Origin of the sequence: Pseudonocardia alaniniphila (assembly GCF_022524485.1) — a bacterium.
GTDB classification, from domain to species: Bacteria; Actinomycetota; Actinomycetes; order Mycobacteriales; family Pseudonocardiaceae; genus Pseudonocardia; species Pseudonocardia alaniniphila.
In genome coordinates this window covers 170427-224894 of record NZ_JAKXMK010000019.1, presented here as the reverse complement: position 1 = coordinate 224894, position 54468 = coordinate 170427, and the positions used below count along the sequence as shown (strand labels likewise).

57 protein-coding genes and 1 riboswitch (2 of these 58 running past the window's edge) are annotated in these 54468 nt (G+C 71.9%); of the genes, 15 read left to right on the top strand and 42 right to left on the bottom strand.

The window, feature by feature from the left end; translation table 11 throughout:
• Positions 1 to 1515: the 3' portion of an HAD-IB family hydrolase gene (locus MMF94_RS22520; protein WP_241039115.1), read on the top strand. Its footprint begins 1455 nt before the window's first position; only the last 1515 of its 2970 coding nucleotides appear in the window; the start codon falls outside the window, past its left edge; its stop codon occupies positions 1513 to 1515.
• Between the two features lie 18 nt (positions 1516 to 1533).
• Here the strand turns inward: MMF94_RS22520 and MMF94_RS22515 are convergent, their stop codons facing one another.
• Positions 1534 to 2412 carry an endonuclease/exonuclease/phosphatase family protein gene (locus tag MMF94_RS22515; RefSeq protein ID WP_241039114.1) on the bottom strand — a complete coding sequence of 293 codons (879 nt, stop codon included), beginning with the start codon at positions 2410 to 2412 and terminating at the stop codon, positions 1534 to 1536.
• A gap of 194 nt (positions 2413 to 2606) precedes the next feature.
• On the opposite strand from MMF94_RS22515, the gene MMF94_RS22510 reads away from it, so the two are divergent.
• On the top strand, positions 2607 to 3755 hold the full coding sequence (locus MMF94_RS22510; RefSeq protein ID WP_241039113.1) for a CaiB/BaiF CoA transferase family protein: 1149 nt from the start codon (positions 2607 to 2609) through the stop codon (positions 3753 to 3755).
• A 21-nt stretch (positions 3756 to 3776) separates the two neighbouring features.
• Here the strand turns inward: MMF94_RS22510 and MMF94_RS22505 are convergent, their stop codons facing one another.
• The 5 genes from MMF94_RS22505 to MMF94_RS22485 form a co-directional block, all read right to left on the bottom strand.
• Complete coding sequence (locus tag MMF94_RS22505; protein ID WP_241039112.1) at positions 3777 to 4631, bottom strand: metallophosphoesterase; 855 nt, start codon at positions 4629 to 4631, stop codon at positions 3777 to 3779.
• A 133-nt stretch (positions 4632 to 4764) separates the two neighbouring features.
• Positions 4765 to 5004, bottom strand: coding sequence for a hypothetical protein (locus tag MMF94_RS22500; RefSeq protein ID WP_241039111.1), 240 nt, complete (start codon positions 5002 to 5004; stop codon positions 4765 to 4767).
• A gap of 24 nt (positions 5005 to 5028) precedes the next feature.
• Complete coding sequence (locus MMF94_RS22495; protein ID WP_241039110.1) at positions 5029 to 6162, bottom strand: inorganic phosphate transporter; 1134 nt, start codon at positions 6160 to 6162, stop codon at positions 5029 to 5031.
• A gap of 148 nt (positions 6163 to 6310) precedes the next feature.
• Positions 6311 to 7732: an SDR family oxidoreductase gene (locus tag MMF94_RS22490; protein ID WP_241039109.1), complete on the bottom strand. Its 1422-nt coding sequence runs from the start codon at positions 7730 to 7732 to the stop codon at positions 6311 to 6313.
• 18 nt (positions 7733 to 7750) lie between these two features.
• Positions 7751 to 8266, bottom strand: coding sequence for a DUF6319 family protein (locus MMF94_RS22485; RefSeq protein ID WP_241039108.1), 516 nt, complete (start codon positions 8264 to 8266; stop codon positions 7751 to 7753).
• 170 nt (positions 8267 to 8436) lie between these two features.
• Here MMF94_RS22485 and MMF94_RS22480 point away from each other — a divergent pair, with 170 nt between their 5' ends.
• Positions 8437 to 8889: a universal stress protein gene (locus MMF94_RS22480; protein ID WP_241039107.1), complete on the top strand. Its 453-nt coding sequence runs from the start codon at positions 8437 to 8439 to the stop codon at positions 8887 to 8889.
• A 15-nt stretch (positions 8890 to 8904) separates the two neighbouring features.
• Here MMF94_RS22480 and MMF94_RS22475 read toward each other — a convergent pair whose 3' ends face one another.
• From MMF94_RS22475 to MMF94_RS22440, 8 genes are all read right to left on the bottom strand, one after another.
• A complete protein-coding gene (locus tag MMF94_RS22475) occupies positions 8905 to 10377 on the bottom strand; it encodes an APC family permease (RefSeq protein WP_241039106.1) in 1473 nt (490 codons plus the stop codon).
• On the bottom strand, positions 10377 to 11882 hold the full coding sequence (locus tag MMF94_RS22470; protein ID WP_241039105.1) for a glutamine synthetase family protein: 1506 nt from the start codon (positions 11880 to 11882) through the stop codon (positions 10377 to 10379). Before MMF94_RS22470 ends, MMF94_RS22475 begins: the two co-directional genes overlap by 1 nt.
• A gap of 140 nt (positions 11883 to 12022) precedes the next feature.
• A complete protein-coding gene (hrpB, locus tag MMF94_RS22465; protein WP_241039104.1) occupies positions 12023 to 14506 on the bottom strand; it encodes an ATP-dependent helicase HrpB in 2484 nt (827 codons plus the stop codon).
• Between the two features lie 47 nt (positions 14507 to 14553).
• The gene (locus tag MMF94_RS22460; RefSeq protein WP_379660504.1) at positions 14554 to 15594 is read right to left on the bottom strand and encodes an iron-containing redox enzyme family protein; all 1041 of its coding nucleotides are present in this window, start codon (positions 15592 to 15594) and stop codon (positions 14554 to 14556) included.
• Positions 15563 to 15799, bottom strand: coding sequence for a CDGSH iron-sulfur domain-containing protein (locus MMF94_RS22455; protein WP_241039102.1), 237 nt, complete (start codon positions 15797 to 15799; stop codon positions 15563 to 15565). The genes MMF94_RS22460 and MMF94_RS22455 overlap by 32 nt, the downstream gene beginning before the upstream one ends.
• Positions 15792 to 16442 carry a HemK2/MTQ2 family protein methyltransferase gene (locus tag MMF94_RS22450; protein WP_338104312.1) on the bottom strand — a complete coding sequence of 217 codons (651 nt, stop codon included), beginning with the start codon at positions 16440 to 16442 and terminating at the stop codon, positions 15792 to 15794. The genes MMF94_RS22455 and MMF94_RS22450 overlap by 8 nt, the downstream gene beginning before the upstream one ends.
• A 42-nt stretch (positions 16443 to 16484) precedes the next feature.
• Positions 16485 to 17498 (bottom strand): ferritin-like domain-containing protein, encoded by a 1014-nt coding sequence (locus MMF94_RS22445; protein ID WP_241039100.1) that lies wholly within the window; start codon positions 17496 to 17498, stop codon positions 16485 to 16487.
• A gap of 125 nt (positions 17499 to 17623) precedes the next feature.
• Entirely contained in the window at positions 17624 to 18559 is a 936-nt protein-coding gene (locus tag MMF94_RS22440) for a serine/threonine-protein kinase (RefSeq protein ID WP_241039099.1), read from the bottom strand.
• Between the two features lie 198 nt (positions 18560 to 18757).
• Here MMF94_RS22440 and ligD point away from each other — a divergent pair, with 198 nt between their 5' ends.
• On the top strand, positions 18758 to 19738 hold the full coding sequence (gene ligD, locus MMF94_RS22435) for a non-homologous end-joining DNA ligase (protein ID WP_241039098.1): 981 nt from the start codon (positions 18758 to 18760) through the stop codon (positions 19736 to 19738).
• A 12-nt stretch (positions 19739 to 19750) separates the two neighbouring features.
• Here ligD and MMF94_RS22430 read toward each other — a convergent pair whose 3' ends face one another.
• The 4 genes from MMF94_RS22430 to MMF94_RS22415 form a co-directional block, all read right to left on the bottom strand.
• A complete protein-coding gene (locus MMF94_RS22430) occupies positions 19751 to 20176 on the bottom strand; it encodes a DUF4345 domain-containing protein (protein WP_241039097.1) in 426 nt (141 codons plus the stop codon).
• 113 nt (positions 20177 to 20289) lie between these two features.
• A complete protein-coding gene (locus tag MMF94_RS22425) occupies positions 20290 to 20556 on the bottom strand; it encodes a hypothetical protein (RefSeq protein ID WP_241039149.1) in 267 nt (88 codons plus the stop codon).
• Complete coding sequence (locus MMF94_RS22420; RefSeq protein WP_241039096.1) at positions 20543 to 20947, bottom strand: DUF3618 domain-containing protein; 405 nt, start codon at positions 20945 to 20947, stop codon at positions 20543 to 20545. The genes MMF94_RS22425 and MMF94_RS22420 overlap by 14 nt, the downstream gene beginning before the upstream one ends.
• Positions 20944 to 21417, bottom strand: a complete 474-nt coding sequence (locus MMF94_RS22415; protein ID WP_241039095.1) for a phage holin family protein — start codon at positions 21415 to 21417, stop codon at positions 20944 to 20946. The genes MMF94_RS22420 and MMF94_RS22415 overlap by 4 nt, the downstream gene beginning before the upstream one ends.
• A 298-nt stretch (positions 21418 to 21715) precedes the next feature.
• On the opposite strand from MMF94_RS22415, the gene MMF94_RS22410 reads away from it, so the two are divergent.
• Entirely contained in the window at positions 21716 to 22216 is a 501-nt protein-coding gene (locus MMF94_RS22410; RefSeq protein ID WP_241039094.1) for an ATP-binding protein, read from the top strand.
• A 30-nt stretch (positions 22217 to 22246) separates the two neighbouring features.
• Positions 22247 to 22534 carry a DUF6343 family protein gene (locus MMF94_RS22405; RefSeq protein ID WP_241039093.1) on the top strand — a complete coding sequence of 96 codons (288 nt, stop codon included), beginning with the start codon at positions 22247 to 22249 and terminating at the stop codon, positions 22532 to 22534.
• 4 nt (positions 22535 to 22538) lie between these two features.
• On the opposite strand, the gene MMF94_RS22400 is transcribed toward MMF94_RS22405, so the two are convergent.
• The 5 genes from MMF94_RS22400 to MMF94_RS22380 form a co-directional block, all read right to left on the bottom strand.
• Positions 22539 to 23219, bottom strand: coding sequence for an HAD family hydrolase (locus MMF94_RS22400; RefSeq protein WP_241039092.1), 681 nt, complete (start codon positions 23217 to 23219; stop codon positions 22539 to 22541).
• Positions 23220 to 23302: 83 nt separating this feature from the next.
• On the bottom strand, positions 23303 to 24274 hold the full coding sequence (locus tag MMF94_RS22395; protein WP_241039091.1) for a methionyl-tRNA formyltransferase: 972 nt from the start codon (positions 24272 to 24274) through the stop codon (positions 23303 to 23305).
• 83 nt (positions 24275 to 24357) lie between these two features.
• Positions 24358 to 25731, bottom strand: a complete 1374-nt coding sequence (locus tag MMF94_RS22390; RefSeq protein WP_379660505.1) for an aminotransferase class V-fold PLP-dependent enzyme — start codon at positions 25729 to 25731, stop codon at positions 24358 to 24360.
• A 34-nt stretch (positions 25732 to 25765) separates the two neighbouring features.
• Positions 25766 to 25881: riboswitch (SAM riboswitch) on the bottom strand.
• An 89-nt stretch (positions 25882 to 25970) separates the two neighbouring features.
• Positions 25971 to 27479, bottom strand: a complete 1509-nt coding sequence (locus MMF94_RS22385) for a pyridoxal-dependent decarboxylase (protein ID WP_241039089.1) — start codon at positions 27477 to 27479, stop codon at positions 25971 to 25973.
• Positions 27479 to 28855 (bottom strand): alpha/beta hydrolase family protein, encoded by a 1377-nt coding sequence (locus tag MMF94_RS22380; protein WP_241039088.1) that lies wholly within the window; start codon positions 28853 to 28855, stop codon positions 27479 to 27481. Before MMF94_RS22380 ends, MMF94_RS22385 begins: the two co-directional genes overlap by 1 nt.
• 151 nt (positions 28856 to 29006) lie before the next feature.
• On the opposite strand from MMF94_RS22380, the gene MMF94_RS22375 reads away from it, so the two are divergent.
• The 3 genes from MMF94_RS22375 to MMF94_RS22365 all read left to right on the top strand — a co-directional run bounded on the left by MMF94_RS22375 (position 29007) and on the right by MMF94_RS22365 (position 31480).
• Entirely contained in the window at positions 29007 to 30227 is a 1221-nt protein-coding gene (locus tag MMF94_RS22375; protein WP_241039087.1) for an MFS transporter, read from the top strand.
• A 73-nt stretch (positions 30228 to 30300) separates the two neighbouring features.
• Positions 30301 to 30681, top strand: coding sequence for a GNAT family N-acetyltransferase (locus MMF94_RS22370; protein WP_241039086.1), 381 nt, complete (start codon positions 30301 to 30303; stop codon positions 30679 to 30681).
• A gap of 37 nt (positions 30682 to 30718) precedes the next feature.
• On the top strand, positions 30719 to 31480 hold the full coding sequence (locus MMF94_RS22365) for a 3-hydroxyacyl-CoA dehydrogenase (protein WP_241039085.1): 762 nt from the start codon (positions 30719 to 30721) through the stop codon (positions 31478 to 31480).
• A 91-nt stretch (positions 31481 to 31571) separates the two neighbouring features.
• On the opposite strand, the gene MMF94_RS22360 is transcribed toward MMF94_RS22365, so the two are convergent.
• From MMF94_RS22360 to MMF94_RS22350, 3 genes are all read right to left on the bottom strand, one after another.
• Positions 31572 to 31946 carry a nuclear transport factor 2 family protein gene (locus MMF94_RS22360; RefSeq protein WP_241039084.1) on the bottom strand — a complete coding sequence of 125 codons (375 nt, stop codon included), beginning with the start codon at positions 31944 to 31946 and terminating at the stop codon, positions 31572 to 31574.
• Positions 31947 to 32039: 93 nt separating this feature from the next.
• Positions 32040 to 33092: a DUF3047 domain-containing protein gene (locus tag MMF94_RS22355; RefSeq protein ID WP_241039083.1), complete on the bottom strand. Its 1053-nt coding sequence runs from the start codon at positions 33090 to 33092 to the stop codon at positions 32040 to 32042.
• A 59-nt stretch (positions 33093 to 33151) separates the two neighbouring features.
• Positions 33152 to 33487, bottom strand: a complete 336-nt coding sequence (locus MMF94_RS22350) for a histone-like nucleoid-structuring protein Lsr2 (protein ID WP_241039082.1) — start codon at positions 33485 to 33487, stop codon at positions 33152 to 33154.
• A gap of 278 nt (positions 33488 to 33765) precedes the next feature.
• Here MMF94_RS22350 and MMF94_RS22345 point away from each other — a divergent pair, with 278 nt between their 5' ends.
• Positions 33766 to 34515, top strand: coding sequence for an enoyl-CoA hydratase-related protein (locus MMF94_RS22345; protein WP_241039081.1), 750 nt, complete (start codon positions 33766 to 33768; stop codon positions 34513 to 34515).
• Positions 34516 to 35044: 529 nt separating this feature from the next.
• Here MMF94_RS22345 and MMF94_RS22340 read toward each other — a convergent pair.
• The 3 genes from MMF94_RS22340 to MMF94_RS22330 all read right to left on the bottom strand — a co-directional run bounded on the left by MMF94_RS22340 (position 35045) and on the right by MMF94_RS22330 (position 36793).
• Positions 35045 to 35602, bottom strand: a complete 558-nt coding sequence (locus MMF94_RS22340; RefSeq protein WP_241039080.1) for a TetR/AcrR family transcriptional regulator — start codon at positions 35600 to 35602, stop codon at positions 35045 to 35047.
• On the bottom strand, positions 35599 to 35952 hold the full coding sequence (locus MMF94_RS22335; protein WP_241039079.1) for a DMT family transporter: 354 nt from the start codon (positions 35950 to 35952) through the stop codon (positions 35599 to 35601). The genes MMF94_RS22340 and MMF94_RS22335 overlap by 4 nt, the downstream gene beginning before the upstream one ends.
• Before the next feature lie 127 nt (positions 35953 to 36079).
• Complete coding sequence (locus tag MMF94_RS22330; RefSeq protein WP_241039078.1) at positions 36080 to 36793, bottom strand: hypothetical protein; 714 nt, start codon at positions 36791 to 36793, stop codon at positions 36080 to 36082.
• A gap of 18 nt (positions 36794 to 36811) precedes the next feature.
• Between MMF94_RS22330 and MMF94_RS22325 the strand changes: the two genes are divergently transcribed.
• Both MMF94_RS22325 and MMF94_RS22320 read left to right on the top strand, forming a co-directional pair.
• Positions 36812 to 37009 (top strand): hypothetical protein, encoded by a 198-nt coding sequence (locus MMF94_RS22325; RefSeq protein WP_241039077.1) that lies wholly within the window; start codon positions 36812 to 36814, stop codon positions 37007 to 37009.
• On the top strand, positions 36975 to 37958 hold the full coding sequence (locus MMF94_RS22320) for an aldo/keto reductase (RefSeq protein ID WP_241039076.1): 984 nt from the start codon (positions 36975 to 36977) through the stop codon (positions 37956 to 37958). Before MMF94_RS22325 ends, MMF94_RS22320 begins: the two co-directional genes overlap by 35 nt.
• 77 nt (positions 37959 to 38035) lie before the next feature.
• Here the strand turns inward: MMF94_RS22320 and MMF94_RS22315 are convergent, their stop codons facing one another.
• The 6 genes from MMF94_RS22315 to tatA all read right to left on the bottom strand — a co-directional run bounded on the left by MMF94_RS22315 (position 38036) and on the right by tatA (position 41868).
• The gene (locus MMF94_RS22315; protein WP_241039075.1) at positions 38036 to 39322 is read right to left on the bottom strand and encodes an acyl-CoA dehydrogenase family protein; all 1287 of its coding nucleotides are present in this window, start codon (positions 39320 to 39322) and stop codon (positions 38036 to 38038) included.
• Between the two features lie 202 nt (positions 39323 to 39524).
• Positions 39525 to 40175, bottom strand: coding sequence for a DUF4383 domain-containing protein (locus MMF94_RS22310; protein ID WP_241039074.1), 651 nt, complete (start codon positions 40173 to 40175; stop codon positions 39525 to 39527).
• A 114-nt stretch (positions 40176 to 40289) separates the two neighbouring features.
• Positions 40290 to 40493 (bottom strand): hypothetical protein, encoded by a 204-nt coding sequence (locus MMF94_RS22305; RefSeq protein WP_241039073.1) that lies wholly within the window; start codon positions 40491 to 40493, stop codon positions 40290 to 40292.
• Complete coding sequence (locus MMF94_RS22300) at positions 40490 to 41323, bottom strand: DUF899 family protein (protein ID WP_241039072.1); 834 nt, start codon at positions 41321 to 41323, stop codon at positions 40490 to 40492. Before MMF94_RS22300 ends, MMF94_RS22305 begins: the two co-directional genes overlap by 4 nt.
• Positions 41320 to 41619, bottom strand: a complete 300-nt coding sequence (locus MMF94_RS22295) for an ArsR/SmtB family transcription factor (protein WP_241039071.1) — start codon at positions 41617 to 41619, stop codon at positions 41320 to 41322. Before MMF94_RS22295 ends, MMF94_RS22300 begins: the two co-directional genes overlap by 4 nt.
• 48 nt (positions 41620 to 41667) lie before the next feature.
• The gene (tatA, locus tag MMF94_RS22290; protein WP_241039070.1) at positions 41668 to 41868 is read right to left on the bottom strand and encodes a Sec-independent protein translocase subunit TatA; all 201 of its coding nucleotides are present in this window, start codon (positions 41866 to 41868) and stop codon (positions 41668 to 41670) included.
• 210 nt (positions 41869 to 42078) lie between these two features.
• Between tatA and MMF94_RS22285 the strand changes: the two genes are divergently transcribed.
• Both MMF94_RS22285 and MMF94_RS22280 read left to right on the top strand, forming a co-directional pair.
• On the top strand, positions 42079 to 44148 hold the full coding sequence (locus MMF94_RS22285) for a transglycosylase domain-containing protein (protein WP_241039069.1): 2070 nt from the start codon (positions 42079 to 42081) through the stop codon (positions 44146 to 44148).
• 59 nt (positions 44149 to 44207) lie between these two features.
• The gene (locus tag MMF94_RS22280) at positions 44208 to 44552 is read left to right on the top strand and encodes a DUF3817 domain-containing protein (protein ID WP_241039068.1); all 345 of its coding nucleotides are present in this window, start codon (positions 44208 to 44210) and stop codon (positions 44550 to 44552) included.
• 9 nt (positions 44553 to 44561) lie between these two features.
• On the opposite strand, the gene MMF94_RS22275 is transcribed toward MMF94_RS22280, so the two are convergent.
• Both MMF94_RS22275 and MMF94_RS22270 read right to left on the bottom strand, forming a co-directional pair.
• Positions 44562 to 45476, bottom strand: a complete 915-nt coding sequence (locus tag MMF94_RS22275; protein ID WP_241039067.1) for a TIGR03854 family LLM class F420-dependent oxidoreductase — start codon at positions 45474 to 45476, stop codon at positions 44562 to 44564.
• Between the two features lie 50 nt (positions 45477 to 45526).
• Complete coding sequence (locus tag MMF94_RS22270) at positions 45527 to 46717, bottom strand: trans-sulfuration enzyme family protein (RefSeq protein WP_241039066.1); 1191 nt, start codon at positions 46715 to 46717, stop codon at positions 45527 to 45529.
• Between the two features lie 122 nt (positions 46718 to 46839).
• Between MMF94_RS22270 and MMF94_RS22265 the strand changes: the two genes are divergently transcribed.
• Positions 46840 to 48150, top strand: a complete 1311-nt coding sequence (locus MMF94_RS22265) for an amidase (RefSeq protein ID WP_241039065.1) — start codon at positions 46840 to 46842, stop codon at positions 48148 to 48150.
• Here MMF94_RS22265 and MMF94_RS22260 read toward each other — a convergent pair.
• The 5 genes from MMF94_RS22260 to MMF94_RS22240 form a co-directional block, all read right to left on the bottom strand.
• Positions 48137 to 48985, bottom strand: coding sequence for an SWIM zinc finger family protein (locus tag MMF94_RS22260; protein ID WP_241039064.1), 849 nt, complete (start codon positions 48983 to 48985; stop codon positions 48137 to 48139). The two genes, MMF94_RS22265 and MMF94_RS22260, sit on opposite strands and share 14 nt — an antisense overlap.
• The gene (locus MMF94_RS22255) at positions 48978 to 52121 is read right to left on the bottom strand and encodes a DEAD/DEAH box helicase (RefSeq protein ID WP_241039063.1); all 3144 of its coding nucleotides are present in this window, start codon (positions 52119 to 52121) and stop codon (positions 48978 to 48980) included. The genes MMF94_RS22260 and MMF94_RS22255 overlap by 8 nt, the downstream gene beginning before the upstream one ends.
• A gap of 111 nt (positions 52122 to 52232) precedes the next feature.
• Positions 52233 to 53243 carry an ABC transporter substrate-binding protein gene (locus MMF94_RS22250; RefSeq protein WP_241039062.1) on the bottom strand — a complete coding sequence of 337 codons (1011 nt, stop codon included), beginning with the start codon at positions 53241 to 53243 and terminating at the stop codon, positions 52233 to 52235.
• Positions 53243 to 53551: a GNAT family N-acetyltransferase gene (locus MMF94_RS22245; protein WP_241039061.1), complete on the bottom strand. Its 309-nt coding sequence runs from the start codon at positions 53549 to 53551 to the stop codon at positions 53243 to 53245. Before MMF94_RS22245 ends, MMF94_RS22250 begins: the two co-directional genes overlap by 1 nt.
• Positions 53548 to 54468, bottom strand: the 3' portion of a protein-coding gene (locus MMF94_RS22240) for a pirin family protein (protein WP_241039060.1). The gene runs 63 nt beyond the window's last position; 921 of the gene's 984 nt are visible here — the last part of the coding sequence; its start codon lies beyond the right edge, outside the window; the stop codon is at positions 53548 to 53550. Before MMF94_RS22240 ends, MMF94_RS22245 begins: the two co-directional genes overlap by 4 nt.

The window sequence follows — 54468 nt, the reverse complement described above, 5'->3', positions numbered from 1 at the left end:
CGTGACCGGTACATCGACACCCTCGCGCACTGGGACGGCCGGGGCGGTCCGTCCCGCGTGCCGAACGGGGAGGTCGCCGTGACGGCGGGCCCGGCCGGTCCCGTGGGCGCGCCGCTCGACTCGCGCCCGCTGCGATGGGGCACCGCTCGCGAGATGAACGCGCTGGAGACGGCCATGTGGCGCGGCGAGGCGGGGGACCCGCGGCTGCGCTCCAACGTGACGCTGCTGGAGCTGCTCGACCCGGCGCCCGACTGGGAACGGCTCGTCGCCGCGCACGAGTGGGCCTCGCGGATGGTGCCCCGGATGCGCCAGCGGGTGGTGGAGCCCGCGCTGGGAATCGGCACGCCGACGTGGGAGGCGGTCGACCACCTCGACCTCGTCCACCACCTGTCCCGGGTGCGGCTGCGGCGCCCGGGTTCGACGCGCCAGCTGCTCGACGTGGTGCAGGAGTTCGCTGCGGCCCAGTTCGACCGCGACCGGCCGCTGTGGCGGGCGTTGCTGGTGGAGGGCCTGCAGGGCGGTCGCGCCGCCTACGTCGTGACCACGCACCACAGCGCGACCGACGGCCTCGGCGCCGTGCAGCTCATGGGCATGTTGCACAGCCGCTCACCGGAGCACGATCCGCACCGGCCCGAGCCGCCGGAGCCGCACTCCGAGCCGCCCGTGTCGCCGGTCGAGCTGCTGACCGAGCAGATGGGGCGAGCGGCCCGCGGGATGCCGGGTGAGGTGGTGCGCCGCAGTGCCGAGGTGCTCGGCGCGCTGGCAAGGCCGGAGGCGGTCGCCACGCGGGCCGTCGAGACCGTCCGCTCGCTCGGCAAGACCGTCGCGCCCCCGACGACGGGCCACTCCCCGCTGCTCGCGGAGCGCAGCGGTCAGTGGCACTTCGAGGTGATCGACGTGGGGCTCGACGAGCTGAAGGCCGGGGCGAAGGCCGCAGGCGGGTCGCTGAACGACGGGTACCTGGCCGCGGTGCTCGGCGCCTTGCGCCACTACCACCAGCACTTCGGCGCCGAGCTGGGCACCATCCCGATCGGCATCCCGATCAGCCTCCGTACGCAGGACGACCCGCAGGGCGGCAATCGGTTCACCGGCGCCCGTCTTCCCGGGCCGCTCGACGAGCCCGACGCCGTCGCGCGGATCCGGGCGGTGCGGGAGTTCGTGCTCACCGCACGGTCGGGCTCCGGCGTCGACGTGGTGGGGCTGCTCGCCCCCGCGCTCCCGTGGCTGCCCGGAGCGGTGCTCGGCCCCGCATCGGCCCGGCTGACCTCGGCCAACGACGTGCAGGTCAGCAACCTTCCCGGGGTGAGCCACCCGGTGTACATCGCGGGCTCCCGGATCACGCACATGTACCCGTTCGGCCCGCTGCCGGGCGTGGCGGCGACGATCACCCTGCTCTCCCACGACGGGACGTGCTGCATCGGCGTCAACCTCGACCCGGCGGCGATCACGGAGCCCGCTGTGCTGATGGCGGGGCTGCGCGCCGGCCTGGACGAGGTGGTGGCCCTGGCCGGCTGACGGCGGTGCCGGACGGGCCTACTCGGCGAAGGTGGTGGCCACGGGCTGATGGTCCGATGCCTCGGTGTCGGTCAGGACCTCAGCGCTCTTGACGCGTTCCGCGAGGTCGGGCGTGGCGAGGATGTAGTCGATCCGAATGCCGCGCTTGGTGCTCATGTCGCGGTAGAGGGTCGGCCCGTCCTCCTCGCGGTTGCCCGCCGCGGTCCAGGTGTCCACGAATCCGTCGGGCCGGACGAGCCGCCCGTATCCCGAGCTCCGCGGACCGGCCAGGAGCGAGTACGGGGGGTCGTCGGGGGTGAAGTTGAGATCTCCCATCAGGATCGCGCTCGCGGGCACGGCGGGCAGCGGGGATTCGTTCCACGACGGGTCGATCCGGGCGTTGTCCGTGATCGCCGTACCGGAGCTCACGGTTCCGTCGGCCGCAGCGCGCCGATGAATGTCGAGCGAGAGCTGGGCGTGCTGTATGCGTTCTTCGGTGCACAAGTGCGAGAAATGACTGGTGTAGACGCGCACGACACCCAGTGGCGTCTCGATCGTCGCCTCGGTGAGCCCACGCTGAATGGAATGGGCGTTCCGCGGGCTGAGCTTCGGGAAAAGAAATGTCCGGGTCGTCAGGATCGGCCATCGCGACAGCACCGCATTCCCGAACTGGCGCCGCCGATGCACCCCGGCCACCGTCTTGTGGATGTCGATGGTGGCGCCGTAGACGAAGTGGTAGTCACCGAGCGCGGCGGCGATGTGCTCGACCTGGTGGATGTTGCCCGACCTGTCCCAGTACGCCTCGGCCTCCTGGAGACCGACGATGTCGGCACCTTCCAGCGCCTGCGCAGTGCGGTCGACGTCGTAGCGGCCGTCGCGGCCTCTGCCGAACTGGATGTTGTACGTGACGACACGCATTGCGGCTGCATCCCCCGTCTGTCGGCGCGGAGCTCCCACGACAAGAGGTATGCCGACGACCTTGCACCGGCGTGTCGTGCGTGTGGCCGGCTCGCGGCGCCCCGGCCAACGTCGACGGGCGCGCCGGGGTGTGGCGTGGGCCATGCGCCTGACCCGGCAGCAGGCCTCCGGCCGGGGTGGCGGGGGATGATGCGGTGGTGCTGCCCCTGGACGGAATCCTCGTCGTGTCCTGCGAGCAGGCCGTGGCCGCGCCGTTCGCCACCCGCCAGCTCGCCGAGCTCGGTGCCCGCGTGATCAAGGTCGAGCGGCCGGGCGACGGCGACTTCGCCAGGGCCTACGACACCACGGTGCGAGGCCTGTCGAGCCACTTCGTCTGGCTCAACCGGTCGAAGGAGAGCCTGGCGCTCGACCTGAAGGCCGACGCGGGGGCGGGCGCGGACGCCGTGCTGCCGCGGCTGCTCGCCCGCGCGGACGTCTTCGTGCAGAACTTCGCGCCCGGCGCGGCGGAGCGGCTCGGGCTGGGCCACGAGGAGCTGCGGGCGAGGTTCCCCCGGCTGATCACGTGCTCGATCTCCGGTTACGGCCCGTCGGGCCCCTACCGTGACGCCAAGGCCTACGACCTGCTGATCCAGTCCGAGGCGGGTCTCGTCTCCGTCACCGGCACGCCCGAGGAGCCCGCGAAGAGCGGGATTCCCGCCGCGGACATCGGCGCGGGTATGTACGCGTTCTCCGGGATCCTCGCGGCCCTCTACGACCGGGAGCGCACGGGCGTGGGCACGCATCTGGAGATCAGCCTGTTCGACGCACTCGTCGAGTGGATGGGGTTCCCGCTGCACTACACGGCGGGCAGCGGCACACCGCCGCAGCGCGCCGGGACCAGCCACTCCGCGATCGCGCCCTACGGCACGTTCGCGGTGGGCGACGGCACCGAGGTCGTGCTCGGGATCCAGAACGAGCGGGAGTGGGTCGCGTTCTGCGGGGTCGTGCTGCAGCGTCCGGAGCTGGCCGCCGACGAGCGGTTCCGCAGCGGCTCGCTACGGGTGGAGCACCGCCCGGCGCTGCACGCCGAGATCGATGCCGTGTTCGCCCGCCTCACCGGCGCCGAGGTGACGCAACGGCTCACCGAGGCCCGGATCGCCCATGCCCGTCGTCGCGAGATGGGAGAGGTGCTGGAACACCCCCAGCTCGCCGCACGGGAGCGATGGACCGAGGTCGGATCTCCGGTCGGTCCGCTTCGCACGCTCCTGCCACCGATCACGCTGCCGGGCCGCCCGCCCCGCATGGACCCGATCCCGGAGGTGGGCGAGCACACGGCGGCGATCCTGCGCTGGCTGGAGGACTGAGCCGGTGTCAGCGCCGGGCCGTCACCCCAGGCCGGCCGCGGCGCGCAGTCGCGCGAGCTTCGGTTCCATCTCCCCGTCCGGTACCTCCGCCATGACCTCGGCCCCTACCGGCACGGACGTGGTCAGCAGGCCGTCGGCGAACAGGTCGATCCGGCTCACCGACGGCGCCGCGACCGTTCGGAGCGCGGTCCCGGGCGTGGAGACGTCGATGGTGGTGGCGATCGGCCCGCCGGTCCAGACGGGGATTCCGCGGAGCGTTCCCGCGCTGGCGACGTGCGTGTGGCCGGCGAGCACCACGCGGACGTCGCTGCCGGCGATCGCGTCCCCGAGCTCCTCACGGTTCAGCAGGGGAATGGACGCGGCGAGCGGAGAGGCGCTGGGCAGGGGCGGGTGGTGCAGCGCGAGCACCGTGCCTGCGGGAACGGGCTCGGCCAGCTCGGCGCGTAACCAGGCCAGCTGGCCCGGGCGCAGGGAACCGTGGGCCTGGCCGGGCACGGTGCTGTCCAGCACGATGATCCGCAGCGTTCCCACGCGAACGACCTGGTCGAGCGGTTCCCGGGACGGCGCCTCGTCCAGGAGATGCGCGCGGAACGCCTCGCGGTTGTCGTGGTTGCCGGCGGCGTAGACCACCGGCATCCCGAGGCGATCGGCGACCGGTTCCACGATCGCGCGCACCCGCCGGTACTCCTCGGGGCGTCCGTGCTCGGCGAGGTCGCCGGTGACCACGAGCGCACCGGCCGCGGCTCCCACATCGAGGACGGTCCGCAGCGCACGCTCCAGGAGGGCGGCGGTGTCGACCCCACCGGGGAAGTCGTCACCTTCGGCCACGAGATGCAGGTCGGTGAGCTGGATCAACGTATGGGTAGCGGTCGTCACACCCCCATCGTGGTCCGATGCCAGGGTCGGCGCCATGTCGTTCGGCTGGGTGACGAACGACGGACCCGGCCGTCCCAAGGATCGGGACGGCCGGGTCACGGCCTGGCTCACGACACCTGCTATTTCCTGCGGGTCACCTTGCCACCAGATAGATGCCGTAGGCGACGATCGCCACCGACGCCAGCACGCACACGCAGGCCATCGTCATGCCGATGGCAGGACTGATCGCGCTCACACCGCCTTGTGGGCGCGTCACGTCGCTGCGCGCGGCGGATACGCCGACGAGCGCCAGCGCCACGAGCACCACCACGGCGACCGCCGCCGCCAGCGACACGAGAGCCACCAGCAGCAGGGATCCCCAGTCGATGTTCACGTCCGTTACTCCTTCGTAGGACCGTCAGGCACGAGCCGCAACGGGCTCGGGAACGCTCGGTACGTCGTTGACGTTGTGCGCGGTAACCGGGCGGCGGCGCGAGGCGACGTAGATACCGGCGGCGACGCCGACGCCCACTACCGCTACGACCACGGTGCCGACCGTGCCGCCGTCGTTGACGGCCCATGCGGCGACAGCTCCGACCACGGCGGCGGCCGGCAGCGTCACGATCCAGGCGATGGCCATCTGTCCGGCCACGCCCCACTGGACCGACGCGAGGCGACGACCCGCCCCGGCCCCGAAGATCGATCCGGTGGCGACGTGGGTGGTGGAGAGGGCGAAGCCCATGTGCGACGAGGTGAGGATGACAGCAGCGCTGCTGACCTCGGCGGCGAATCCCTGCGGGGTCTGGATGTCGCTCACCCGCTTGCCGAGGGTCTGGATGATCCGCCAGCCGCCGAAGTACGTTCCGAGCCCGATGGCGAGGCCGCAGGCCAGGATGACCCAGAGGGGCGGGCCGGCGGAGGAGGGCAGTGCGCCCGCGGTGATCAGCGTGAGGGTGATGACGCCCATGGTCTTCTGTGCGTCGCTCGTGCCGTGGGCGAGCGAGACCAGTGACGCCGACACGATCTGGCCGATCCGGAACCCGCCGCTGGTGGTGCTCTGGTCCACCCGTGCCGTGATCTTGTACGCGAGATAGGTCGCGATCAGCGCGATGATCCCGGCGACGAGGGGAGATGCCACAGCAGGCAGGATCACCTTGCTGAAGAGCGCGCCGAAGTTGATCGCGCCGGTTCCGGCGGCCGCCCACGTCGCTCCGATGAGCCCGCCGAACAGCGCGTGCGAAGAGCTCGACGGCAAGCTGAGCAGCCAGGTGATCAAGTTCCAGAGAATCGCGCCGACGAGGCCGGCGAAGATCACGACCGGCGTGATGCGGGCCTCATCCACCAGTCCGTTGGAGATCGTCTTCGCCACCTCGACGGAGAGAAAGGCGCCGACGACGTTGAGTACTCCTGAGATCAAGACCGCGATCTTCGGGGGAAGGGCGCGGGTGGCGATCGAGGTCGCCATGGCGTTGGCCGTGTCGTGGAAGCCGTTCGTGAAGTCGAACGCCAGGGCGGTTATTACCACCACCACGACGATGACCGAGTAGTTCATATGCGCAGGTCCCTTCGGGTTACGGCCACGCGCACCACGCTACGGACCCGTACGTGAACGGCACATGAACCATTAAGAAAACATACACGTGGTCCCGTCGGAGTTGATACCGGATAGCATCCATCCGGGTTGTCCGAAATGCCAAAAGCTACCAATGAGTCGGGAAATAATCCTTCAAGAAACAGCCGTGCAGATCTTCGCCGGCCTCGCCGCGAATGATCGGGTCGTACACCCGTGCCGCCCCGTCGACGAGGTCGAGCGGTGCGTGGAAGCCCTCGTCGGCCAGTCGCAGCTTCAGCGGGTGCGGTCGCTCATCGGTGATCCAGCCCGTGTCCACGGCCGTCATCAGGATGCCGTCTGTCGCGAGCATCTCGCCCGCACTCGTGCGGGTGAGCATGTTGAGGGCGGCTTTGGCCATGTTGGTGTGGGGATGGCCGGGGCCCTTGTACGCGCGGGTGAACTGGCCCTCCATCGCGCTGACGTTCACCACGTACTTGCGCCGCGCGGTGGAGGCGGCCAATGCCGGGCGCAACCTGCTCACCAGAAGAAACGGTGCGGTCTGGTTGCACAGCTGCACTTCGAGCAGTTCGAGCGGATCGATCTCCTGCACGTGCTGGGTCCAGCTGTTCACCGGTGCGGTGTCCGGTAGGAGTCCGCCGGCGTCGATCGCGGTGCCGGCCGCGATCCGCTCGGCCGAGGCACTGCCTGCGGTGAGGGCCAGCTCGGTGAGGGCCGCGGGCGTGCGCTGCAGCCCGCCCGTGATGGCGGCCGGACGCTCGCCGCGCACGTGGTCGAAGGTGAGGATCTCGACCAGCTCGGCGGTGGCGCCGGGACCGGACTGCTCGGCCTCGAGCAGCGCGGCGTAGGAGCCGGGGGAGCGCCGCACGGTCTGCGCGGCGTTGTTCACCAGGATGTCGAGCGATCCCTCGGCGGCCACCGTGTCGGCGAGGCCGATGACCTGGGCCGGGTCGCGCAGGTCGATGCCGACGACCCGCAGCCGGTGCAGCCAGTCGGCGCTGTCGGGCATGGCGGTGAACCGGCGCACGGCGTCGTTCGGGAACCGGGTGGTGATCGTCGTGTGCGCCCCGTCGCGCAGCAGCCGGAGTGCGATGTACATGCCGATCTTCGCTCGTCCGCCGGTGAGCAGGGCGCGGCGGCCCGTGAGGTCGGTGCGGGCGTCGCGCTTGCTCCGGTTCAGCGCCGCGCAGGGCGGGCAGAGCTGGTGGTAGAAGGCGTCGACCACGTGGTAGCGGTTCTTGCAGGTGTAGCAGGCCCGGGAACGGAGCAGCGTGCCCGCTGTGGCGTCGGGGGCGGCGGAGACGAGCGGAATGCCGCGCGTCTCGTCGTCGATCCGTCCGGGAGAGCCCGTGGCCGTGGCCGCGGTGACCGCGTTGTCGGCGGCGGCGACGGCCTCGCGCTTCGCGGCCCGGCGCCGAAGCCGTACCGACTTGTAGATGCCGGCGGTGGCCCGCCGGATGCGGACCGCATCCGGATGCTCGGGAGGCAGTTCGTCGATCTCGGCGAGCACCCGGAGGCAGGTCTGCAGGTCGGCGGGGTTGATACCGGACACGCCCGAAGGGTACGGGTGTCAGTCGGTGATCTCTGCCAGTGCCTTACGCGCCTGCTCGAGCTCCGCCTCGAGAGCCGCGACGCGGGCGGCGCGCTGCTCCCGGGCTGCGCCGATCACGGCCTCGATGGGCCCGGCCAGCTCCTCGTGCAGCTCCTGGGCCGCGCGGGTGACCGCCGCGGCGGTGACCGGGAGGCCGCGGCTGAGCCACGTGGTGCCCTGCTTGAGCTCCGCCTGCCAGTCGCCGTCGGCGGTGCCGCTGACGGTGAGGGTGAGCTCGATCGTGCGGGTGGTGCGCGCGCTGCTGGAGCCCTTCGGGCGGCCGCGGCGGGGCTTCTCGCCTCCGGCGTCGGCGTCGGCGGGCTCCGGAGCTGCCGGGGCGTCGGACGGCGCTGACGCGGGCGCCGCGGCGGGTGCTGCCGATTCCGTGGGTGTCGACTCGGATGCCGGGCCGGCAGCAGGCTCCTCGGATGCGGTTTCCGGGGCGCTGGAGTCGGCGGAACGCCGGGGGGCGGTTGTGGCCTGGGGCGTGCTCATCGGTGTGGCGTGCTCCCTCTCGTGATAGTGCGGCGAACCAGGTTGATCGTAGAACATCCGTTCGAAATGCCCGGGGGGTGGGGTTGCCCACGCCCTGTACAAATGATTAGCAAAGCTATATAAACTGGCCTGGTGAAGATCAGGTCGTATCGGCCGCGAGGAACAATCCGATGAAGAACCGCTTCGAGCTCGGATGCGACGGCCCGATGACGCTGGTGGTCGGAGTGGACGGCTCGGACACCGGATGGCGTGCCTTCCATTACGCCCTCGGTCAGGCCCGCCGCCAGGGCGCACGGGTTGTCGCCGTGTTCGCGGAGAGCTTTCCGGCGGCGTCGTTCGCCGGTGCCGGGGCGCTGGCGCTCCCGATCGCCGAGGACTCGGCCGACGAGCTGCGCGAGGAGTTGCGCACCGACATCGAGAAGCTGGGCCGCGAGCACGGGGTGGACGTCCGCTTCGTCGTCGCCACCGCGGACCCGGTGCTGGCGCTGACGCAGGTGGCCGAGGAGGTCCGCGCCGACGCGATCCTGGTCGGCGCGAGCACCCATGCGGCCCACAAGCTGTTCGGGTCGGTCGCCGTGCGTGCGGTGCGCAGCGGACGCTGGCCGGTCACCGTCGTGCCGTAGGGGCCCGGTCCCGGGTCACCCCGCCGCGCGGGAGACGGCGGACGTGGGTTCCTCCTCGCCGAGGATCGACCCGATCCGGCCCACCGCCTCTGGCCTGCTGACGCGCAGGAGGCCGAGGGCGAGGAAGCCGAGGACGATAGCGGCCAGGGTGATGTAGGGCGTCATGTCCAGCGGCTCGGGCGGCGTCGGGTAGATAGAGCCGTACAGCGCCGCGGTGAAGATGATCACGCCCACCGCGGGCACCACGAGGTGGCGGACGAGGCAGTAGCGCTCGACGGAGCGCCGGAAGAACACCGCGCCGCCGATGCACAGCCCGATGTAGACGAGGATCACGCACAGCGTGCCCAGCGTCGCGAAGAAGTAGTAGACCGTGGTGGGTTCGCCGCCGAGATCCTTCGTGCCCAGCCCGAATCCGACCAGCGCGGCCAGCACGGTGGCCACCGCCGCCACGGTGAGTGCGGCGTTCGCGGGCGTCTGGAAGCGGGAGTGCGTGCGCCCCAGCCACGGCGGAAGTGCACCCTCGCGTCCCATCGAGAAGAGCGTGCGGGTGGCAGCGGTGGCGCACCCGACGCAGACGAAGAAGGCCGACAGCAATGCGCCGATCTCCACGAGAGACGCCAGCGTGTCACCCACGAACTGGGCTGCGATCGTCTTGAGTGCGAACGAGTCCGCGCCGAACGCCGCTCCGTTGTCCACGCCGAATCCGATGCACATGCTGTACGTCGTCCAGAGATAGAAGACGGTGGCCAGGCCGACCGCCGCGATTATGGCGATCGGAATGGAACGGCGCGGGTTCTTGGTTTCCTCGCCGAAGTCGGCGGCGCTCTCGAAGCCGATGTAGGACGTGATGCCGAGAATGATTCCGTAGAAGACCCCGGATAAGCCGCCCTTCTCGGTGTGGGCGAATGTGAACGGCTCGGCGGTGTTCCCCTGGGCGCCGCCCTTGGCCGTGACCGTGATGTCGACGACGAGGATCACGATGATCGTGATGGCCGCAACCGCCAGTTGAAGTCGGCTGGTCACCGAGATCCGGATGATCGACAACCCCACCAGAAGGATCATTCCGAGCAGGAAGATCGGGAACCACCAGACCTGACCCAGGCCCAGCAGGTCCGACGTGAGGTAGGCGACCGCGGCCATCGTCATCGGCACGAAGCAGACCAGGCCGAACGTGTACAGCCACCCGGCCATGAAGCCCATCGTCGGGCCGAGGCTGCGGCTGACGTAGGTGTAGGCGTAGCCGGCGGCGGCCATCCGGCGGGTGAATCCGATCACCACGGCGGCGAGGGCGAGGCAGGCGATGCCACCGAGCACGAATGCCAGCGGCGTGGAGCCGCCGGCGATCACCGCGACGCCGGGGACGTTGAGCAGCATCGCCATTCCGGGCGCCAGGATCGTCACGGAGATCGCGATCACGTCCCTCGTCGAGAGCGAGGCGGTGGCGAGGCCTGGGGACGGGACGAACGGGTCGCGTTGCGTGCTGTTCATCAGTAGAACTCGAAGTACTCGCGCTGCTGCCAATGGGCGGCAGCTGTGTCGGGGTCGTCGGCGGTGTCGCGGGCCGACTCGAAGCGGGCGTACTCGGCGCGTTTCATCAGCAGGTAGGAGTCGACGACCTCGGGGCCGAACTGCTCGCGGTAGAGCGGGTCCTTGTCCAGCTCGCCGATCGCGTCGAGCAGGGTGGTGGGCAGCGGCGGGGCCGGGTTGGCATAGGGATCGCTGGTGATCGCCGGTGGGGGTTGCAGCCCTCGGGCGATGCCGTCGCGGCCTGCGGCGAGGTCGGCGGCGAGCAGGAAGTAGGGGTTCGCCGCCGGTTCGGCGAGGCGGTTCTCCAGGTGCGTGCCGGGATCGCCAGGGGCGCCTTGGACGCGCACGAGGACGCCGCGGTTCTCCACGCCCCAGGAGATCCGGTCAGGGGCGAACGAGTAGGGAGCCAGCCTGGAATAGCCGTTCACGGTGGGAATGGCGAACGCGGCCATGGCAGGGGCGTGGGCGAGCTGTCCGGCCAGATAGCCCAGCCCGGTCGGGGACAGTACGGCGTCGGAGGAGCGGAAGACGTTCTCGCCCGCGGCGTCGGTCAGCGAGGCGTGCAGGTGCCATCCGCTCGCGAAGAAGTTGGGCAGCAGTGGCCGGCACATGAAGGTGGCGTGCAGTCCCTGCCGGGCGCTGATCTGTTTCACCGCCGAGCGGAAGAGGATCATGGCGTCGGCGGAGTCCAGACCGGCCATCGGGCTGAAGCTGATCTCGAGCTGTCCTGGTCCCCACTCGTCCTCGATCGCCCGGGGTGGCAGACCGATTGCGGCCAGCCCGTCGCGTATGGCGGTGATCGGGTCGTGCAGGGAGTCCAGGCGAACCTCGGAGAGGTACTGGTAGCCGAGCTGGACCGGTTCCACGGCGAGCGCTGCGGGGGGCTGCGTGGTGTCGTGCATGCCGATCGCCGGGGAGTGCCTGCGGGTGAGGTAGAACTCGACCTCCAGCCCGGTGGTGTAGGTCAGGCCCTGCTCGGCCAGTCGCCTCAGTTGCGTGCGCAGCACGTGCCGCGGGTCGAGCGGGACGGGGCTCCCGGTGGAGAAATAGGCGTCGCACAGCATCCAGGCCGTGCTGTCCGCCCAGGGCAGCACGCGGAACGTCGTGGGGTCCGGGACGATGACCACGTCCGGAAACCCGGTGAGTTCGTCGATCCCCAGCCCGCCGCCGGCCGCGAACGCCGCGGGGTAGACGAAGTTCGCCGTGTCCATGCTGTAGATCGCGCCCGAAAAGTCCACTCCACTGCTCAGTGCACTGATCGCTGCGTGGGGGGACAGGAACTTCGCCCGCGGCGTCCCGTGCTGATCCACCACCACGGCCCGGATGGTTTTGATTCCCAACCGGTCGATCTGCTCAGCCACGGCTGCAGCCGCGGCCTGCTGGTCAGCGGTGTGCAGGCCATGCTCGGCCACGAATCCCTGCCGGCCGATACCGGAGGCAGCCGACACGAAATTCGCTGCAGTCATTCGAATTGTCCACCTTTCCCCTGGGGTTCCCCAGTGCCGTGTGGCGTGGCCATTCTTCCTAGGTCGTGTGAAATCCGTGTGAGTTGTCGGAACGGCCCCGAAAGTAAGGAAAGAGAAAAGAGCAGTAATAGTGGGGGGAATCAGCGCCGATGGGACCGGCGGGTCGGTGTGGCGGTCAGCGGGTCCTCCGGCCAGTCGTGTTTCGGGTACCGGCCCCGCAGCTCGGCCCTGACCTGGGAGTAGCCGGTGGCCCAGAACGAGGCCAGATCGGTGGTGACCGCGGCCGGGCGGCCGGCGGGGGAGAGCAGGTGCAGCACCACCGGCAGCCGCCCCGCGGCAACGGCCGGGCCGGCGGTCCAGCCGAACGCCTCTTGCACCCGCACCGCCAATACCGGTCGCTCGCCGGAGTAGTCAAGCGCGATCCTGGAGCCGGACGGCACTGTGATCCGTTCGGGGGCGAGCTCGTCGAGGACGGCGGCCTGCCGCCAGCCCAGCATCGAGCGCAGAATCGCGCCGGCGTCGATCCGGCTGAGGTCCGCGCGGTTGCGGGCAGTGGTGAACGGACCGGTCCACCACCGGTCGGGGTCGGAGAGAATCGCCCTGTCCGATACGTCAGGCCAGTCGTCGGGCAGCACGCGGTGCAGGGTGGCGAGACGATCGCGCAGCCGCCTCGCTGCGTCGGTCCAGCGAAGCAGTCCGGTGCCCTCGGCCCGCAGGCCCTCGAGCAGCGCCTCGCGGAGGGCCGCCCGATCGGGACGGGCTTCCCGCTGCTCGTCCAGGACGATCGCGCCGAGCCGGCGGGCGTGCCGGGCCACGACGTCCCCGCGCGTCCGGCCGGCCGCCTGCCAGACCACCTCGTCGGCCTCGGAGAGCAGCGCGGGTGCGGCGAGCTCGGCCAGCTCCCGGTCAGCGGGGGCGGCCAGCCGCACCCGGCCGTTCTGAGCGCCGGGCGTGCGGTCGGCGACCGCGACGGCGAGCCACTCGTGACCGTCGAGTCCGCTGCCGGGGGACAGCTCGACGGCGGTGCCGCCCGCCATCAGGTAGAGCGACGAGCCCGCCGCCCGTCGGCGGGCCAGCCGCTCAGGATGCGCGAGAGCCACGACGAGCGCGGCTCGCCGGGCACGCTCCTGCGGGTCGTCATGAGCGCCGCCGCTTCCGCTCCTCGCGGCGGGCAGCAGGCGGGCCAGGCGTGTCACCTCGGCCCGCCAGCGGCGCGAGCCCGGCGCCTCACCCGAGCGCAGGCGGCGCAGCTCGCCGTCGACCTCGGCCCCGGAGGCGAGAGTGTCGTCGTCGAGCAGGGCCACCACCTCGGCCGCGTTGCGTGCGCCGACGAGCGTCGCACCGTCGAGCAGGGCCCGGGCCAGGCGAGGGTGCAGGCCCAGATCCGCCATTCGGCGCCCACGCTCGGTGGCGCCCGTCCCGTCGAGGGCGCCGAGCGCTCGCAGCACGTTCTGGCCGGCGAGCAGCGGACCTTCCGGCGGCGCGTCCCACCACCGCAGGGCGGAGCCGTCCGGGGTGCCCCAGCAGGCCAGGTCGAGCGCGAGACGGCTGAGGTCGGCGGTGCGGATCTCGGGTTCGGGGTAGCGCGCCAGCAGCTCCCCCTCGGGCCAGCAGCGGTACACGCGTCCGGGCCCCTCCCGGCCCGCCCGGCCGGCCCGTTGTTCGGCCACGGCGGCTGACAGGCGCACGGTGACGAGCCCCGCCAGGCCGCGGCGGTGGTCCACGCGGGGCACCCTGGTCTGCCCGGCGTCCACGACGACCCGGACCCCGGGCACGGTCAGGCTGGACTCGGCCACCGCCGTCGCGAGCACCACGCGGCGCCGGGGGCCGGGGCGCAGCGCCGCGTCCTGGTCGGCGGCCGGCATCCTCCCGTGCAGCGGCAGCACATCGGCGTCCACATCGGAGAGCGCCGATGCCGTGCGCCGGATCTCGGCGACGCCGGGCAGGAACGCGAGCACATCGCCGTCGTCCCCGGTGAGCGCGTCGCGCACCGCCCGGGCCACGCACGCCTCGATCCGCTCCCCACGCACCGGCGGCGTGTACCGCACCACGACGGGGAAGGTCCGCGCCTGCACCTCCAGCACCGGGGCGGGCGCGCCGGAAGCGCCGAGCAACTCGGCAAGCCTGCCGGTGGCGACCGTGGCCGACGTGGCGAGCAGACGCAGGTCGGGCCGCAGTCCATCGCGGGCGTCGAGGAGCAGGGCGAGCAGCACGTCGGCGTCGAGGTGCCGTTCGTGGGCCTCGTCGAGCACGACCGCGTCGACCCCGGCGAGCTCCGGGTCGGCGATCAGCCGGCGCAGCAGCAGGCCCGACGTGACGACCTCGATGCGCGTGGCCGCCGACCTGCGCGCATCGCCGCGCACCGCGTAACCGACGGTCTCGCCGACCCCCTCGCCCAGCAGTGCCGCCATCCGGGCGGCGGCGGCCCGAGCAGCGAGCCTGCGCGGCTCGGCGACCAGGACCTTCCCCTCCGTCCCCGCCGCGAGCGCCAGCGGCACGAGCGTGGTCTTGCCCGTGCCGGGCGGCGCCACGAGCACCGCGCTGCCCTGCGTGCTCAGCGTGGCCGTGACCTCGTCGAGCACGCCGCGGACGGGTAGGTCGGGAAGGTCGGGCGGCAGGATCATCCCCGCCAGTCTGCCGGGGCCGCTGTCCCGGTGGGCGGGTGCTCGTTCTACGACGCTCTGCCCAGCGCGGGGGCGTCGGGGAGCGGGTGCAGCAGCGCGGAGCGGTCCTGCGCCCAGCGCTCCAGCAGCAGGTCGCCGAACCGGTCGGCGAGGAGGCTGCTCGCGCGGATTCCGAAGACGATGTCCGCGGCCAGTGCGGGTTCGGCCGCCAGGAGCGGGGCGATCACGCCGCGTCGCACGGTCTGTTCGTGCACGGCGTCCGCCTCGACGTGCTCGGCGTAGAACTCGACCGCCGCGTCCGGCAGGTCGAGCCTGCGCATGGCGCGGACGAGCCGGTCGGAACCGGGGGAGGAGGTGAGCTCCACGGTGGCGAACTGGCCGACGAGCGCGCCGCGCAGCGCCCGGTGCAGCCCGCACACCGACATGAGGTTCACCTCGGCCAGAGTCTGGGCAGGCGCCGCGTCCAGGTACGCGCCGTAGGAGGCGTCGAGTTCGAGCGCGCGCATCATCTCGGCGAACAGGTGCGCGTGCATCCGGTCCGGATCGCCCGCGCCGTACTCGTCGTGCTCGACGCTCACCAGCGCGGCCTTCGCCGGCCCGTCCAGCCGCGGGATCACCCAGGCCTGCGGGTCGGCCTCTTTCAGGTGGTAGAGCGACCGGTGGGCGACGTACTCGCGCACCTGCCACCGCTCGCCGTCGCGGCGCAGGTGGTGGGAGACGCCGTGCGCGTCCACCGGTTCGACGAGCAGTGACTCCAGTTCGGCATCGACCGCGTCGATCGAGCCGTCGGATGGAGCGACGTCCGCGCGCAATGCGCCGAGGAAGATCCGTTCCATCTCCGCCCGGACCGTGAGCAGCGCAGGGTCCCACTCGAGGTCGTCCTCCACCCCCGCGAACCCGCGGTAGTGCAGCTCGTATAGGCAGTACAGCGCGAGCTGCAGATCCTCGCCGTAGGGATCGTCCGGGTCGACGGGCAGCAGGATCTCCGGCCCGCGGCGCAGCGATCCGATCACCGCCGCCGACAGTGGGCCGCGCGGCTCCGGCAGTGCAGGCGGCTCAACGAGCGCCGGTCGGCTTCTGCTGAGCACGGTCCTCCCCTTCGTCGTGACGCACCTTGCGCCGGTGGCTGGTGTCGCAGAACGGCTGGCGGCGGCTGCGCCGGCACGTGCACAGCGCGGTGACCGGACGATCGGAACGCACCCGCCGCCCGTCCGGCAGCACCACCTCGACGGGCCCGGACACGAGGAGCGGGCCCTCGTCGGTGAGCACGATCTCCCGTGCGGCGTCACGCATGACGCGCCCCGATGACGACGAGCTCTTCGAACCGCTGCCCCGGGTGGATCAGGTGGCGGGACTCCAGGAGCGCTGCGCGGGAGCGCATGACCGGGCCGAACGGGATGGTGGCCCGGGCGAGCGTCTCGGACGAGAGCCCCGCCCGCTGCAGCGCCTCGACCGTCGCGTCGGCGTCGCACACCGCCGACTGCACGATCAGCAGGTGACCGTCGGGTGCGAGGACATCGGGCACGCCCGCGCAGATCCGGTCGAGCAGCGCCCGCCCGTCCGGCCCGGCGTCCCAGCAGCGGGCCTTGCGGTGGCGCGGCAGGACGGCGGTCGGTGCGGGGACGTAGGGCGGGTTGGCCACGACCAGCCCGAAACGCCGCCCGGCCACTGGGGTGAAGAGATCTCCCCGGTGGACCGAGACGGGCGCTCCGTGCAGCCTGCTGTTGAGCCAGGTCGCGATCACCGAGCGCATCGACAGATCGACCGCTGTGACGGAGGCGGCGCCCGCGCGGGCCGCCGCCACCGCCAGCGCCCCGCTTCCGGTCCCGATGTCCAGAACGTGACGACCGTCGACGAAACCGCCCTGGCACATGACGTCGATCAGCAGTCGGGAGTCACCCTCGGCCCGGTACACCCCGGGTGGCCGCAGCAGCATCACGTCCGATCTGTGCCCGCTGACGGGAAAGCCAAACGCGGCTCATTCCACGCCGGTCGCGTCCTTCGCGAGCGCGGCGTAGCGCGTCTGCGCTGCCGAGATGACACCCGAGCGGTTCTTGTGTCCCTTCTCGAACACGATCATGACGCTGACGTCGGACGGGGTGGTCAGCTCGCGCAGCGCTGCGATCGCGGCCTGCGCCGTCATCTCCTCGTAGTGCGGGATGGGCAGCTCGGAGGCCTTGAGGCCGCCCAGCTCCGCTCGCGTCTCGTGTATCACGCCGGCCACGGCGTCCGCGCCGTCGCGTGCTGCCACACGCTCGGCCCGCTGGAGGGCCGCGTCCCGGCCTGCGGCGGCGACCTCGCGGGTGCCGTTGCCGAGCCGGACGACCTTCCCGGCCACGTCGCCGACGACGTCGAGCGCGTGCTCGCCCGTGCGGTAGGCGATGTCGACGGCGCGGTTGACCCGGTCCATCGCGAACCGCGTCGGCATGCCGGCCACGTGGACCATTCCTCCGGCCACCCGCTGGAGCGGTGTGGGGGCGAGCGCGGCGGGCCCGCCGCGTGCCTCCTCGGCGAGCACGGTGGTGAGCCATTCGACGGTGGTGGTGTGGGCGGCGACCAGGTCGTCGGCGAGCTTCTCGACGGCAGGCAGATCGGCTCGGTCGGCGAGGACGCGCAGGTAACGGGCGCGGGCGAGCAGTTGGTGTTCGAGGGCGAGGTCGTGCAGCAGCGCCTCGTCGATCGGCTGGGCCTGCTCCATCGTGCTCGTGATGAACGCGAGCACCCGGCCGAGGGCGGGGGTCATCACGTCGGGCACGGCGTCGAGCGCGCGCAGCTGGTCGGCGATGCGACGGGCGCGCCGCACCGCGTCGTCACTGTTCTGCCGCAGCTCGCGCCTGACCGCGTCGGTACGGGCCTGGGCGGTGCGGAACCCGGCGATCTGGGCTTCGGTGTTCGTGAGCTGATCGAGTGCGCGCAGCTGCGTGACGATCGTGTCGATCACGATGTTCCGGGTGGTGGCGTTCGGGGCCGTCGCGGTGCTGGGGTGTGCCATGGCGGCGATCAGTCCTCTCCGTGTCGGGGCGGTGTGTCTGGGTGCCCGTCTGCCGGAGTGCTCATCCGTCGCCCCCGCGTGAGCACGCTCTCGGGTGGATTCGGTGATCGGGCGATCGCCTGCGATCAGAGTTCGTCGAGCCGGGCGCGGGCCCGCGCGGTGCGCGTTGCGGCGGCGCCCGCCGCTCTGGCGGAGGCCCGTGCTGCGGTCTCGGCGTCGCGCGCCGAGGCCGTGGAGGTGCGCTCCCGGTCGCGCGCCGTGTCCAGCTCCGCGATCAGCTCGGCAACCCGGTCGCGGGCGGCGTCGCGGGCTTCCACCGCCGCGTCGCGGGCGTCTTCGTCGGTGTGCTGCTGAGCGCGCGCCGCGTCCTCCTCGGCCTCGGCCTCGGCGACGGCCCGTTCCCGCCGTTCGCGCTCGGCGCGCGCCCGTTCGGCCCGTTCGCGTTCGGCGCGCTCGATCTCGGCGGGGTCCGCCTCCACAGTCGGCGCCGGAGATTGCGGGGAGGGAGCCTCACGTACCGCGGGCATGGGCCAGGCGTCGGGATCGGCATCGGGGCCGAAGCCGGTGTAGCTGAGGGTGCGCGTGAGTCTGCCCGAGCGCACCTGTTCCGCGATCTCGGGCCGGGCCAGTGCGGCGTCGAGGATGCCTTGCAGCTCCCGCAGCACGCTCTCGGCGGCCGGGTCGCCCGCTTCCATCGCGAGCCTGCCCGCTTCCCGGGCCATGGCCGCGACGAGCTGATTGCGCGTGCTCGACAGTCTGCGCAGCGCCGCACCGTCGAGCGTGCGCTGTGCATCGGCGAGCCCGGCGGCGAGCGAGAGCAACCCGTCGAGCTGCTCGCGGCGGTGCCGCGCGAGCAGGTTGGCCAGCCACGCGGCCCGGGTGGGCCGGCGCAACCGGCCGATCGCCTTGGCGAGCTCGCGGTCGCCCCGTTCCCGGGCGCGGGCCGCGGCGGCGTCGCGCTCGGCGATGAAGTCGTCGGGCAGCACGCCGTAGAGGTTCTCGGCGACGGCATCGAGATCGGCGTCGGTGGCCTCGGCGGTCTCATCCGGATCATCCGGCACGAGACGACCTTAGTGTGTGGCGAAGGCGACATCAGACGACTCGGGCGATCCCGATCTCCACGGTTGCAGGCGCAACGGTTACCGTGGGGTAGCGCGAAGACGAGGTGGAACCCCGAGCCGCCTCTCGCGCCCGGCGGCCGCTTCCCCACCCCTCGAGAAGCGGCCGCCGGACCAGCACGAACGCGCTACCGTTCGCGAATGAGCGGGTCGGAACCGCAACCCGAACTACCGCAGCCCGTGGCCCCGATGCTGGCCACGCCGGGCCGGCCACCCGCGGGTCCGGGCTGGGCCTTCGAGTTCAAGTGGGACGGTGTCCGCGCCGTCACCGCAGTGGCGGGCAGCCGCGTCCGCGCCCACAGCCGCCGTGGCAACGAGATCACCGGCGCCTACCCGGAGCTCACCGATCTTCCGGAGCTTCTCGACGGCCGCCCGGTGCTGCTCGACGGAGAGGTCGTCGCTCTCGACGCCGCCGGACGGCCGGACTTCGGGATGTTGCAGCACCGGATGCACGTCCGCTCACCGGCGCCAGAGCTCGTCGAGCGGATTCCGGTGTCGTACGTGGTGTTCGACCTCTTGCACCTCGACGGGCGGCCGCTGCTGCGTGAGAGCTACGACCGGCGCCGCGCCCTTCTGGACGAGCTGGGGCTCGCCGGTGCGCGAGTGCGGGTGCCTCCGGCCACCTCGGGCGTCGACGGCGAGCATCTCCTCGCGGTGGCCCGCTCCCACGGGCTCGAAGGCGTGATCGGCAAACGTCGCACTGCGCAGTACGAGCAGGGCCGCCGGTCGCCCGCGTGGGTCAAGACCGCCCTCCTGACCACGCAGGAGGTCGTCATCGGCGGCTACACGGCGGGGGAGGGGCGGCGCAGCGCCAGCCTCGGCGCGCTCCTGCTCGGCGCGTACGACGACGACGGCAGGCTGCGCTACCTCGGCCATGTCGGCACCGGGTTCACGGAGGCGGCGCTGCAGCACCTCCTGGGGGAGCTGCGCCCACTGGAACGTCCCTCCAGTCCGTTCGACGAGGAGGTGCCGCGCGACGAGGCCCGCAAGGCGCGCTGGGTGCACCCCCGGCTCGTGGGCGAGGTGGTCTACCGGGTGCTCACGGCCGAGGGCAGGCTGCGCCACGCCGCATGGCGCGGGCTGCGCACCGACAAGACCCCGGAGGAAGCCCGCCTGCCCTGAACACGGCGGGGGTCACCGGTCGTGCGAGGACTCCTGCTGGTCGGGTGCGAGCTGCCGCCCTGCCGCGAGCAGCGCGGGCGCTGTCACGAGCTCCAGCACGGTCAGCGCCCGGAAGAGCGGATGGGGCGGGCCGCTGTGCCGGGCGGCGAGGATCCGGGCGACGCCACCCACGAACGTCGCGGCGGCGACCGCCCGCACCGCTGCCGGATGCCGTTCGGGCGCAGCCGCGAGCCGCCACATGAGAACACCCGACCCGGCCCACCAGGTGGCGTAGAAGCGCAGCACGCTGTCGGCGCTCGGCGAGACAGCGCCGCCGTCGGGCACGGCCGCGCTACCGCGGGCCACCACCCAGGTCCCGGTGGCGACCGCGATCAGGCCGGACCCGCGTAGCACTGCCTGCACCGCACGCCGGGCCGTCGTCGGGGGGAGAGTGATCACCGCGCCACCCTGCCAGGCGAACCGATGGTTGGCGACGGGCTACGGACCTCAGGCCGCGATCTCTTACCGCTTGACGCGCGCCCGCACAGCAGGCCGCCGGGGCGCCCGATCGGTCAGGCCCCGTCCTCCCGCTTCCAGTCGTTCGCGACGGCCATGTCGTGCTGGGCCCGGCGCATCTCCTCGTCGCTCGGGACGGTCTCGGCGTCGGGTGACCCGCTGTCCGACGAAAGGTCGACCCGAGAGGGCGGATCGTCGTCGGCCGGGGGCTCCGGATCGACCCACTCCTCGCGGTTGGAGCCGCCCGGACCGAGCTGTCCGGCCAGCTCCCCGGCCAGCGCGTCGTCCTCCCGGGGGCTGTGCTTGGAGCTACCGCGTTCCATTCTCGTCCCTCCCGATCGCTGGGATGTCCGCTTCGGCGCGTACGGCCTTGCGCCGCTGCTTGCGCCGGCGCATCCGGCTGACCAGCAGGTAGCTCAGCACGAGCGTGATCACGGCGATGAGCGTCCGCTGGTCGTGGACCGCGGCGTCCACCGTAGGCGCCTTCTTCGCGAGCACGGCCTTCGCCTGCGTGACCTGTTCCTGCACCCGGGCTGTGGTCTCCTCGCGCTTGGCGCGCACCCGGGAGGGGACGTCGACGCGGTGCGCGAGTTCTTCGACGGTGTCACCGAGTTCGGCGCGCAACGTGCCGAGGTCCTGGCGCAGCTCGTCCGGAGTGCGGGAAGCGCCGGACGTCGCCCGGTGCGGCGGGTCGGCGGAGTGTGGGCCTGTCATCGCTGCACCGCCTGCCTCACGGCCTGGACGTCCTGTTGGACGTTGTCGACGACGTCCTTGGGGACGGGCGGGGCGGCCTGGCGCAGCTCCTTGCGGCCGACGAGCGCGAGCACCCCGGCCACGATCAGCAGCACCACCCCGATCACCAAAGCGGCCAGCCACAGCGCCAGCACGATGTCCAGCGCAGCGATCGCGGCCGCGATGAGGGCACCGACGCCGTAGAGGGCCACCACCCCGCCGGCTCCGGCGAGGCCTGCGCCCGCCCCGGCGCGCTTGCCCTTCTCGGTGAGCTCTGCCCGGGCGAGCGCCAGCTCGCCCCGGACCAGTTCGGAGACTTGCGTCGACATTCGTTTGACGAGCTCGCTGGTCGACGCGGCGGCGGGGTCGGCGGCGTGCGTGGCGCTCCGGGTGCCCTGCGCGTGTCCGGATCCGGCCTCGCTGCCACCCTGCCCAACAATCTGCGGGGTCATGCACCGGGCTACCCGCAGACCGAGCGGGCCTAACGCCCGTCCGCCGAAGCCCTGGCAGCACCCCGCCGGTGGATGTCCATCCGGACAAATCAGAGCGATTGGGACGTATCGGGCGGACCGCAACCGGTGGCCGCAGGTGTGTACGCCGAGTGGTCTGCTCTGCGCGTCGGGTGAGCGGGCGGGATTGCCGTTGCGACGATACGGTCAGCGTGTCATCTGTGCCGGCAGAACGGGCCAACCCCGCCGGGCGCTCCGCAGGCGAGCTGCGGGACGCGGGCGGAGCTGGAGAGCGAGGATCATGGATCAGGACGTCCCCGGGCACGTGGAGTTCGTGCACCGGAGCTGGCCTGCCGACCCGGACCAGCTCGTTCTGATCCGCCGTGAGCTGGGGAGTTGGCTCGCCCCGCTGGCGCTGACCGAGGACGAGGTGGCCGACGTCGTGCTCGCCGTCGACGAGGCGGCGGCCAACGCGGTGCGGCACGCCTACGGGCCCGATGAGTCCGGTGCCGTCGAGCTGACCCTCTGGACCGAGCCGGGAACGCTCAGCATCGAGGTGGTCGACCACGGCAGTTGGCGTCCGCCCGTGGAGGAGCCCACACACGGCGGCCATGGCATCCCGCTGATGAGCAGGATGTCGGAGTCGGTCCTCATCCACTTCGACGGCCGCGGGAGCCGGGTGCTGCTCCGCCACCGCATCGCCGCGCCGGAGGATGCCGCACCATACGGAGCCGCGGCGCAGGCGGAGCCGGGGGCACCGAAGCACCATCTGCCCGACGAAACCGAGCACGGCGATCCGTGAGGCCGTCAGGCGTGCGGGGTACCCGTGCGCATGGCCGATGAGGATCCGGATCGCCGGAAGCGTTCCGACTACGAGCGCGGGCTGCCCGGATACCACGATCCGACCGCCGGGTACGGCGGTGCCGCGCCCGCGCGCAGTGCACTGACACTGCGCGCGGTGCTCGCCACGTTCGGTGTCGCGTTCGCGGCGGGTGCGGCGTGGCTCGGCTTCGCCGCCGGGCTGCCGGTGCTGGGCTGGGTGATGGTGGTGATCGCCCTGGTCGCCCTCGCCGACCTGGGTGTGGTGCTGTACCGCAAGCGCCGGGGCGAGCCCGGCTAGGGAGTCAGGCGAGCAGCGTCTCGTCGAGCCGCTGCAGCAGGTCCTCGGGCGAGTCGAACACCTCCTCGGCGCCGGCCGCGCACAGCTCCTCCACGGAGAACCCGCCGCTGCGCACGGCGTAGCCCGGTGTCCCGAACGCCGCCGCGGCACGGAAGTCCCACACCGAGTCGCCCACCAGCACACCCGCCGTTCCGTGGACCGCTCGCAGCGCTGCTTCCAGCAGGTCGGGCGCGGGCTTTGTGCGTCGCACGTCGTCGGAGGTGGTCCAGGCGTCGGCCAGCTCCTTGCCGTTGAAGAGGCTGAGGTAGTGCTCGACGTGCTCCTGCTTGCCCGAACTGGCCAGGGCGATCCGGAAGCCGCGTTCGCGCACCTCGCGCAGCAGCGCCTCCACGCCCGCGAACGCCTGCACCTCCTCCAGCATCGGCGCGAACTCCTCCGCCCATGCGCCGCGAAGGTCGTCCCCGTGGCGGGTCTCCACGTCGTCGTCGGTCACGGCGGCGACGAGCTGGTCACCCCCCATGCCGATCGCCCGGTGCAGCCGCCATACGGGGACCGTGATCCCGTAGCGCCGGAACGCCCGGAACCATGCGAGCGCGTGCTGGTAGTTCGTGTCGACGAGCGTGCCGTCCACATCGAACACGGCCGTATCGAACACAGCTGTGTCGAGGTCATGGTCGTGGGTCACGCGAGCCGAGTACCCGATGGGGGACGGAAGCACCGGCCTGGACGGCTCGGTTGTCGCGGGTGCGGCCGCCGGCCGACGGCGAGTCACGCGGTGGGGTGTGAGGCGGTGGGGTGTGAGGTGAGGTAGCCGCCCATCCGCGTGAAGTACTCCGTGGCCGCGTGCTCCTGGCCGTCGTCGGTGCGGACGCGGCGGATCACGAGCCCCGGGTTGCGGCCGCGGCGGGCGTCGGCCCCGGCCACCACCACCACGCCACCGGCGCCGTCGCGGATGAAGATGCGCCCGGGCGTGCCGCCGTAGGGCGTGTCGGTGACGCCGGCGGCGAGCACCCGCAGCCTGGTCGAGCCGTGGAAGCAGTAGGCGTTGGGATAGGGGTCGACCTGCGCGCGCACCAGGTTGGCGATGTCCCGGGCAGGCCAGCTCCAGTCGATCCGGTTGTCCTCCTCACTGCGCCGGTGGAAGTAGCTCGCCCGGCTGCGGTCCTGCGGCTCCCAGTCGGTGCGTCCCGAGGCCAGGAGCTCCAGCGCGTCCACGGTGATCGGCCCGAACATGGCCAGCGTGCGGTCGAACAGCTCGACGATCGTGTCCTCGTCGCCGACCGGGGTGGCGCGCTGCAGCACGATGTCGCCCGCGTCGAAGTCGCCGTCCATCATGTGGGCGGTGACCCCGACCTCGGGCTCCCCGTTGATCAGCGCCCAGTTGAGCGGCGCGAAGCCCGCGTAGGCGGGCAACAGGGCGTCGTGCACGTTGAGCGTGCCGAGCCGGGGGAGGGAGAAGACGGCGTGCGGCAGCCACGTGCGCCAGTTCGAGACGACCATCACGTCCGCGTCGGCGGAGCGGATCCGCTCCGCCACCTCCGCGTCGTCGGCCCGGGTGCGCACCAGCACGGGGACGCCGTGCTTGGCCGCGAGCTCGGCCACGGAATCGTTGAAGATCGTCTCGTACGGGTTGTCGCTCTCCGGGTGTGTGACGACCAAGGGGACCTCGTGCCCGGCCGCGAGTACCGCGTCCAACGTCCGATGGCCCCACGTCATGTAGCCGAACACGACGACGCGCATGCAGCACTCCTCCCCGCCCGATGTGTGATCGAAAAGGAGGATAGCTGCTTGTTAGGTTTGCCTGCCCAACGTCGCCGGGATGATCAATCCGAGCTGCAGGCGGAGGCCCCCGTGCCGAGAGCCAGGTCGCCCACGACCCCGAGGGGATCGTGGTCACGCGGGTCGGGCGTGGGCACCCACCGCCCGTCGACACGTCCGTAGGTCCAGTCCGGGCCCTGCGTGACGAGCTGCCGGAGCGCCTCCACCAGCCGGTCGACGTGTTCCTCGGTGGTGCCGATCCCGATGCTCGCGCGCAGCGCCTCGCCGTTCTCCCCACAGAGCCTGAGCAGCAGCGGGTGGGCGCAGAAGCGGCCGTCCCGGACGCCGATCCCGTGCTCGGCGGAGAGGTACGCGGCCACCCGTCCCGACGGATGCTGTGCCGGGAGGGAGAAGCTCTGCACGGCGACGCGTTCGGTGCTGTCCGACCAGATCCGCAGCGTCCGCGCCTCCGGCACGGTGGCGAGGCCCGCCGCGAGCCGGTCCGAGAGCGCGCGCTCGTGCGCGAGCGCCGCTCCGTCGAGCACCGGGGCGAGCGTGCGGCAGGCCTGTGCAAGAGCTGCCGCGCCGAGCACGTTCGGAGTGCCGCCCTCGTGCCGATGCGGGGCCGAGGCCCAGATCGTGTGGTCCACCTCGACCTCCCGCACCGCGCCACCACCCGCGAGGTAGGGCGTGCCCACGTCGAGCCAGTCACGGCGGCCGACGATCACGCCGGCGCCGTAGGGGGCGTAGAGCTTGTGGCCGGAGAGGGCCACGTAGTCGATGCCGGTGGCGGCGATGTCGATGCTGCGGTGCGGCGCGAGCTGGGCGGCGTCCACCACTACCCGGGCGCCCCACCGGTGGGCGATCTCGACGATCCGGTCCAGCGGCAGGACCTCACCGGTGACGTTGGATGCGCCCGTCACCGCGAGCAGGGCCACGGAAGTCGATGCAAGGGCGGCATCGAGGCTCGCGAGGGTCTCCTCCACGGTGTCGGCGGCCCGCAGCACCTGGTGGGCGCCGGTCTGCCAGGGGAGCAGGTTCGCGTGGTGCTCCACGTCCAGGCACAGGACGGTGCCCGGCACGCACCCGGCGAGCAGGTTCAGCGAGTCGGTGGTGTTGCGGGTGAACACCACCACGTCGTCCTCGGGCCGGGCGCCGACGAACTCGCCGACCGTGGCGCGCGCGGCTTCGAGCAGCGCGGTGCTGACCTGGGAGGCGTAGCCCGCGCCGCGGTGCACCGACGCGTAGTAGGGCAGCAACTCGGCGACGTGGGCGGCCACGGAGCGCAGGGCAGGCGCGCTGGCGGCGAGATCGAGGTTGGCGTACGCCACGTTCCCGCCCGTGACCAGTGGCACCCGGAGGTCGTCGCCCACCACCGGGGGAAGCTCGCGTGACGTGGCGGACGAGACATCGGAGGGAGCAAGAACGAGCGACAACACGGTCTCCTCATGAGGGGACCCGGCAACACAGGCGGGTCCGCGCTTGCCACCGGACACCCCGCCCGGCGGCCTGGTCGTCACCCGGAGCACCCCACCGCGGAGGAGGGTTGCCGGCCAGCGAGCCGGGGCTTGGTGCTGGCACTCATGACCTGTCGCCGACGCTACGTCGGCGTTCGATCGATCGTCAAGCCGCCCGTTGCCGCCGCCACAGGAGGGTGGCGGCAACGGGCCGCTGCCCGCTAGACGTGCGTCGAGCCGGAGTGGCCGGGATCGCGACGATCGTCCGGATCGTTCGCGAGGACCTTCGCCGCCTCATCGTGAAGTGACTCCCACAACGCGTCGACGTGCGAGGACTCCGTGAGCAGCGATCCGATGGCGACCCGGATGACATAGCGGCCACCCACCGTGGTGTGGGTGAGGAACGCACTGCCCGAGGCGTTGACGCGCTCGAGCACGGTGCGGGTGGCGCGATCGTCCGACTCCGGCCCGTCGCCCGTGACGACACGCAGGCACACCAGCGCGAGCGACGGCTCGGCCGCGAGCTCGAACGTGGGGTCCTCGCGCACCTGGCCGGCGAGCTTCTCGGCGAGTGCGAGGTGCGAGCGGATGTGCGCCCGAAGCCCGGACAACCCGTGGCCGTGCACGACCGCCCACAGCTTCAGTGCACGGAAGCGGCGACCGAGCGGCACCTGCCAGTCGCGGTAGTCCACGACGAAGCCCGACTCCGAGGCGGCGTTGCGGAGGAACTCGGGAGTGATCGAGAGCGCGGCCGGGAGTGCGGTGGCATCCCGCACCCAGAACAGCGACGCGTCGAAGGCCGTGAGCAGCCATTTGTGGGCGTTCGTGCAGAACGAGTCGACGAGTTCGACCCCGTCGAGCAGGTGGCGGAGCTCGGGACACAGCGCCGCCACACCGGCCCATGCGGCGTCGACGTGCACCCAGGCTCCGTGCTCGGCCGCCGCGTGCGCGATCTCCCGCACCGGGTCGATCGCGCCGGTGCCCGTCGTGCCGACGGTGGCGCAGACCAGAACCGGCCGCAGACCGGCCTCGGAGTCGGCCCGGAGCGCGGCGGCCAGGGCGTCGGGCGACATCGCGAGCGAGCCCGGCGACGGCTCGACGATGCGCAGCGCTTGTTTGCCCAGCCCGACGACCCGCACGGCCTTCGCGAGCGCGGAGTGCGTCTCGGCGGTGGCGTAGACGCGCTCCGTGCCGTCGACGCCGCGTTCCCGCCAGTCCGGGTTGCTGCGGTGCAGGGCCGCGAGGAGCGCTACGAGCGCAGCCGACGACGCGGAGTCCTGGATCGACCCGCCCCCGCCGCCTGCGAAGGTGAAGGACGCGTCCAGTCCGAGCGCCGCCGCCATGGCGTCGAGCAGCACCTGCTCCACCTCGGTGGCTGCGGGCGAGGTGGCCCAGAGCATCCCCTGCACACCGAGACCGGTGGAGAGCATGTCGCCGAGCAGCGAGTGCAGCGAGGCGTTGGCCGGGAAGTAGCCGAAGAAGCCGGGGTGCTGCCAGTGGGTGGTGGCAGGCACCACCACCCGGTCGATCTCGTCGAGCAGGCCGGCGAGCGGCTGCGGCTCCTCGGGCAGACCGGCAGACAGCAGCGTGGGCGTCAGCTGCTCTCGGACCCATCCCGGCTGGACGTCGGGTAGCACGGGCCGGTCGGCGACACCGGCTCGGTAGTCCGCGATCCAGTCGACGACGGCGTGACCGAGCCTCCGGAACTCCTCAGGGTCGACGTCGGGCATCAGAACCTCTCGCTCATCCAGTTGGTGACCAGGTTGAGCACCTCGGCGTCGATTGTCGTATCGATCGTCGGGTACTCGGTGATGGCGCCCGTGGTGGCCGGCTGCATCAGATGGTTGAGCTCGGCAAACGTGCGGATCGTCACGTCCGGTTTGCCGGCGAGCACCGTCCGCAGCGCGGGTTCACTCTGAGTCGGTGGCACCTGGAGGTCCTTTGCGCCGAAGATGGCGAGCACCGGCACCTGCAACGCCCGCAGGGCCGGCGCGGGGTCGTAGGTGAGCACAGCGCGGTACGCGGGGGTTGCCGGCAGCTGCGCCTCGAGCTCCTCGGCACTCGGACGCTGGTCCTCGGGCAGCGCGGAGGTCTGCTGGGCGATGCGGTCGCGGGAGAGCTGCCGGGCGGCGTCGTAGTCCTGCGCCCGCAGCAGCCCACTGAGATTGCGCACGTAGTCGATCTGGGCCTGGACCTGCTCCGGGGGCGCGCCTGCCTGCTGGAAGAGCAACCGGTTCTGCAGGACGAGCACCTCCTCCCCGGTGACGGCCGGGGCAGCCATGAGCACGACGAACGCTACCCCGCCCGCACCGGCCCGCTGGGCGACGAGAGGCGCGAGGGAGCCGCCCTCGCTGTGGCCGATCAGCCCGATCTTCGCGGGGTCGATCTCGGAGCGGCTCTTCAAGAACGCGAGCCCGGCCAGTGCGTCGCCGGTGAGGTCGTCGTAGCTCGCCTGCTGGAGATCGCCGCTCGAGCCCCCGACGCCGCGGTCGTCCACCCGCAGGACGGCGTAGCCGGCGCGGGTGATCGCGTCGGCGAGCACCAGGAACGGCTTGTGTCCCGCGATCGTCTCGTCGCGGTCCTGCGCGCCGCTGCCGGTGATCAGCATGACCGCGGGGAACGGTCCGTCCCCCTCGGGGAGGGTCAGCGTCCCGGCCATGGTCAGCGGACCACTCGGGTACGTCACGTCCTCGCTGCGGTACGGGAAGGGCGGCTGCGGCTCCTGCGGCCGTCCGACATCGGGCAGAGCGCCTGCGCTCAGCGTGAACGGGGCGGTCTGCCCGCCTTGGCTGTAGGTCCCGGCGATCGTGCCGTCCTCGTTCCGGGTGCCGTCGAAGGTGGCGCCGCCCGGGACGTCGGGCAGGTGGAACGAGACGGCGTCACCGTCGAGGCGTACGTCCTTCAGCGCTAGCGCACGCAGACCCTGGGCCGGGAGGTCGAAGGTGCCGGTGGTGCCGGCGATGCGTACGCCGATCTGCAGTGGGTTCCCCGGGGTGTTGATGCTGCCGTGCCAGTCGCCGCTGAGATCCCGCGGTGTGTCAGCTCCCGGTCCAGTACACGCGCTCAGGAGCAGCAGCGCGATGAGCCCGAAGATCGTCCGTCGCATTGGCACACCGTAGTGAGTCGGTTTTGGGGCCCTTGACCGGCGCGGAGGTGCTGTTCGCGCCTCACGTGCGGCTCGGCCGGAAGGTCGGTAGTGACCGTTCTCACCCCGGTTCGATGCAGCGTGAGCGGCCATGACGGACGATGGTCGTCGGGTGACCACGGAGGTGCGCCCCAGTGTGGGGGAGCGAGGGAGGCTGCGGCTGCTGCAGCTGGCCGCCCTGACCAGTACCTGCGACCGCTTCGCGATCGCCCCTCTGCTCGTGGTGATCGGTCTCGACCTGGACGCGCCCCTGTCGGCCGTCGCAGGTGTGGCGAGTGCGTACTTCCTGGCCTACGGCCTGATGCAGCCGGTGTGGGGGATGATCAGCGACCGCATCGGCCGCGTCCGCGTGATGCGCCTGTCCCTGCTCGGTGCGGCGGCCGCAGGCATCGGGTCGGTGCTCGCCCCGAACCTGCTGGCTCTCGGGATATGCCGCACGGTGGCGGGCGGGTGTTTCGCCGCGCTCATCCCGTCGACGCTCGTCTACGTCGGTGACATGTGGCCTGCCGCTGTGCGCCAGCGTCCGCTGGCGGACGTACTGGCAGCGTCGTCGCTCGGCATCGCGGTCGCCACAGCGGGCGCGGGCCTGCTCGCCGATCTGATCCACTGGCGCGTGGTCCCCGGCGTGACGGCGGTGGCAGCGGCCCTGCTCTGGGTCGCCCTGTCCCGGCTGCCGGAGCCGGACCGCAGCCCCGCCACGGGCAACCCGCTGCGGTCGGTCGTGCGGGTGCTGCGCGATCGGTGGGCACTGGTGGTGTTCGCACTGGTGTTCGTCGAAGGCATGACGGTGCTCGGCGTGCTCACCTACCTGGCCCCGGCCGTGCAGGCGCTGGGGTCCTCGGCCGCCCTCGCCGGCCTGGTGGCCGCGTCGTTCGGGGTGGGCGCGCTCGGCTGGTCGCGCCTGGTGCGCATGCTGGTGGGGCGGACGTCCCCGGGCGGGCTCGCCTGCATCGGTGGGGTACTGCTGATCGTCGGCTGGTCCGTCCCCGCGATCACGGTCAACGTCGCGACCGTCACGGTCGCAGGACTGGTGCTCGGTGGTTCCTGGGCGTTCCTGCACACGACGTTGCAGGGCTGGGCCACCGAGGTGGTGCCCACGGAGCGGGCCACCGCCGTGGCGCTGTTCGCCGCGCTGCTCTTCCTGGGCAGCTCGGCCGGCACCGCTGCGGCCGGACCGCTGGCCGACACGGGTGCCTTCGGGACGCTGTTCCGGGTGGCGCTCTGTGTGGCGGTGCCACTCGCGGTGGCGGCCGGAATCGCCCGCATCCGCTACAGCGCAGCCCGGGGCAGCAGCCGGCCGGACGCAGCAGCCACCACCCCGACCCCGGACTGACAACCCTGCGGGCCGCCTTCCCATCGGCAGCCGCCTCATCACACATCGTGATGTGCCGGGGCAGAATCGCGGCGTGCACACGGCCTCGGACGAGCTCAGTCGCGGCCCGGTCGTGCTGCGGCGGTGGCGGCGCGGGGACGCCGAGGATCTCTACCGCGCCGTGAGCGAGTCGATCGAGCACCTCGCGCCGTGGATGGCGTGGGCGGCGCACGGCTACGCGACGGCGGCCGCCGCGGCGCTCACGTCGGAGGCGTTCCGCATCGGAGCAGACCGGGTCGAGATCGTCCACGACCTCGCCAACGTCGCGAGCGGTGCGATCCCGCGGCGCGTGGGGTTCCGGGAGGTGGACCGGCGGGCGCCGCAGGAGGAACGCACGGCGGGGGAGGTGGGCGTCGACGTGGTGTGGCGCCTGTGCGCCTCCCGATCAGGCGATGGTATGACGTTCCCGGCATGAACAGTCACCTCTGACGGTTCGGACGGGAGCAGGATCTGTGGACATCTCCGAGAGCGTCGCGGTCGTCACCGGGGGCGCATCCGGCCTCGGACTCGCCACGACGAAGGCACTCGTGGCCGCCGGAGCGAAGGTCGTGATCATCGACCTGCCGGGCTCGCCCGGGAAGGAGCGGGCCGCCGAGCTCGGAGACGCGGCGCGGTTCGCGCCCGCGGATGTCCGCAGCGAGAGTGAGGTGGTGGCGGCGCTCGACGTCGCCGACGCCCTGGGCCCGCTCCGGGTGGCCGTCAACTGCGCCGGCACCGCCAATGCGATCCGGGTGATCGGGAAGAAGGGTGTCTTCCCCCTCGCCGACTTCACCCGGATCATCGAGATCAACCTGATCGGCACGTTCAACGTGCTGCGACTCGCCGCCGAACGCATGGTGGCCCACGATCGCGTGGGTGAGGAGCGCGGCGTCATCATCAACACGGCGTCGGCAGCCGCGTTCGACGGCCAGATCGGCCAGGCGGCCTACTCCGCGTCGAAGGGCGGGGTGGTGGGGATGACCCTGCCGATCGCCCGTGATCTTGCCTCGATGTACATCCGGGTGGTCACCATCGCGCCGGGCCTGTTCGACACACCGTTGATGGCCGGCCTTCCCGAGGAGGCCAGGGCGTCGCTCGGTGCACAGGTGCCGCACCCGTCCCGGTTGGGCGACCCTGCCGAGTTCGGGGCACTCGCGGCCCACATCGTCGCCAATCCGATGCTCAACGGCGAGGTCATCCGGCTCGACGGCGCGATCCGGATGGGCCCGCGCTGACAGCGGCCCCGGCCGGCGGGCGTTTACCGACGACATGGTCCGGCCGGAACGGGCCGGCATCCTGTGCGGAGTGCCGGCCCGTTCGGGGCGATCACGCGGGCACGCGGTCCAGGAAACCGTGCACGGTGGTGACCCTGCCGTCCGCCGTGACCACCACGACGTCGAAGCCGATCACGAGCGGCTCGGCACCGGCCGGACCGAGGCCCCACTGAAAGCGGCACACGTCATGGTGTGAGTCGACATCCCCGATCTGCCGGAATTCCATCCCGGGGAATTGTTGCTGTACCCCGGCGATCAGGGCGTCGAGCCCGTCGGCGCCGCTGACGTCGGCGAGCGGGTCGACATAGCGTGCGTCAGGCGTGAATGCGGCATCGATCGCGGCCTTGCGGGTCGCCGGGTCGGTCTCGTTCCACGCGGCCAGGTAGGCCTGAACCAGATCGGTGCCGGGAGTAATGGTTGCGGGCATCGGGAGCCTCCGGTGTTCACGGTCGGACATGACACGAAGACCTTCGCCCGGCCGCGGTGGGCCGGTCGATCACCTCGGAGGTAATGCTCGCGGTCAGAGCACCTGAATTCGCTTACCGCCGGTGCGGACCACGATGTCGCGGAATGTGGCCCGGCCGGTGCCGTGACCGAAGTGGCTCACCGCGACGAGCCGCAGCGACCGGATGCGGGCCGGGGCAGGACCGATGAACCGCTCGTGGTCGGCCTGCACCGCGCGCGACTCCCGTCGCCACCGCCCGAGCCCTGCCGGCCCGCGGCGCACGGGAACATGCGTCTCGGTCCACCCGGGGACGGGGCAGTCGAAGGCGTCGTCCCCGGGCTGCAGGGTGGTGCTCCAGAACCAGTTGATGCTCGGCTCGGGCCGGCCGTTCGCCTCGGGCCCCGCGGCGAAGACCGCGGCGATACCGAGGAGGTCGTGGGTCCACGCCGTGTTCTCACCGACCCTGCCGGGCAGTGCCTCGACCCGCCAGCTCCACTCGATGATCGTGTCGTTACCCAGGACGATGTCGACGTCCTTCTCGATGGCCCCGGCGTCGTCATCGCAGAGGACCTCGATCACCGGCCTGCCATCGGCGAGGGCGTGCCGGTAGACGTCGGCCGGTCCGGCGGCCAGGAGGTAGGACCAGCCGGCCGGTGGCACGACGGGGTGGAGCAGCCGCCGCCGCTCCGCGTCGGCGAGCCGGGGATCGGCGATGCCGGGCGGCAGTGCGGCGAGGCCGTCGACCGGATCGACGCCCCGCGGCCAGTGCAGCACTGTGACCGCCAACGACCCCGGGTCGCATCCAGGGGAGCCGCAACCGTCGGCACACGTCATCGGGGTGAGCGTGCCGGACCGGTCGGCCCAGGCGCCGAGGTAGACACAGAGCTGCAGTGGCCCCGAGCGGTCGACCACAACGGTGGTGGTGTCCTGGGTGCAGCCGAAAACGTCTCCACCCGGGACACGGCCCCAGAGGTGATACTTGGGGCCGCCCCAGTGGCTCGCCGACCACGTGATGCGACCCGATCCGAGCAACGTGACGCGGTCGCCACGATCTACATGGATGCCGGTGCCGGTCCACGATGGATCGTTTCCCGGCAGCACCATGTGCACGGCAGCCGGCTGGATCATCGACCTAGCCTGGCATACCGCGGCGCCCGAAGGGCGCTAACAGATGTTCAGCTTCTGTGTCAGTGGCTCTGGTGGTAGGCCTCGAGCACGTTGGACGGGATGCGGCCCCGCTCCGAGATCTTCATGCCCTGCGTCTGGGCCCATTCCCGAATGGCCTGGTTCTGCTCGCGGTCGGTGCTCGGGCGGGCCGGAGCCGCACTGCCGCCCGAACGACGGCGGCCACCGGTGCGGCGGGCAGCGGAAACGAACGGCTCCAGCGCCTCACGCAATCTGGCGCTATTGGCCGCCGAGAGGTCGATCTCGTAGGACCTTCCATCCATCGCGAACTCGATCTGCTCCTCGGCCTCGGTGCCATCGAGGTCGTCGACGAGCGTGACCGTCGTCTGCTTGGCCATGTGCGCTGCCTTTCAGGGGGCTCCGGGTACACCGAGGCGCCCTCGATGTCCTACGAGGGTTCCACGGTTCCGAACAGGGGTGGGTGTCAATTGCGAGCACGATAATAAAGGAGTGAGGTGCCCATTGTCGATCGGGGTCGGAAGGTTCCTTGGCGACCGGGTCCATCCTCGCCCCGGCCGCCGGGCCATTCCGGCCGAATGGGATCGCCGGGTGCCGGAAAAGGCCCGGTCAGGGCCACTACTGCCGAGGTCTGGGTCGACGTGACTAGGCTCGAGGCGTGGCTGTGACGGTCGAGCGACGAGCACGAATCCTGCTGGTACGGATGGAGCGCGCGGCCAAGCGCAACGCGATCGATGCGGGTATGACGGCCGCACTCGACGCGGCGCTCAACGAGCTCGACGACGATCCGGAGCTGTGGGCCGGTGTGCTCGCCGGATCGCCGGAAGCCTTTTCCGCAGGCACTGATCTTGTGGCCGGCGCGGGTGGTCCAACTGCGCGGGGCGGCAACTACGGTGTCGTCCGGCGTGATCGTTCGACCCCTCTGGTAGCTGCTGTGGAGGGCATCGCCTACGGCGGCGGATTCGAGCTCGTTCTGGCCTGCGACCTCGTGGTGGCCGCGCGGACCGCACGATTCGCGCTGCCGGAAACCGCGCGCGGACTGGTGGCCAACTGTGGTGCCCTGTTCCGGGCGCCCCGGGCCCTGCCGCGCAACATCGCCAACGAGATGCTGCTGACCGGCGAGCCGCTGGACGCGGAGCGGGCATGGTCGCTGGGGTTGGTGAACGCGCTGGTCGAGCCCGGTGAGGCGGAGGCCGCGGCGCTGGCCCTCGCGGAGCGGGTGTGTGCCAACGCCCCCATCGCCCAGCGCGCCACGCTCGGAGCGGTCTCGGAGGTGGTGGCCGATGAGGAATCGCGCGGATGGTCTGCCACGGAACGGGCCCAGATCATGGTGAACATGTCGCAGGATGCCGACGAAGGGGTGGCCGCGTTCCGTGAGAAGCGCTCGCCCCGCTGGAACGGGCGGTGAGAGGACTCATGCAAATAGCGCGCCCGATGATGGCGCGGCGTCGATCCATGGGCACCGTCGGAAGATGACCGTCTCGGGATGACGGTCCCGACAAGACGGTGTGTGTGGCACTCCTCTGCTGCGTCGACGGCGAGAACTGATGTCCCGAGATGTGGTGTCGCAGTGAGGTGTCGAGCCTGTTACCGGCCCGGATCCGGGTGGCCGGTAGGGAGCGGCCAATGGGAGTCACGCTCTCGTTTGTCACAGGAGATTCACAACCGCCCGACCTGGATGAGCAGTTGCCGGGAGAGTTGCGACCCGGCCCGGCTGCCCCGGCAACCGGACACCGTTACGGGACAGTGACCCTGCCGAGACGGCAAGGATGCGGGATGCGGGAGCAGGCATGGCTGTGCGCCGTGCCGGAATGCCCGTCGCGCCGTCGCTATCGACGAGCGGAATGGGCGGAGGGCGCAGCAGAACCACCGGGGCTTTCCCGTTCTCGGGTGCCGACCCGGCGCTCGAACCACCCCGGCCGGAGCTCCTTCGACGATCATTCTCGCCGGATCAGCCGAGCGAGCACGCTATGTACCTCGCCTGCTTCCGGCGGATCGGGCGCGCAGAAACAACGCAGGAAGAGTCCGTCGACAGCCGCGGCGACCCCTGCGCGCTCGATCGGGTCCGCCACGTACGGGGTCAGGAATGCATCCAGGCCCTCGGTCCACCGCACCGCCTCCGGCTGGAGCGCCGGTCGCCGCCCGGCCATGAGGAACAGTTCGTACTCGGCCGCGACGTGGGCCCGGCGCGAGCCGGTGCTCTCGGAGATGAGGTGGGCGAGCTGTGCCAGAGGGTCGGCGGCCGCGGCGCACTCCTCGAGCCGCTGTATGTAGTCGTCGTTGGAGGCGGTGAGCGCCGCGACGAGCAGATCGTCGACGGCGGGGAAGTAATAGGTGACGGTGCTGGGCGGCACGTCGGCCTCCTGCGCCACCACGCGCTGGCTCGCCGCCGCCAACCCGTCGCGCTCGATCACCCGCATCGTCGCGTCGATGAGCAGGCGCCGCCTGCGATCGCCCTTGCGCCGCCTGCCGTCGGTGGACTCCGGGAGGGTCATTGCTGAGCTTCCGGATGGCGGGCGCCGAGCTCGAGGGCGAGCACTCCGGCGATGACGAGTGCGATCCCGGCAACCTGCACCCATGTCATGCTCTCACCGAGGAACACGGCACCGATGATCGCCACGAGCGCGACGCCCGCGGCCGCCCACACGCCGTACGCCACGCCGATCCCCATTCCGCGGGTGAGTGCCTGGGACAGCATCGCGAACGCCGTGATGTAGCCGATCACCACGACGATCGACGGCACGAGGCGCGTGAACCCCTCGGACAGCTTGAGCGCCGTGGTGGCGGCGACCTCCATGAGGATCGCGCCGGCGAGGAACAGCCACGGCACCGCCACCACCTCCATGAGAAACCCGAGCGTCCAGGCTAGCTTAAACCTGGTCGAACGCTCAGGTTGTTGCCCGGTACGCGGCACAGTGGGAGGCCGCGGCGGGCACGCGATCGCGGCCGAGCAGTGCTCTCCTCGCCGGATCTCAGGCCCTCGGCCCTCGCCTGAGCCGGCGAGCAGGTCGCCGGGTGGCCTCGGCCGGGACGCTCGGGGCGGGCGGCAGCGTCACCGCGATCTCCCCGCCGAGCCGGAAACCGGGTGCGAGGTCCAGCTCGTCACCGCTCCAGAAGCGCCCGGGGTCGTACCAACTGGGGCTGCGCGGCTCGGCCAGGAGCCACATCTCCTCGTACGTCACGGCGACGACCTCCGCGCAGTAGGCGGTCTCCAGGCCCGGCGACGGGTCCCGGCCGTCGCGCCGCCGGAGCAGGTCCGGTGCCCGGCCCCGCAACCAGCGGCCGGCGAGACGTGCCATCGAGGGGAACGGTGTGCCGTCGAGCCGCGCCACCGTGCGCAGCGCCGCGTCCTCCATCTCGCGGGTCAGCGGGCCGTCGAGCTGCCGCAACCAGGCGCGCTGGCCGTAACGGTGGCCCCAGACCAGCACCGCGTCACGAAGGTCGTGCAGCTGCACCCCGCGCTGGTGCGTGCCCGACCACAGGTCCGGCAGCGAACGGCCGAGCTCGGCGTGCCACATCAGGGGCGGCAGGTCGTCGACGACGATGGCCATGCCCACGTGGTTGACCGGGGCATTCGTCAGCCCTCGGATGGCGCGGTCGGCCGGACTGCTGCCCCGGAAGATCCAGACGTCCCCGGTCCGCGCCAGCTCGCACGCCCGGTCGAGAGTGATCACGCTGGCCGGCACGGCCGGTAGGTTAGCCGGATGCGGTGGTGGAAGTGGCTGGGCCTGGCCGGGCTCGCGGGGGTTGCGGCCACCGGGGTGGTCACGGTGCGGGCCGAGCGGCGCCGGCGGGCCTACTCGCCGGAGGAGATCAGGTCACGGCTGCACGAGCGAGTGGCTGCGGCCGCCGACGTACGCTCCGACCATGGAGAAGAGGAACGCGCGACGACTCGGTCGTGAGGTCGGCGTCGTCGGGCTCGGTTGCTGGCAGCTCGGCGCGGACTGGGGCCGGGTCGACGAGGTCGATGCCCTCGCGGTACTGCATGCGGCGGCCGACACCGGCGTCACGTTCTTCGACACCGCCGACGTCTACGGGGACGGTCGCAGCGAGACGCTGGTCGGCCGGTTCCTACGGGAGCGGGCAGACGAGCGGTTCGTGGTGGCCACCAAGATGGGCCGGCGCGTCGAGCAGGTGCCGGAGAACTACACGCGCGAGAACTTCCGGGCCTGGAACGACCGTTCGCGGGCCAACCTCGGCGTCGACACGCTGGACCTGGTGCAGCTGCACTGCCCGCCCACGCCCGTCTACTCGCGCGACGAGGTCTTCGACGCGCTCGACGAGCTCGTGGCCGACAAGCGGATCGCGGCCTACGGCGTGAGCGTCGAGCGGGTGGACGAGGCCCTCGCGGCGATCACGCGGCCCGGCGTCGCGAGTGTGCAGATCATCCTCAACGCGCTGCGGCAGAAGCCGCTGGACCAGGTGCTTCCCGCGGCGGACGAGGCCGGCGTCGCGATCATCGCCCGGGTGCCGCTCGCGTCGGGCCTGCTCTCGGGGCGCTACACCGCGGCCACCACGTTCGGCCCCGACGACCACCGCACCTTCAACCGGCGCGGCGAGGCGTTCGACGTGGGTGAGACGTTCGCCGGGGTGCCCTACGAGGTCGGGCTCGAGGCCGTCGAGCGGCTGCGGCCGCTGCTGCCCGCGGGGGCGACGATGGCGCAGTTCGCGCTGCGCTGGATCGTCGATCTCCCGCAGGTGACGGTCGTGATCCCGGGCGCGCGGAACGCGGAGCAGGCGCGCGGCAACGCCGCGGCGGCCGACCTCGCCCCGCTGGAGGAGCAGGTGCGCACGGCGATCCGCGAGGTCTACGACGACCTGATCCGCCCGCACGTCCACGACCGCTGGTAGGTCGGCGCACCGGAAAGCGTGTGCGGCTGCCTGCGACGGCCGGGACCGGCCGTCGCAGGCGACTCGCGGGGCGCGCGCTACAGGTTCGCGGTCGCTTCCTCCAGATACTGGGCGAACTTCTTCCGGGCCGCTTCGGTGCGGGTGGGGACGTGCTCGGTCGGCACGTCGGTGGGGGTGTAGCCGCGCAGGATCCGGCGCGCCACCGTGCTCTTGTGCACCTCGTCGGGGCCGTCGTAGATCCGGGCGGCGCGGGCCGCGCGGTACATCCCCTCCAGCGGCAGGTCGCCGGAGAAGCCCAGCGAGCCGTGCACCTGGATCGCGCGGTCGATCACGTCGTGGAGCACCTTTGCGCCCCAGTACTTGATCATGGCGATCTCGACGCGGGCGTTCGACGCGCCCACCTGGTCCATCGTCCACGCGGCGTGCAAGGTCATCAAGCGTGCGGCCTGCATCTCCGCCGCGGACGTGGCGACCCAGTCCTGCACCATCTGCTTCTCGGCGAGCACGGAGCCGTGGGTGTACCGGCTCACCGCCCGCTCGCACAGCATGTCGAACGCCCGCTTGGACTGGCCCAGCCAGCGCATCGCGTGGTGGATGCGGCCGGGGCCGAGGCGCTGCTGAGCGAGCCGGAAGCCGTCGCCGGGGTTGCCGACCAGGTTCTCCTTCGGCACGCGCACGTCCGTGTAGATGATCTCGGCGTGTCCCCCGTAGAGGTCGCCGCCGATCGCCGGGTGGTCCATCACCGGGATGTCGCGGACGATCCGCACACCCGGCGTCTCGACGGGCACGATGATCATCGACGAACCCTGGTAGGCCGACACGTCGGGGTCGGTCACCGCCATGACGATCAGGAAGTCGGCGTGCGAGGCGTTCGACGAGAACCACTTGTGTCCGTTGATCACGTAGTCGTCGCCGTCGAGCACCGCCCGCGTCGAGAGCAGCGTCGGGTCGGCCCCGGCCCCGGGCTCGGTCATCGAGAAGCAACTGCGCAGCTCTCCGCGCAGCAGCGGGTGCATCCAGCGTTCCTTCTGCTCGGGGCTCCCGCCGATGGCGAGCAGCTCGGCGTTGCCGGAGTCGGGCGCCTGGTTGCCGAAGATCCCCGGTGCGTAGCGGCATTGACCGAGGATCTCGTGCATCAGCCCGAGCCTGACCTGTCCGAACCCGCCGCCGCCGAGCTCGGGCGGCAGGTGAGCCGCCCACAGGCCGCGCTCCTTCACCTGTTCCTTGAGTGGTGCGGTGATCCGCGCGTAGGTCTCGCGGTCCAGATCGAGGGTCTCCAACGGAATGATCTCCTCGCGGACGAAGCCGCGCATCCATTCGAGCTGTGCCTCGAACTCGGGTTCCGTCGAGAAGTCCCAGGCCATCGTCCGCGCCTCCGCATCGTCGCCGGGGATCGGCTCGTCCCCTCCGGGGCCATCGTGCCCCGGGGCCCCGGCCCGGCGATAGAACTGTTTTGGAGCGGTGCTCTAGAGCCGAGGGTCAGTCGGCCGTGCGATGGCCGCGGGGTGTCCGGGCGGTGGACACGATGATCAGGAGCCGGCGGCGCGGGTCCGCCTCGTCGTCGAGTCAGGGCGCGCCTGCACGCCAGGCGCGTACCCGGTCCTCGGCTCGCCGTGCACTCCGCGCCGCCGCCACGCGGTCGGCCTGCTCCGGTGAGGCGGCGTGCTGGGCGACGGCGCGCTCGGCCTCGGCGAGCTCCCGGGCGGCGACCACGTCCGCCGCGTCCCGGAAGACGGTGGGCAGGGGCACTTCCGGCTCACTGCGGGGATGGCGTTCGGCGTAGTACGGGTTGTCGTCGGGCAGCCCGCCCGTGTACCGGCCGTACGCGCCGAGGAACAGCAGGAGCGCGCCTGCGATCAGGCTGAAGATCACGTTGGGCATCCGGAACGCGAGCAGGTTCATCGGGGTGTTCAGCACGAGCACGTTGGCCAGGCCGGAGAGGATGAACGCCACCCCCACGACGACGGTCACCGTGGAGGCCGTGCGGCCGCCGCGCATGGCCGCCGCGATCAGGATCGCGCCCACGACCAGCGAGATCACCGAGAGCAGACCGTTGGACGAGAGCCCGAGCACCGGGGTGCCGTTGGTGGTGAACGGATCCAGCCGGTTGACGAGGCCGAGGATGCCGAACACCCAGAGCCCGAGACCGAACAGCATCGCGCCGACGCGGTGCACGGCGTCGAGACTCCCGTGAGATTCGCGCCATACCCTGTTCATGACGAAATGGTGCGACGACCCGGACACGGGCGCGAGTTGACCTCGCCCCACGTGGTCCGAACGGTGCAGTGTCGCCGGCACGGCGTCGTCGCGCGCAGCGCCTCCTCGGGAGGCTCAGTGACGGGCGCGGCTGCGCACGGAGCTGGAGATGAGCGTGATCCCGCCGATCAGCACCAGCAGCCCGATCACGAGCCACGTGCGGGATCCGGTCATGAAGCTGCCGCCCAGCAGGTCGGCCCCCTGCAGGGTCCACACCCCGCCGATGACGAACAGGAGCACGCCGAGCGCGCCGAGCACCACAGGAAGCCACCGGGTCATGACGCTGATACTCCACCTGATGCAGGTGCGAGGGGGTAGGTGTTGTCCGGCTCACCGTCGCCCCGGCCGGACGGCAGCAGGTCGAACAGGTTCCACACGGGCGTGAGCAGGTCCATGCCACGCGGGGTGCCGTCAGGGAAGTCGGCAGGCTGGGTGAGGACGTGACGCACCCCGCCGGACTCGCGGTCGCGGACGTGCACGCTGAACGCCGGGAACAGCGCCCCACGGGAGCCGGCCACCCCGAGGTCGTCGAGGAACGTGGTGCCGGCAGCGGAGACCAGTCGCACCCGTGCCCAGCCGCGGGTGCGTGCCCAGCCGCGAAGGACGGGGAGCGGGGCGGGAGCCATCACGGCGAAGGCGGTGCGCTGGGCGATGTGCCGCTCCACCCCGTTGAGGCCGTCGACGAACATCGAGCACGCCGCGCAGGCGGCGTTGTCCTCGGGATGCAGCATCAGGTGATAGATGACCAGCTCGTCGTGGTCGCCGAAGAGCTCGTCGAGCGCGACGGGACGCTCGGGCCCGTCGGCGGCGAGGTCGGCCGGGCCCTCGACGAACCGGTGGTTCTGCACGGCGGCCCCGCGTGGCAGCGCGCGGCGCATCGCGGCGACGGCCTCGATCCGGTCGCGCAGCTCGGCCTCGGCCCGGCGCAGCTGCGATCGTGCCCGGCGGTACTCCTCGCTCGCCCCGGCGGGCCAGAGCTCGGGTGCCTCGCCCTCGACGTGCAGGGTGATGCTCTTGAGCTCGGTCCACCACGGTGCGGGGCTGTTCGATGTCGCCGTGTCGTTCGATGTCGCCGTGTTGTTCGACGTCGCCGTGTCGTTCGACGTCACTGATCCTCCTCGGCGATCGCCTTGATGTCGGCCAGCCGAGTGTCCCAGAAATCCTCGACGAACGCGCGCAGCTCGGCGAGAGCATCCGGGCGGGCACGGTAGAACCGCCGGGTGCCTTCGCGTCGTTCGACGAGGAGCCCGGCACCGCGCAGTACGCGCAGGTGCTGCGAGACGGTGGGTCGGGCCACGTCGGGAAACTGCTCGGCGATCGCGCCCGCCGGGAGTTCCCCGTCGCGCACGAGTCGGAGGATCTCGCGCCGTCGCGGTTCGACGAGGGCTTCGAGGACGGCCTGCATTCGAGGAGCGTAGACCATCACTTACGTAAGTGCCAGGCTACTTTCAGGCTAGGCCTTGTCCTCGTCGGTGGCCGGGCGGCCGGGTTCGGGATCGGTCGTCGCGGGCGCGGTGCCGGCCCGCAGTTCCGCCTGCAGGATCCGGGCGGAGCGGCCGAGGCCACGCGCCGCGTCGGGCAGCTTCTTGGCCCCGAAGAGGAGAACCACCACGCCGATCACGATGAGCCAGTGCCAGGGACTGAGTTCGCCCATTTCTCCACCCTTTCGCAACGCTGTTTCCGCAGTGCCGTCCTGTGGTGCACTGGAGGGACCTCTCGAGTGTCCTCCTGCCGGGAAGTCAGGGAATGTTCCACACGCCTTTTCGTCGAACAATCCTGTGCGTCCGACTGGTCTCTTTTCTCCGATATGGGTACTGATCATCCGGATTCTGCGCGGAGGTGGGCACACTGGTAGATGTGTTGCGTGGTGGTTCTCCGTAAGTGCGCGCGTCTGGCCGTGCTGGGGCTGGTGGCAGCCGTGGTGCTGGCAGTGATGAGCTTTCCGGTGGTCGGCGGCATCGGAGCGTTGGCCGCGCAGGTCAGCAACGGGGCGGTCAACGTCGCGCCGGCCTCCCTGCTCGCGGGGAACACCCCCGACGTCACCACTGTGACCGACTCCACCGGGAAACCGATCGCGTTCCTCTACAACCAGTTCCGGACGCCGGTCCCGAGCACCCAGATATCGGCGGCGATGAAGGCGGCGATCGTCGCCATCGAGGACCGGCGGTTCTTCGAACACGGCGGCGTCGACCCGGTCGGCACCATTCGCGCCCTGGTGAACGACGCCGGTGGCGGGGCTCAGCAGGGTGGTTCGACCCTGACCCAGCAGTACGTGAAGAACTACGAGCTCTATGTGGCGGCCACCAACGACGCGCAGCGCCAGGCGGCAGTGGCGCCCAGCCTCGCCCGCAAGATCCACGAGGCCGAGCTGGCGGTCACGGTCGACCACAACCTGAGCAAGGAAGACATCCTCACCCGCTACCTCAACATCGTCTATTTCGGGCACGGCGCGTACGGCGTGGCCGCCGCGGCGCGGGTCTACTTCAACACCACCGCGTCCGCGCTGACCGTCCCGCAGGCGGCACTGCTCGCCGGAATGGTGCAGAGCCCCACCCAGTTCGACCCGATCGAGCATCCGGAGGCAGCCAAGGCGCGTCGCGACGTGGTGATCGCGCAGCTGCGCCAGCTCGGCTCCATCACCCCCGCGGATGCCGCGACCGCCACCGCCGCGCCGCTGGGCGTGGTGGACGAGACATCCGTGCCGCCCGAGGGCTGCACGGGTGCCGGGGACGACGGCTACTTCTGTGCCTACGTGGTGCGCTACCTGGAGCAGGCCGGCTTCACCGGCGATCAGCTCCTGTCGGGTGGCTACACGATCCGTACCACGCTCGACCCGGTCGCACAGGAGAAGGCCAAGTCCGCAGTGGACAGTCAGGTGCCCCCGCGGACGCCGCACGTCGCCGACGTGCTCTCGTTCGTGCAGCCCGGCCAGACGCTGCACCCGATCACGGCGATGGTGGCCAACCGCACGTACGGCAACAAGCCGGGCCAGTCCAGCTACGGGCTGCCCTACCAGCCCGAGAACCTCGGTGCCGGTTCGGTGTACAAGATCTTCACCGCCGCCACGGCCATGGAGCAGGGCCTGATCGGTATCGACTCGGTGATCGACGTGCCGCCGAGCGGGTACCTGAGCCCGATCTACAAGGACGCTTCGGGCCACGACATCCCGGTGCACAACGCCGAGGAGACCCTCGCGCCACAGCTGAGCCTCACCGAGGCGCTCGCCGAGTCGCCGAACACCGCCTTCGTGAAGCTGGAGGAGAGCACCGGGATCCCACCCATCGTGGACATGGCGCAGCGGCTCGGGATGACCTCCCTCTCCGAGCCGGTGAGCGACAAGCCGGGAGCCATGTCGATCGCCGACACGGTGAAGGCGGAGAGGCAGGCGTCCTTCACCCTCGGTGTGACCCCGACGAGCGACCTCGAGCTGGCCAACGTCGACGCGACGCTGCAGAGCCACGGCATGTGGTGCCCGCCCACACCGATCCTGTCGGTGACCGACCAGAGCGGCAAACCGGTGCCCGTGAACCAGGCCCCGTGCAGGCAGGCGGTCGCTCCCGCTCTGGCGGACAGCCTGGTCAACGGCCTCAGCCAGGACGACCAGCCGGGTGGCACGTCAGCGGCGGCGGCGTCCGCCGAGGGCTGGTCACGACCCGCCTCGGCCAAGACCGGAACCACGCAGATCTTCCAGTCCGCGGCGTTCGTGGGTGCCACGCCGCAGCTCTCCGGAGCGGCGATCGTGTTCGACGACTCCCGTAACCCCCGGCCGATCTGCGACGGGTCGCCGCCCAGCACCTGCTCGAGCGGGACGCTCTTCGGTGGTGGGGCGCCGGCGCGAACGTTCTACAAGGCGGCGGGCGACATCCTCGGGGACGCCCCGGTGGTGCCGCTGGCGCCACCGTCACCCCGATATCTCCGGGGCCGGCTGTCGTAGGCGGTTACTTTCGACACCCGGTAGAAGCTACGGAACGATGGTCGGGCAGAGTGGCGCACATGGCTGCCTTCCCCTCCCCGACCACGGGTGCCCTGGTGTTCCGCACCATCGCGATCGCTGAGGCCTGCTCCTGGGCCGGCCTGCTGATCGGGATGTTCTTCAAGTACGTCGTGGTGCGCAACGACATCGGCGTCACCGTGTTCGGGCCGATCCACGGGGTGCTCTTCATCATCTACGTCGTCGTCACGCTGGTGGTGGCGCGTGATTTCCGGTGGAGCGTGGGAACGACCGTGGTGGCACTCGTGGCCAGCATCCCGCCGCTCGCCACGTTGTGGTTCGAGCGCCGTGCCCGGCGCACCGGGTTGTTCTCCGGTGTTCCCGCGGTGGCCGATCAGGCGGCGTGAACGGCCTGGTCAGCTGCTGAGCTCTGCCTCCAGCCCGGCGATCTCGGCGGTGAACTGGTCGAGGAACCCGCGCCAGGAGGCGACCGTTCCGGCGGGGCGGACGACGAACTTCGTCAGCCCGACGTCGACGAAGCGGCGTACCTGATCGCGCGCGGCGTCCCAGCCGTGGGCCACCAGCAACTTCGGGTCGAGGTCCGGGCGGCGCCGTGCGATGCGGGCGATCGCGGCGTCGGTGACGGTGGCGCCGGGCGGGATCACGGCGATGTTCGTGCCGTAGTGATCGGGCTCGATCTCGCGGCCCGCGTCCTTGGCCGTCTCCTCGATGAGCGACCTGGCGACGCCGGCCTCCTCCGGGGTGACGGCGCTGCCGAGCCAGCCGTCGGCCAGCCGTCCGATCCGGCGTAGTCCGGCCGGGGCGCGGCCACCGAGCCACAGATCCAGCGGCCGCGCAGGTAGTGGCGCCACCGACGCATCGTCGAGGTGGAAGAACCGGCCGTGGTGGGTCACGCTCGGCTCGGACAGCAACCGGTGCACCACGACGAGGGACTCGTCGAACAGAGCGGCCCGCGCGCCGTCGGGTGCCGGGAACAGGTCGCGCTCGGCGGGCGTGACCGACCGCACCCCGAACGCGGGCAGGATCCGCCGGGGAGCCAGCGCGGCCAGCGACGCCAGCTGCGCGGCGACGAGCGCGGGGTTGCGGTCGGGGAGTACCAGGACGCCCGTGCCGAGCTTCAGCTCACGGGTACGGCCCGCGGCGAACGCCATCCCGACGACGGGATCGATCGTCGGGGCCGACGCCGTGTCGGCCAGCCAGAGCGAGTCGACGTGGCGGGCCTCGAGCTCGTCGATCAGTTCTGCGAGCTCGGGCCCGGGGCCCGGACCGGAGGCGAGAGGCACTGACCCGATACCGATACGAACCTTCACACCTCGACGCTACCCCCGCGTGCCGCGCGTCCGGCCGCCAATGGGTGGCGTCAGGAACCGGCGGCGTCGAGGGCGCGGGACAGGTCGGCGATCAGGTCTCGGGGGTCCTCCAGGCCCACCGAGAACCGCAGATGGCCGTAGCGGCGGAACTTCTCGGGGTAGTACCGGGCCCGCTCGTCGTCGCCGGAGACGTGCACGATCAGCGACTCGTCGTGCCCGAGCGAGACCGCCGAGGTGATCAGCCGCAGCGCCGCCACGAACCGGTTCTGCGCAGCGGAGTCACCGTCCACGGCGAACGCGAGCATCCCGCCGAACCCGCCGTCGAGCGTGCGGACGGCCAGTGCGTGCTGAGGGTGCGAGGGCAGACCCGGGTAGGCGACGTAGGCGACCCGCGGGTGCTCCTCCAGGAACCGGGCCACGGCCATCGCCCCGGCGCAGTGGGCGCGCATCCGCATCGGCAGGGTCACCGAACCGCGCATGATCAACCAGGCGTTGAACGGGCTGATCACGCCGCCCACGTTGACCATCGCCTCGCGCCGGATGTCGGCCACGAGTGCGCTGCCCGCCTCCCCACCGCCGATCACGGCGCCGCCCATCGCGTCGCCGTGGCCGTTGATGTACTTCGTGAGTGAGTGCACGACGGCGTCGGCACCCAGGTCGAGCGGGCGCTGCAGCACCGGTGTGGCGAACGTGGCGTCCACCGACAGCAGCGCGCCTGCGCCGTGCGCGATGTCCGCAACGGCGGCGACGTCGGTGATCCGGGTGGTGGGGTTGGCCGGCGTCTCGATGTGCACCAGCCGGGTCTCCGGGCGGACCGCGGCGGCCACGGCGTCGAGGTCGGAGGAGTCGACGAGGGTGGCCGTGATCCCGTACTTCGCCGGGAGCAGGTCGTGGAGCAGTCGATAGGTGCCGACGTAGGTGGTGTCGGAGCAGACCACGTGGTCGCCGGTCCGCAGCGCGGCGAAGAACACCGCGTGCTGTGCGGCCATCCCGCTCGCGAGGGCCACCGCGGCCGTACCCCCGTCGAGCGCGGCGAGCTTGTCCTCCAGCCATCCCTGGTTGGCGCCGCCGTTGCGGGTGTAGAGCGGGGTGTCGGTGCCCGACCAGGACAGCTCGGACGGGTCGTCGGGCAGCGCATAGGAGTTCGCCATGACGAGCGGGCGGCGGATCGCTCCGCTGCCCGCGTCGACGGCGTTGCCGGCGTGAACGGCGAGCGTGGCGAGATGAGGGATGTCGGGCACCCCGTCTTCGTACCCGCCGCGCACCGGCAGGGGAGACCTGACCCCGGGGGCGGTGCGGATCAGCCTGTCGTGTCGACGTCCACGCGGCGGCGGCCGGTCGTCCACGCGTACCGTTTCGACTCATGATCCGTACGGCGGATGAGGTGGCCGCGGGAGTGCGGGCGGGAACGCTGGACCCGGTGCGGATCACCGAGGAGGCGTTGGAACGGATCTCGGCCCGTGACGACACGATCGGTGCGTTCCGGCGGGTCCGCGCGCTGGAGGCGCTGGCCGAGGCCCGGGCGATCGGTGCGCGGCCTGACCGTGCTGATCTCCCGCTCGCCGGCGTTCCGATCGCCGTCAAGGACGTCGTTGCGGTCTCCGGCGAGTTCGCGGAGTGGGGCTCGCGCGCGGGGTCGCGGCAGGTCGCGGGCGCCGACGGCGAGATCGTCGCCCGGCTGCGCGCGGCCGGTGCGGTGGTGGTCGGGCTGAGCCGGGTGCCCGAGCTGTGCTCCTGGCCGTCGACCGACACGGCCGAGGGGATCTCCCGCAACCCGGCGGCGCCGGAGTACGTGGCCGGTGGATCGTCCGGGGGGAGCGCGGCGGCGGTGGCGGCGGGCATGGTGCCCCTCGCCCACGGCACCGACGCTCTCGGCTCGATCCGGGGTCCCGCCGCGATCTGCGGGGTTCTCGGCATCATGCCGGGTGCGGGCGTCGTCCCCGCGTCCGACTCCGGGCTGTTCTGCGGGCTCTACCGGCACGGTGCACTCGCGACGACCGCAGCCGACGCGGCCCTGCTGCTCGCCGTGCTCGCGCAGCGGCCCGACCTGGGCCGGGTCACCGAGCCGGGCCCGCTGCGGGTGGCCGTGTCCACTCGCGTGCCGGTCACGGGAGCGTCGGTGCCGAAGGCGATGACGGCGGCGGTCACGCAGGTGGCGAAGCAGCTTCGCGACGCCGGGCACAGCATCACCGCGGCCACGCCCCGGTACGGAACGGCCGTACTGACCGGAGCCGCAGCCCGCTGGTTCGCCGGGCCCGCGGAGCACGCCGCGGAGTTCGCCCCGAGCCGCCTGCAGCCGCGGACGCGCACCCATGTGCGGATCGGGCGGTTCGTGAGCAGGGCAGGGCTCGTCCGTGAAGGCCCCCGGCGGGAGTGGATCTCCCGCGCCGGTGAGTTCTTCGCGGACCACGACGTGCTCCTCACACCCGCGCAAGCGGCGCTGCCGGCGAAGGCACAGCTGTGGAGCCGGAAGTCGTGGCTCGCCAACCTGCCGCAGGCGCGGGCCAGCGGGTTTCTCACACCCTGGAACCTCGCGGGCTACCCGGCTCTCTCCGTGCCTGCCGGCCGGCATCCCTCGGGAGTGCCGATCGGGGTGCAGCTGGTGGCACCGCCCGGCGGTGAGCCGCGGTTGCTCGCCCTCGCCGGGCAGCTGGAGAAGCTCAGGGCCCGGTGACGAGCTCGGCGTCCTCTCCGGCCATGGCGCGGTAGGCGGGTCGCAGCAGGTCGGTGACCTGCTCGCCCCGCACGTCGATCGCGAAACGAGGCACCTGGTCGAGCAGCGCGTCGGGTGGCGTGTGGGCGCCGGCCAGCCGTTCGGGGAGACCGGGGCCGGCGTGCCAGTAGGTGTCCATGACGTCGGCGAGGGCGCCGCTGCTCGCGGCCGGGTCGCTCGGGAGCGCCGCGGTGCGGCGGGCGCGCAGCTCCTCCAGGAGCGTCTCGCGATCGCGGCCGCGCAGGGCGAGGATCTGGAAGGGATCAGCGTCGAACCACTCGGCGAGCACGTAGAACACCGCGGCGAGGTGCTTGCACGGGACGGCGAAGTCGGGGCACGTGCAGTCCATCGAGAGGTCGCGGTTGCTCGCCGGGAAAAGCGACAGACCGACCGCCTCGAAGACACGCTCGATGTCGCGCGGCATCTCGCCACCCAGCAGCACGGCGGCGTAGGAGGCGTCGTCGACGAGCGCCTGCGCCACCGCGGCCCACTCCGCCTTGCCGAACGCCGGGACGCCGATCCGCACCTTGTACGGCTGCGGCCGCGAGCCCTGCACCTGCGCGACGGCGCCGCCCGCGTCGACGTCGAGGGAGACGATCTGGCCCGCACGCGCGTAGCTGCGCCCCCGCGAGAGCCGGCCGCCGACGCCGAGCGACTCCAGAACCGACAGGAACCGCTGCGACCACCACGAGCGCGCCACCGGGCCGCGGGTGCTGTTGATCTGGATGCCGCCCTCGACCTTGCGCGCCTTCGCGGGTTCGGCGTCGCGCCACCAGAAGGGATCGGGATCAGGCATTCTCGCCCCCCTCGACCGTCTCCTCGAGAGCCTCCGAGCTCAGGGTGAACAGCTCGCGCAAGGAGTCGGTGGACAGCTCGGTGAGCCAGCCCTCGCCGTCGCCCACCACCATCTCCGACAGCGCTCGCTTCTTGGTGATCATCTCGTCGATGCGCTCCTCGACGGTGCCCGGGCACACGAACTTGCGCACCTGGACGTTGCGCCGCTGCCCGATGCGGAACGCCCGGTCGGTGGCCTGGTTCTCGACGGCGGGGTTCCACCATCTGTCCAGATGCACCACGTGGTTGGCGGCGGTGAGGGTGAGGCCGGTGCCACCCGCCTTGAGCGAGAGCAGCATGATCGGGGGCCCCTCGCCGGCCTGGAACCGCGTGACCATCTCGTCGCGGCGCTTCTTGGGCGTGCCTCCGTGGAGGAACGCGACGTCGGTGTCGAAGCGCGCCGAGAGGTGCGGCACGAGCATGTGGCCGAACTCGGCGAACTGCGTGAAGCACAGCACGCGGTCGCCCTCGTCGAGGATCTCGGCGAGGATCTCCTCGAGCCGGAGGATCTTGCCGGAGCGGCGCCCGACCGGCGAGCCGTCGTGCAGCAGCTGGGCCGGGTGGTTGCAGATCTGCTTGAGCTTGGCCATCGCGGCCAGGACGTTGCCGCGGCGCTCGATGCCCTGGGAGTCGGCGATCTTCTCCATCATGTCGTCGACGACCGTGCGGTAGAGCGAGGCCTGCTCGCGGGTGAGCCGGTAGTGCTGCGTGATCTCGATCTTGTCGGGCAGGTCGTCGATGATCGTGGGATCCGTCTTCACCCGCCGCAGCAGGTACGGGCGCGTGACGCGGCGCAGCAACGCGGCGGCCTCGGTGTTGCCGTGGCGCTCCACCGGGATGGCGTAGCGGGCGCGGAACCTGTCGGCGGAGCCGAGCAGCCCGGGGTTGAGCACGTCCATGATCGACCACAGCTCGGCGAGCCGGTTCTCCACAGGCGTGCCGGTGAGTGCCACGCGGTGCTCGGCGTCGAAGCGCCGCACAGCGCGGGCGTGCGAGGCCCGGCTGTTCTTCACGGCCTGAGCCTCGTCGAGCACGAGCCGGCGCCAGGCGAACCGGGCCAGCTCGTCGCCGTCGCGGGTGGCCGTGGCATAGGTGGTGACGACCAGGTCGGACTCGCGAACCCGCTGCGCGAGCTCCTCGTCGTGCAGCCGCCCGGGGCCGTGGTGCGCGAGCACCTTCAGATGGGGAGCGAAGCGCGCGGCCTCCCGCTGCCAGGTGCCCACGAGCGACATGGGACAGATCAGCAGGGTGGGGCCCTGCTCCTGCTGTGCACGCTCGTGCGTCTCCAGGGCCAGCATCTGCACCGTCTTGCCCAGCCCCATGTCGTCGGCGAGGCAGGCGCCGAGCCCGAGCGCCGAGAGGAAGGCGAGCCACGAGACGCCGCGCTCCTGATAGGGGCGAAGCTGCGCCTGGAAGCCCGGCGGCGGGGGAATCGGCGTGATCGCGCGCTCAGCCTCACCGGAGAGCAGCTGGCCGATCCAGCCCTCGGCGTGGATGGCAGTGACGGGGAGCGGGACGCCGTCCTCCTCGCCCCCGGCTGCCCAGTCGTCGGGATGGCGGTGGGCCAATGCGAGCACCTCGGCGGCGGTCGGGGCGCCCGCGGCCCGCCGCTGCCGGGCGCGCCGCAGGAACTCCAGTCCTTTCTGCAACCGCTCGGCATCGACGCTGACCCACCGGCCCCGCAGCCGGACGAGCGGTGCCTTGGTGGCCACCAGGTCGGTGAGCTCTTCCTCGGAGAGCTCCTCGTCGCCCACCGCGATGGACCAGCGGAAATCGGCCAGCTCCTCGCGGCCGAGTCCGCTGCGGGTGAGCACGCGGTCGGCCGGCGTGCTGCGCGCGCTCAGGGCGAGCCCGACGCGGCGCGCGCCGTCCCACCCGGACGGCAACTGCACGCCGAATCCGGCCTCGACGAGCAGCGCCGCGCCGGCCGTGAGGAAGTGGTGGGCGCCGTCGAGGTCGAGGTCGAGCGTGGACGGGCGGGCCTGCCGCAATGCCGGGGCGAGCGCCGGGAGCACCAGCGACGCGCGGCCGAGCTCGGCGAGCAGCAGCTCCTGCGGCTCTGCGATCAGCCGGGCGGCCCCGCCGGACCAGACCTGTTCGGCCGGGACGAGCAGGCTCGGGTCGGCGGTGGACTGCAGGAGGAACTCGAGCACCCAGCGCGTGCCGTCGCCGGTCTGGTCGAGAGCGTCAGGGGCCGGGTCGTCGGGGTCGTGCAGGGTGCTGATCTCGGAGAGCCGGAAGCAGGCACGGCCGGCACCGGTGGGGGCCGTGCCGAACTCGTCCCACTGCGCGACCGCGTCGGCGAGCGCCGCCAGCTCGGTGGCAGGCGGCTCGGAGGAGCCGCCCCCGATCCGCCCGTCGGGTGTGAGCAGAGCGGCGAGCCACGCCTCCGTGGCCGCGAGCCGGTGAGGCGTGCCCGTGCGCGGCGGGAGCACGGTGACCGGCTCGGGCGAACGGGCGAGCAGGTCGCGGACGGCGGCGTCGGTGAGGCCGGCGAGCGCGTCGGTGACCAGCTCCTGGGCGTCGCCGCCGGTCTGCGGACCACGCGCGGGCCCCACGGCCTCCGCTCGCCCGACCGGCGGAAGTGCGGCCACCAGCGCGTCGAACGTGACGGCGTCGAGGCCCTGGACGATCGGGCGCCACCGTGCGGACGCGAGCGAACCGTTGCGGACCAGCGTGGGCAGCACGCGGCCACGTGCGGCGAGGTCGGCCGCCAGCTCGGCCACGGCGCGCAGGTGAGCCACCGAAGCGCCGTAGCGCACCTCGTCGACGGGGTCGTCGAGCTCGGCGACGTCGACCAGCAGCGCAGGCACCGACCACGGCCGCAGCGTGGGCCCGCCCCGGGGCGGTGCGGCGCGCCCGCCGCCCCGCACCAGCTCCGGTGAGGCGAGCGGGCCGCCCGGCCGGGACGGCAGCAGCAGCGTGAGGGTGGCGGGCTTGCCGGGGTGCAGCGCCACGAGCGCCGACGCGGGGGCCGCGAACGGGTGGGGGCGAGCGGAGCGCAGCGAGCGGCTCGACGAGGTGGCAGGCCGCTCGCCGTCCTCGGCCCAGAGCACCACGCCGCGGCCGGGCGACCAGACGGCGTGGACGGCGAGCACAGGTCCAGGCTACGGAGCCGCCCCGACACCCCGCCCCGCGGCTGCGGGATGAACGGGCCGGACGTGCACGCTCGCGGCCTCGGCCCCGCGCTCTCCGTCGCCGGAGCGGCGTCAGGGCTCCGGGGGTCGGCGTTCCAGGGCGTCGAGGCGGCCCTCGTCCCAGCGCACGAGTGTCATCCGGTGGCCCACCTGGCTGCCGTCCTCGGTGGCGACGGCGAAGTCACCGAACATCGTCGACGTCCGCAGGTGGGTGGCTGCCGCCCATAAAGCCTCTCGGTCACGGCTACCGGCGGCCTCGGCACAGTGCACGGCCAGCGCGGCCGCAGCGGCGGCCTGAACGGCCGGGTAGTCGGGGGTCGTGCCGGTCCGGCGGGTGAACGTGGCCAGGAAGTCGTTCTCGGACGGGCCGATCTCCGCCCGACGGTGCCCGCGCGGGAACCACTGGGCGACCCCCAGGACTCCGTCGCTGTCCGCAACCGCGTCGCCGAATTCGCGCACCCCGGCGGCGACCGCCCCGATGATCCTGGGCCTGCCGGGCGCGGCGCGGGCCGCCGTGACGGTGTCCACGTCCTCCTCGAAGGTGCCGGCCGTGAAGAGGTCCCACGCCCGGTCACGCGTGAACGGTGCGTCGGCGCGGACGGTCGTGATGCCCGTGCGCTCGGCGTGCCGCTGCGCCCCGGCGATGACCTGGCGTGCGAAGCGACCCCGCCCCTGGGCGAGGACGAGCGGAACCTTCTCCTCGCGGCCGGCGAGATGGCGGACGAACGGCTCGGCGTAACGGCTCGTGGGCGACAGGACGGAGACGACGTGGCCGGGTGCCGCCGCCTGCACGTCGTCGCCGGAGCCGCCGTGGTTCCAGATCAGCAGGTCCTCGGCGGCCGCCACCTCCGCCGCGCTGCGTGCGAGCAGTGTGGAGTAGGGCCCGAGCAGGAGATCACAACGGGCGGCGAGCGCGGGCAGCCGAGCGCGCAGCGTCCGCGGATCGCTCTCGTCGTCCTCGATGACGACCTGGACGCCGTCGGTCAACTCCCGCCAGCTGTGCAGACCCTGCGCGGCCTGCGTGCCGAAGCGTGCGAACCGGCCGGTGACCGACAGCGCGACTCCGACCCGCAGGCTGCTCATCAGAGGCCGATGTGCGCGCGCTCCGCCTCGGGCACCAGGTCCAGGTAGTCCGCGTGCTTCTGGATCCAGCCGCGCACGAACGGGCACTGGGGGATGACCGCGAGGCCTCGGGTCCGGGCGGCGTCGAGCGCTGCCCGGACGAGCTTGCCGCCCAGGCCCTGCCCCGCGAACGCGTCGTCGATCTCGGTGTGGATGAAGCTGATCCGGCCGTGCCCGAGCCGGTAGACGGCGAAGCCTGCGAGCTTGTCGTCGACGTGGATCTCGAATCGGGACGACCCGGCGGCGTCGAGAACCTGCGGCTCGGTCATACGTTTCCTCCTGCGGACCCGTGCGGGATGTACGTGGCGGGGACGACGCCCAGCTTGCCCTTCTGGTAGTCGTCGAACGCCTGCAGCACCTCCGCCCGGGTGTTCATGACGAACGGACCGGCCCAGGCGACGGGCTCCTGGATCGGTGCTCCCCCGAGGATGATCACATCCAGGCCTGCCAGACGCGACTCCTGCTTCTCGTTGCCCGAGACGGTGATCGTGTCGCCCGGTCCGAAGAGGGCGGCCTGCCCGGTGCGCACCGGGCGCTTCTCGGCGCCCACGGATCCGGCCCCGGACAGGACGTAGACGAGCGCGTTGAAGTCGCGGCGCCACGGCAGCCGGACGGTGGCGCCGGGCGCCACGGTGACGTGCATCATCGCCATCGGGGTGTGGGTCGATCCCGGGCCGGTGTGCCCGGCGAGCTCGCCGGCGATCACCCGGATCAGCGCCCCGCCGTCCGCAGTGGTGACCAGCGCCGACTCGCCTGCCCGCAGGTCCTGGTACTTCGGCTCGAGCCATTTGTCGGCCTTCGGCAGGTTCACCCACAGCTGCAGGCCGTGGAAGAGCCCGCCGCTCATGACGAGCGACTCCGGCGGGCGCTCGATGTGCAGCAGCCCGCCGCCCGCGGTCATCCACTGGGTGTCGCCGTTGGTGATCACCCCGCCGCCGCCGTGCGAGTCGGCGTGCTCGAACGTGCCGTCCATGATGTAGGTGACGGTCTCGAAGCCCCGGTGCGGGTGCCAGGCCGTGCCCTTCGGCTCGCCGGGCGCGTACTCGACCTCGCCCATCTGGTCCATCATCAGGAACGGGTCGAGGTCGCGCAGGTCGATCCCGGCGAAGGCACGGCGCACCGGGAAGCCCTCGCCCTCGAACCCGGACGGCGCCGTGGTGACGGAGCGGACGGGCCGATCCTGGGC

What these genes read in the sequence shown, in the direction of transcription:
- hrpB (WP_241039104.1), bottom strand. Translation starts at nt 14,506, where the DNA reads ATGATCCTGCCGCCCGACCTTCCCGACCTACCCGTCCGCGGCGTGCTC.
- MMF94_RS22245 (WP_241039061.1), bottom strand. Translation starts at nt 53,551, where the DNA reads ATGACCGAGCCGCAGGTTCTCGACGCCGCCGGGTCGTCCCGATTCGAG.
- MMF94_RS22295 (WP_241039071.1), bottom strand. Translation starts at nt 41,619, where the DNA reads ATGCAGGCCGTCCTCGAAGCCCTCGTCGAACCGCGACGGCGCGAGATC.
- MMF94_RS22415 (WP_241039095.1), bottom strand. Translation starts at nt 21,417, where the DNA reads ATGACCCCGCAGATTGTTGGGCAGGGTGGCAGCGAGGCCGGATCCGGA.
- MMF94_RS22480 (WP_241039107.1), top strand. Translation starts at nt 8,437, where the DNA reads ATGAAGAACCGCTTCGAGCTCGGATGCGACGGCCCGATGACGCTGGTG.
- MMF94_RS22325 (WP_241039077.1), top strand. Translation starts at nt 36,812, where the DNA reads ATGCGGTGGTGGAAGTGGCTGGGCCTGGCCGGGCTCGCGGGGGTTGCG.
- MMF94_RS22395 (WP_241039091.1), bottom strand. Translation starts at nt 24,274, where the DNA reads ATGCGCGTCGTCGTGTTCGGCTACATGACGTGGGGCCATCGGACGTTG.
- ligD (WP_241039098.1), top strand. Translation starts at nt 18,758, where the DNA reads ATGAGCGGGTCGGAACCGCAACCCGAACTACCGCAGCCCGTGGCCCCG.
- MMF94_RS22315 (WP_241039075.1), bottom strand. Translation starts at nt 39,322, where the DNA reads ATGGCCTGGGACTTCTCGACGGAACCCGAGTTCGAGGCACAGCTCGAA.
- MMF94_RS22445 (WP_241039100.1), bottom strand. Translation starts at nt 17,498, where the DNA reads ATGGCACACCCCAGCACCGCGACGGCCCCGAACGCCACCACCCGGAAC.
- MMF94_RS22320 (WP_241039076.1), top strand. Translation starts at nt 36,975, where the DNA reads ATGGAGAAGAGGAACGCGCGACGACTCGGTCGTGAGGTCGGCGTCGTC.
- MMF94_RS22355 (WP_241039083.1), bottom strand. Translation starts at nt 33,092, where the DNA reads ATGATCCAGCCGGCTGCCGTGCACATGGTGCTGCCGGGAAACGATCCA.
- MMF94_RS22380 (WP_241039088.1), bottom strand. Translation starts at nt 28,855, where the DNA reads ATGCGACGGACGATCTTCGGGCTCATCGCGCTGCTGCTCCTGAGCGCG.
- MMF94_RS22305 (WP_241039073.1), bottom strand. Translation starts at nt 40,493, where the DNA reads ATGACCCGGTGGCTTCCTGTGGTGCTCGGCGCGCTCGGCGTGCTCCTG.
- MMF94_RS22385 (WP_241039089.1), bottom strand. Translation starts at nt 27,479, where the DNA reads ATGCCCGACGTCGACCCTGAGGAGTTCCGGAGGCTCGGTCACGCCGTC.
- MMF94_RS22485 (WP_241039108.1), bottom strand. Translation starts at nt 8,266, where the DNA reads ATGAGCACGCCCCAGGCCACAACCGCCCCCCGGCGTTCCGCCGACTCC.
- MMF94_RS22350 (WP_241039082.1), bottom strand. Translation starts at nt 33,487, where the DNA reads ATGGCCAAGCAGACGACGGTCACGCTCGTCGACGACCTCGATGGCACC.
- MMF94_RS22410 (WP_241039094.1), top strand. Translation starts at nt 21,716, where the DNA reads ATGGATCAGGACGTCCCCGGGCACGTGGAGTTCGTGCACCGGAGCTGG.
- MMF94_RS22340 (WP_241039080.1), bottom strand. Translation starts at nt 35,602, where the DNA reads ATGACCCTCCCGGAGTCCACCGACGGCAGGCGGCGCAAGGGCGATCGC.
- tatA (WP_241039070.1), bottom strand. Translation starts at nt 41,868, where the DNA reads ATGGGCGAACTCAGTCCCTGGCACTGGCTCATCGTGATCGGCGTGGTG.
- MMF94_RS22265 (WP_241039065.1), top strand. Translation starts at nt 46,840, where the DNA reads ATGATCCGTACGGCGGATGAGGTGGCCGCGGGAGTGCGGGCGGGAACG.
- MMF94_RS22405 (WP_241039093.1), top strand. Translation starts at nt 22,247, where the DNA reads ATGGCCGATGAGGATCCGGATCGCCGGAAGCGTTCCGACTACGAGCGC.
- MMF94_RS22495 (WP_241039110.1), bottom strand. Translation starts at nt 6,162, where the DNA reads ATGAACTACTCGGTCATCGTCGTGGTGGTGGTAATAACCGCCCTGGCG.
- MMF94_RS22360 (WP_241039084.1), bottom strand. Translation starts at nt 31,946, where the DNA reads ATGCCCGCAACCATTACTCCCGGCACCGATCTGGTTCAGGCCTACCTG.
- MMF94_RS22260 (WP_241039064.1), bottom strand. Translation starts at nt 48,985, where the DNA reads ATGCCTGATCCCGATCCCTTCTGGTGGCGCGACGCCGAACCCGCGAAG.
- MMF94_RS22475 (WP_241039106.1), bottom strand. Translation starts at nt 10,377, where the DNA reads ATGAACAGCACGCAACGCGACCCGTTCGTCCCGTCCCCAGGCCTCGCC.
- MMF94_RS22455 (WP_241039102.1), bottom strand. Translation starts at nt 15,799, where the DNA reads ATGCGTGACGCCGCACGGGAGATCGTGCTCACCGACGAGGGCCCGCTC.
- MMF94_RS22250 (WP_241039062.1), bottom strand. Translation starts at nt 53,243, where the DNA reads ATGAGCAGCCTGCGGGTCGGAGTCGCGCTGTCGGTCACCGGCCGGTTC.
- MMF94_RS22425 (WP_241039149.1), bottom strand. Translation starts at nt 20,556, where the DNA reads ATGGAACGCGGTAGCTCCAAGCACAGCCCCCGGGAGGACGACGCGCTG.
- MMF94_RS22420 (WP_241039096.1), bottom strand. Translation starts at nt 20,947, where the DNA reads ATGACAGGCCCACACTCCGCCGACCCGCCGCACCGGGCGACGTCCGGC.
- MMF94_RS22470 (WP_241039105.1), bottom strand. Translation starts at nt 11,882, where the DNA reads ATGACTGCAGCGAATTTCGTGTCGGCTGCCTCCGGTATCGGCCGGCAG.
- MMF94_RS22515 (WP_241039114.1), bottom strand. Translation starts at nt 2,412, where the DNA reads ATGCGTGTCGTCACGTACAACATCCAGTTCGGCAGAGGCCGCGACGGC.
- MMF94_RS22280 (WP_241039068.1), top strand. Translation starts at nt 44,208, where the DNA reads ATGGCTGCCTTCCCCTCCCCGACCACGGGTGCCCTGGTGTTCCGCACC.
- MMF94_RS22450 (WP_338104312.1), bottom strand. Translation starts at nt 16,442, where the DNA reads ATGCTGCTGCGGCCACCCGGGGTGTACCGGGCCGAGGGTGACTCCCGA.
- MMF94_RS22310 (WP_241039074.1), bottom strand. Translation starts at nt 40,175, where the DNA reads ATGAACAGGGTATGGCGCGAATCTCACGGGAGTCTCGACGCCGTGCAC.
- MMF94_RS22335 (WP_241039079.1), bottom strand. Translation starts at nt 35,952, where the DNA reads ATGGAGGTGGTGGCGGTGCCGTGGCTGTTCCTCGCCGGCGCGATCCTC.